Raw genomic sequence first — 55,467 nt, forward strand, 5'->3', positions numbered from 1 at the left:
GTGTTCCCGGGCCCGGCCATCCCGAGCGCCTCGTCCCGTTCGCCGCGCCGCCCGCGTCGGAACGGGCGATCTGGCGGCAGTTGGAAGAGGTGTGGGAGCGCGCGGAGCCGGAGCCGGGAGTCAAGACGCGGCAATCACGACGGCGGAGGCCACATCCGCGTCGTGGGTGAGCGACAGATGCCATGAGGTGACGCCGCGTTGGGCCGCTGCCGCGGCGACGGTGCCGCGTACGTGCAGCATGGGACGGCCCCCCGGCGCTGTCCGGACCTCGGTGTCGTGCCAGCGGAGCCCGCCGGGGGCGCCGAGCGCCTTGGCCACGGCTTCCTTGGCGGCGAATCGCGCCGCCAGAGAGGCCGTACCGCGCCGGGCGCCGGACGGAAGGGCCAGTTCCGCCCCGGTGAAGAGTCGGTCGGCGAGGCCGGGGTTGCGCTCCAGGGCCAGGGCGAACCGCCCGATCGCCGCCACATCGATCCCGACCCCGACGACCTGCGGAGGGAGGGGCGGGGTGACGAGCGGGGGCGGCAGGAGCCAGGTCAGCCACTGGCCGAGGCCCGTCAGGATGCCGCCGAGAAGACCCGGTGCGGTGGTGTCGTCGCTTCGCATGCGGTGAGGCTGGCACCACCGGCTCGACGCCTGCTCGAAGAGTCCGCGAGCGCGGCGAACCGGCGAACCCGGCCGGGCCGTCCCAGCCCTCCCCTCAGTCGCCCCCTCACCCTCCGCGCCGCTCCCCAGGACCCCCTGGCCCAGCGGGAGCACCAGGACCCCCGGGCCCACCCGCGCCACCGGGCCCACCGGCGCCACCGGGCCCGCCCGGACCGCCAGGCCCGCTGGGGCTGACCGGCCCGCCAGGCCCGCCCGGTCCGCCGGGGCCGCGCGCCTCCAGCCGTATGTCCTTCAGCATCAGCGCGAGCACCAAACCAACCACCAGCACGGGAACGGCGGAGAGGAAGACGGTGGACAGCGCTCCGCTGTAGACGTCGGCCACGGCCGCGGCGGTGGACGGGTCGAGGGAGTCCAGCTGACGCGGCTCGAGGGTGCCGCCCATGACCCGGTCCGCCACATCCGCCGGGAGCAGCCGTACGGCCTCGGTCGCCAGCCGCGCGTTCAGCAGCGACCCGAAGACCGTGGCGCCGAAGGCCACTCCGATGTTGCGGGCGAGGCCCACGGTGGACGTGCTGACCCCGATGTGCTCCCGGGGGGCCGTGCTCTGGGCGACGAGCGTGGTCACCTGCGACGAGAGCCCGACGCCGACACCCATCACGGCGAGCAGCGCGCTGACGGTCGCGGCTCCGGTGTCCGAGGAGGTCAGCGACATGAATCCGGCGGCCACGGCGGCGAGCCCCGTACTGGCCACCGGGAACCACTTGTAGCGCCCGGTCTTCGCGATCACCTGCCCGGCCACCACCGTCGCCACCGCCATGCCGATCATCGCGGGCAGGAACAGCAGGCCGGTACGGGTGGCGCTGACGCCTTCCACCGTCTGGAAGAGCAGCGGTACGAAGTTGACACAGCCGAAGAAGGCGAAGCTGACGGCGAACGCCACCACCACACAGATGGTGAACGTCCGGTCGGCGAACAGCCCGAGCGGGACGACGGGCTCATCCGCGCGCCGCTCCTGCCGCAGCCACCCCGCGCCCAGCAGCACCGCGCCCGCCCCCAGGGCGATGACCGCGGAGTGCCCCCACCCGTAACGGCCCGCCAGGTCCGTCACCAGGACCAGGCAGACGATGACCCCGGTGAGGAGCGCCGTTCCCAGGTAGTCGATACGGGGCCGGGCCGCGCCGCGGGCGGAGCCCGGCAGCAGGGCCCAGATGCCCGCCATGGCGAGGAGGCCGAGCGGCAGGTTGACGTAGAAGATCCAGCGCCAGCCGAGCTGATCGGTCAGGAAGCCGCCGGCCAGCGGCCCCGCCAGGTTGGCGATGACCATGACCCCGGCGAACCACCCCTGGTACTTGGCCCGTTGCCGGGGCGGCATCAGGTCGCCGAGCACCGAGAAGGCGCTCACCTGGAGCCCGCCGCCGCCGAGTCCCTGGAGCGCGCGGAACGCGATGAGCTGCCCCATCGAGCCGGCCGCGCCGCAGGCCGCGGACCCGGCGAGGAAGGTCACGACCGCGGTCAGGTAGACGGCCCGGCGGCCGAAGAGGTCGCCCAGTTTTCCGTAGACCGGCATGGCCACGCTGAACGTGAGCATGTACGCCGTGAACGTCCAGCTGTAGAGGTCGAGGGCGCCCAGGTCGGAGGTGAGGCTGGGGCCCGCGGTCGCGACGATCGACTGGTCGAGCATCGACATCGCGCTGGTGAGCAGCAGGGCGGCGAGGAGCAGGGGGAATCGGGGCGGGAGCGGGCGCGGGGGCGGGGGCGGTGCCGCGGTGGCCGGTCCTTGGGGACGGCCTGAGCCGGTTTCGGTCATCGGGTCCTCCTCGACGGGCCACACATAAAGACTTTTGGCAATTGTATGCCATACGCATATAGATGTCTTGTGTAGCCTGGCGCCAGAAGGTTGCTCCGCGACCGGGGGGTTTCCGCGACCGTGACCAGATCGCCGCCCCCGGTCGAGTACCGCTCAAGCAGAAGTCAAGTAATCGACCTCACGCTCACGAAGTGCATCAGGCCGTGTCAATGATGCAAACCAACGGGAGGGCCAGTGCTGCAGTTCGGGTTACTTGGAACCCTGCAAGTCGTGCATGACGGCGTGCATGTCACGCCATCCGCCCCGAAGGTCCGACAAGTTCTCGCCTTGCTGGCCCTGAGGGCCAACACCACAGTCCCGCTGCATCAACTGGTGGAGGAACTCTGGGAGGAGCGCCCGCCGTCCAGCGCGGCCACGACCCTTCAGACGTACATCTACCAGTTGCGCAAGCTGCCGGGCCTGTGCGATCCGCAGCTTCCCGGCCCTTCTGTGGGCACCCGGGCACTGCTCACCACCCCGGGCGGCTACCGGCTTTCGGTGCCCTCGGACTGCCTGGACGCCCAGGAGTTCGGCGAACTCGCCCTGCGCGGCAGACAGGCGATGGAGAAAGGCACTGTGGCGGAAGCCGCCGACCTGCTGCAGCGGGCCCTCACTGTCTGGCGAGGGCCCGCTCTCAGTGATCTGGCCCCCGGCCCGATCGTCGGCATCGACGCCCTGCGGCTCGAGGAACAGCGCTACGAGGTCCTGGAGGAGCGGATCAACGCCGACCTGCTCCTCGGCCGGCACCACCGTCTGATCAGCGAGTTGACGGCGCTGGCCGCCGACAATCCCACCCGAGAAGGGCTGCACGCCAAGCTCATGCTCTCGCTCTACCGGGCGGGCCGAAGACCGGAGGCGCTGGAGGTCTTTCAGCGCATCCGCCGGGTGCTCACCAGGGAGCTGGGCCTGGAGCCCTGCTCGGAACTCCAGCGGCTGCACCAGCAGGTGCTGGCCGGTGACCGCGGGCTCGACCTGCCCGGCGGCCAGGCGACCGTGCACGGCGCACCTGCGGGCGGACCGCCGGTGACGCTCCCCGCGGACGTCCCGCTGGTGGGCCGGGAGGCCGATCTGCTGCACGTCGGCAGAATGCTCTCGGAAGCCGCGGGTTCCGTGGGCTCCGCGTACGGGGGCACGGACGGTCCGCGGTGCGTGGCCGTGGCAGGCCCGCCCGGTGCGGGCACCACGGCCTTCACCGTGCACCTCGCCCACCGCCTCGGCGACGCCTTCCCCGACGGACGGCTGTATGTGTCCTTCGGGGACCCGGCGGACCCGGTGTGCGTCGAGGAGGTGCTCGCCTGCCTGCTCGAGGCGGTCGGCTACCGGCGCTCCGACCTTCCGCCGCACCGCGCCGACCGGGCCCGGATGTTCAGCGCATGGACCTCCGGCCGCCGGGTGCTGTTGGTCGTCGACGACGTGGCCTCCGCCGACCAGGTCACGGACCTGTTGCCGGCCGACGCGGGATCCGCCGTCCTGGCCTCCGGCTACCGGCGGCTGTACGGCAGCCAGTTCAAGGTTCGGGTGGATCTGCCACCGCTCGGCTCCGAGCGCTCGCTCGAACTGTTCCTGGGCGCCCTCGGCAGGGACCGTACGCTGGACGACGCCCAAGGTCTCCACATGATGCTCGACCTGTGTGGTGACCTGCCCGGCCCGATGCTCGAGGCCGTGGGCCTGCTGGCACTGCGGCCTCACTGGTCGATCCGGCAGCTCATCGACTGGCTGAGCCGGGACCGTCCCGCCGCCGTGGCCCATCAGCGGCCGCATCCGTTCCACCACGTGGTGCGGCGCTGCGGCAGGCTGGAGCCCCGGCTCCGGGACACGCTGGCCAAGCTGGCCTGGGAGGCCACCGGCACCCTGACGGTGGAGCAGGCGGCGGGGATCCTGGACCGGGACCCGGACGAGACCGAGGAACTCCTGGAGGAGCTCGTCGAGTTCTTCCTCCTCGGTGTCGACATGGCGAGCGATCCGGCGACGGCACGGTTCTTCCAGTACCGGCTGCCGCCCCTGGTGCGTACGGCGCTACGCGCGATGCCTGTACGAGCCGGGGTCTGACGGGTCTGGTGGCACGCGGTTGAAGGGGCCGCCCCGCGGGGCGGCCCCTTCAGCCGTTCTTCCGCCCTGTCCCCTGCGCTCACAGCTCCAGGCAATCCCCGAGCTCGAGGAGCCAGCTGTTGACCTGGAGCACCATCTCGATGTTCATCCGGTGCAGCCAGTCCTGAGCGGCGGCCTCCCCCTGCGGAGAGACGGCCCGGCGGGACACCTCAAGGTCCAGCAGCGGCAGGACCGGTGACGCCGGGTCTGCCAGAACCTCGGCGAACTCCTGGTGCAGGGCCTTGGTGTAGGTCGCGTCCTGGCTCACCGGGAAGGGCGCCTTGGGCCGCTCCAGGACCTTTTCCGGCAGCAGGTCCCCCGCGGCCGACCGCAGCAGGCTCTTCTCCCGGCCGTCGAAGGTCTTCATCTCCCACGGGATGTTGTACGCGTACTGGACGAGGCGGTGGTCGCAGAACGGGACCCGCACCTCGAGCCCCGAGATCATGCTGAGCCGGTCGTTGCGCTCCAGCAGCCGGGGCAGCCAGTGGGTCAGATGCAGATGGCAGATCTCCCGGGCGCGGCGCTCCTCTGCGTCCTCGCCGGGCAGCCGCGGGATCTCCGCCATCGCCTGCGCGTACCGCTCCGCGTAGTACGAGCCCATGTCCAGCCGGGACTTGAAGGCCGGGGAGAGCAGCCCCTGTCCCAGGCCCTCCCGGGTTCCCGGGTGCCACTGCTCGAAGGCGACCCACGGGAACTGCTCCTCGTAGGCCAGGTCCGGTATGTGCACCCAGCTGTAGCCGCCGAAGATCTCGTCGGCGCTCTCCCCCGTCAGCGCGACCTTGGAGTGCCGGTGCACGCCCGCGAAGGCCTGGTAGGTCGAGGTGTCCATGTCCCCGAAGGGGGCCGGGACGTCCTGGGCGCGCAGCACGGTGCGGCGCGCGACGGGGTCGATCAGGTCCGACGTGGTGAGCTCGATCTCCCGGTGGTCGGCGCCGATGTGCTCGGCGACGGCCCGTGCGTACGGGGAGTCGGGGGCGCTGCGCACCAGGTCGGGCTGGAAGTTGTCGCTGTAGCCGCTGTAGGTGACGGTGGTGGTGCGGACCCGGCCCGCGCCCTCACGGGCCAGGGCGCGCGCCGCGAGCGCGGCGACGGTGCTGGAGTCCAGGCCCCCGGAAAGCATCACGCTCAGCGGCACGTCGGAGACGAGCTCCCTGGCCACGCTGCTCTCCAGCAGCTCGCGCACGGTGCGGACAGTCTCGTCCAGACCATGCTCGTGCGGATGGGCCTCCAACTGCCAGTACCGGCGCAGCGATACGCCGCCCGGGCCATACACCAGTGTGTGCCCGGGCGGCAGATCGCGGAGGTCGCGGTAGACGGACTCACCGGGGGCGCGGGCCATCGAGAACAGCACCCGCATGCCGTCGAGGTCGACCACCGGCCGGACGGCGGGGCAAGCGAGGAGGGCCTTGGGCTCGGAGCCGAAGACGAGTCCTTCGCCGGTCTCCGCGTAGTAGAGCGGCTTGATCCCGAAGCGGTCGCGGGCCAGGAACAGCCTGCGGCGGCGCGGGTCCCAGATGGCGAAGGCGAACATGCCCTCCAGCCGCTCGACACAGCGCTCGCCCCACTCCAGATAGGCGTGGAGCACCACCTCGGTGTCGCTGCGGGTCCGGAAGCGGTGACCGCGGCCGGCCAACTCGGTGCGCAGCTCCCGGAAGTTGTAGATCTCCCCGGAGTAGGTGAGGGCCGCGGCCGGCTCATCGCCCGCCGGATCCCCGCCCGCCGCTGCCCCGCCCTCCCCGGCGACCATGGGCTGGCGGCCGCCGGCCAGGTCGATGACCGCCATCCGGGTGTGGACCAGCGTGGCGTGCCCGTCCGTCCACACGCCCTGGTCGTCCGGCCCCCGGCAGGCCATCGTGCGCGCCATGCTCTCGGCGAGTCCGGGTTCTCCCCCAGCTAACGCTGAGGGTGCCCCCACCCGGGCCTGACCGCCCTCGCGGACGGCCCAGCCTGCGATGCCGCACATACGGGATCTCCTTCCGTGGCCTGTCGGTGCCTGGAGATCCAAGATCTCCCGGCGCACTCGAAGGGGGTTGGAGTGGCGCTGGACCGGCGCCGTCCGCGGTCTCCCCCGCAGCCTTAAGAGCACGGGTGGGGGCACCCCAGCGTTAGCTGGGGGAGTGCCCCCATCGCCGGGCGTCAGCGGCGGTAGGCGGGTATGAGGATCGCGCCGACCGCCAGGTGCAGGCAGACCAGGGTGATCCGGCTCCCGGCCGTCAGGCCCGCGGAGAACAGGGGCGCGAACAGCGAGAGCACCAGCACTCCGGCCGCGGCAGCGGTCCACAGGGCGCGGGCGCGGCGGTTCAACCGCTCCAGGGCGGCCAGCAGGCCCCACGCCACGAGCGAGACGACCGCCACCGAGATGACCACGGCAGGCAGGGCGAGCTCGCTGGTGCTGGTGGAGCCGGGGCCGTCCGGGACTCTCAGATCGACGTCGAGCGCGGTGCTGGCGACGATCCAGATCAACGTGTCGGCCAGGACGGCTCCCAGGGCGGCGAGGGCACGGATGCGCACCGGGTTTCCGGTGCGGGCGGTGGAGGGGGTTGCGGGCATCTCGGTCTCCTTCGGACCACGGATACGCGGGTCCGGTCTTGGGTTCGATGCTGCTTCAGATACTGTGCGCAACGCATATTCATGACCTTCGCATATAATGGTCTCACACCCAGGAATGCCGAGTCCAGTCGTGTGCAAGTAACCTCGAAGCGTGAATGGTGCAGACACAATCGGGGCGAAAGCCCACAACAGGGCCCATGAAGGGGAGCACGGCGCCCCGGTCGACGAGACCGTGCTCACCGCCGTCGAGCTGGCGATGATCCGGATCCGCCGCCGGCAGGCCCGGCGCAGCCTTGCCCGGCCCGTGGTTCAGGGCATGGCGGAGCCGGTGGATCTCAACACGCTCACCGTCATCGACGCCGTCGACGAGGGCGCGAGCGAGGAAGGCCGGGACGTCACGGTGGGGTTCGTCGCCGACCGGCTCGCGATCGACCCCTCCCGGGCAAGCCGGATCGTCGCCGACGCCGTCAAGTCGGGCTTCGTACGCCGCGTCGCCTCGCAGGAGGACGGCAGACGCAGTTGCCTGGAGCTCACCCGGTCGGGCCGCGAGGCCGTGGCCGCCGCGCACCGGACCCGGCAGTCCTTCTACTCCGATGTGCTCGAGGGCTGGGACCCGGACGAGCAGCGGGAGTTCGCCCGGCTGCTCACCAAGTTCGTACGGTCCCTGGACGACACCACCCGCGGCTGACCGCCACCCACCCGCTCGGAGGACTCCACCGGCCTCCCGCCGCCGCACACCCGCCCCACCCCCGTCCACCGGCCTTCGAGTGACCTTCGAGCCCGCCCGGCGAGGCTGATCGCGCCAGAACCCCGCAACCGACGGCGCGTCAGAGCCCCGCTGCCGCGGGACCGCCCGCGCCTTGTCTTGAAGGAGGCGCGACGGTGAGTACGACAGACCAGACGGACCAACGGCCTGCCGCGAAGGCGAAGGCCGCGAAGGGCGGCCGCCCGCTCGCGGAGGCCGCCCGTCCGGCCGGGGAGGCCGCGGAGCCCGGGAAGGCCGGGGAGCCTGCGAACCCCGCGAACCCCACGAGTCCCGGGAACCCCGCGAAGGCCGCCCCTCCAGCAGACCCCCCGGCCCCGCCGCCCGCTCGACCGGCCGCCATCGCCTGGGCCTACGCGATGGTGATCGTGGCGACGCTCGCCGCCATCGCCAGCAACGTCTTCGAGATCGCCCACCAGGTCGAGACCGGCGTCGCGGGCGCCGCCACCACCGGCGATCTGGTCCTGACCATCGCGTTCTGCGCGCTCTTCGGCTTCTTCGCCGAGATGCTCAGGGCCGGCCGCCAGTGGGGCCGGGTGCTGCTCACCGTGTTCACCTCCCTGGGGCTGCTGTTCACCGGTCTCGGCCTCGCCGGTCTCGGCGGGCGGCCGCTGGTGGGGCCGCTGCAGGCGAGCCTCGCCGTGATCAGCTTCATGACCTCCGTCGTCGGCCTGGTCCTGCTCTTCGTCCCCTCCGTCAACCGCTGGATGGCGGCCGTGCGCCAGGGCAGCCGTACGATCCCGCAGCGGCTGCGCAAGGCCGTGCTCACGGCCCATGTGGCCATCTCGGTCGGCTGGCTGGGCCTGGTGACCGGGATGTTCGCGATGTCCGTGGCCGGAGCCACCACGCACAGCGCCGAGCAGCAGGCCGCGATGTACCGCACCATGTCCATGCTGGACGAGATCTTCCTCGGCATGACGAGCATGTTCGCGCTGATCACCGGCATCGTCGTCGGTGCGGGCACCAAGTGGGGCCTGCTGCAGCGCAGATGGGTGGCCGTCAAGTTCTTCACGACCATGGGCGTGATGCTGCTCGGCTTCTCGGTCATCCACCAGCTGATCCTCAAGGCCAACGAACTGGTCGACGCCGACGCCCCGGTGCGCGGCGGCGAACTGGACACCGTCGGCTGGTCCATGGCCGGGGCCGCCGCCCTGGCGCTGCTGTCCCTGGTCTTCATGACGGCCGTGTCCACGTACAAGCCCTGGGGTCCCACCCGCTGGGGACGCCGGGGTCCCCGGCGCTCCCCCGAAGCCACCCGAAACCGTGAGACGTCCGCCGTCCGGGCCCCGTCCCGTACGCCATGAAAGGACAACCATGACAGCGATCCGGGACACCGAAGTCCTGCGCCACAGCCGCCTGCTGGGGGTCGGCACCTACCGGCCGGAGCGGTCCGTGCCCAACGCCGAGATCGCGGAGCGGACCGGCCTCGACCCGGACTGGATCGAGCGCCGCTCGGGCATCCGCTCCCGCCGTTACGCCTCTCCCGCCGAGACCCTGCCGACGATGGCGACGTCGGCCGCCGAGAAGGCGCTCGCCTCCGCGGGCATCGGCGCCGACCAGCTCGGCACGGTCATCGTCGCCACCATCACCTCCATGGAGCAGATGCCCGCCGTCGCTGTCGAGGTCGCGCACCGGCTGGGCGCATCGCAGGCCGCCGCGTTCGACGTCTCGGCGGCCTGCGCGGGCTTCTGCCACGCCGTGGCGCTCGCGAGCGACCTCGTACGGATGGGCCGCTCCCACCACGTCCTGGTGATCGGCGCGGAGCGGATGACGGACATCCTCGACCACTCCGACCGCGATACCGCCTTCCTCTTCGCCGACGGGGCCGGCGCCGTGGTCGTAGGCCCCTCGCAGGAGCCCGGGATCGGCCCTGTGGTGTGGCGCGCGGACGGCTCGCGCAACGCGGCCCTGAAGATGACCTCGCCCTGGCACGACGGGACGGGCGAACGGCCGGAGGCACGGCCCGCCATCACCATGTCCGGCTGGAAGGTCTACCGCTGGGCGACCAGCGAACTCATCCCCGCCACCCGCCGGATGCTGGAGCTGGCCGGTGTCACCGTGGACCAGCTCGACGCCTTCATCCCGCACCAGGCCAACATGCTCATCACCGACTTCGTCGTCGATCAGCTCGGTCTGACGGAACGGACCGCGGTCGCCCGGGACATCGTCACGAGCGGCAACAGCTCGGCCGCCTCGATTCCGCTGGCCATGGAGGAGCTGCTGGCCGGGGGCCGGGCGCCCAGCGGCGGACTCGCCCTGCTGGTCGGTTTCGGCGCGGGGCTGGTCTACGCGGGCCAGGTGGTGCGGCTCCCCTGACCTCGGCCCCGTGAGGAGCGGGCGCCCGGCTGCCACAACGGCCGGGTGCCCGCTTCATTTCCTCGCTTTGTTTTCTCGCTTTGTTTTCTCGCTTTGTTTTCTCGCTTTGTTTCCTGCGCGCACACGTCTGTGCCGTGGGGAGCAGGTGCTCCCCACGGCACAGACGTGAGCTCCCCACGGCACAGACGTGTGCGCGTCCACGGCGCCGACGGGATCAGTACTCCGCCGTCACCTCCAACAGCGCGAAGGGGCTGGGGCGTTCGCGGTCCTGGAACTGCCTCAGCGGCGAGGTCGTCCCCCGGTGCGCGGAACCCGTCTCCCAGCCCCGGAAGGCCGCCAGGCTCTCCCACTCGCTCAGCACCGCGTAGGCGCCCGGCGCCGTGAGGTCGCGCAGCAGCTCGTTGCCCAGCAGGCCCGGCGTGCCCGCCAGGTCCTTGCTGATCCGGTGGTACGCCTCCTCCACCGCGGGCACATCCGCTTCCGCGGCCCGCAGATACAGCAGGACCCGCAGCCGGCCGGGAGCCGCGCTCATCACGCCACCTCCACCAGGTGCATCATCGCCAGCGAGCCGCCGGTCCGGTACGGGTGCAGCTTCTCCCGGTGCCGTACGTGCTCGGCGCTGCTCTCGAAGGCGAGGAAGGACTCCCGGTCCGTCCAGTCGCTGACCACGTAGTAGACGGACTCCTCTTTCGCGCTGCGCGCCAGCGTGTGACCCAGGTTCGCGGACTGCGCGGTGACCTCCTTGCTGCCCTCCGCCCAGACCTTCTCGAAGTCGGCCTCCAGGCCCGGCTTGACCTGGACGGTCAGCAGCACCCGGAAGGCTCCGGCCTGCCGGCCCGCCACCTCAGACACCCCCGTCGACGTGCAGCGTCTCGCCGTTGACGTACGTGGACAGCTCGCTCGCGAGGAACAGCACGGCCCCGGCGATCTCCTCAGGGCGCCCGAACCGGCCCAGCGCCATCATGCGCAGGTACCGCTCGTTGTACTGCGCGCGCTGCTCATCGGTCAGCTCGTCGGGCTCCGAGGTGTCGATGACGCCCGGCGCGACGACGTTGAACCGGATGCCCTTGCCCCCGAGTTCCTTGCACAAGGAGCGGGTGAGCCCGACGAGACCAGCCTTGGACGCGGTGTAGTGGCCGCGCAGCGGGATGCCGGCCATCGCCCCGCGCGAGCCGATGTTGATCACCGAGGAGCCCTCGCGCAGCAGCGGAAGCAGCTTGCTGATCACCATGAAGGGGCCGGTGAGGTTGGTGGTGACCACCCGCTCCCACTCCTCGAACGGCAGCTGCGCGAACGGGATCTGGCTGATCACGCCGGCGTTGTTGACCAGCACGTCCAGCGATTCGAACCGGCTCCGGCACTCCTGGAGCAGCAGCTCGACGCCCGCGGGCGTGCTCACGTCCGCCCGTACCAGCGCGTGTTCCCCGCCGATCTCCTTCAGCTCACGGGCCAGGCTCTCCACCGCCTCGCCCTCCTGCCGGTAGCAGGTCACCACCGTGGCGCCGGCCTTGGCCAGCGCCAGTACGACGGCCCGCCCGATGCCTCGGCTACCGCCCGTGACCAGGGCGTTCTTGCCCACCAGTTGAAGTTCCATGCTTCCTCCGTGATCTCGCGTCGCGTCGATGGTCGAAATGTCGCCGACCGGGCCGAACCGGCCGCCGGACCGTTTCGCCGGACCGTTCCGCCGGATCGGTCCTTCAGATCGGTCCGTTCACCGGCCGTCCGGGGCGGGGCGGCATTCCAGGACCGCCCAGCGCCCGGGGACCGGCTCGTTCACCAGCTCGAAGCCCGCGGCCGCCAGCAGCGCCCGCCACTGGTCCTCGCCGCGCTCGCGTCCGCCGAAGCGGATCAGCATGTCCAGGTCGAGCAGCTTGCCCCGGTCCCACTGGTTGGCGGGGCCCACCAGGAACTCGCAGATCAGCAGCCGTCCTTCGGGGTTGTCCGCGAGCGCCTCGCGGACCCGCCCGAGGATCGCGACCGCGCGCTCGTCGTCCCAGTCGTGCAGCACGGCCTTGAGCACGTACGCGTCCCGGCCCGGCGGCAGCTCCTGGAAGAAGTCGCCGGGGACCACCTCGGCGCGGTCCGCGACCCCGGCCTCCTCGAGCAGCTTGTGCGCCTCCTCGACCACCGACGGTCGGTCGACGAGCGTGCCGCGCACGTCCGGGTGGTGCCTGAGCACCTCGGAGAGGAAGTAGCCGTGCCCGCCGCCGACGTCGGCGATCCGCGCGAAGCGGCCGAAGTCGAAGCCGTCGATGAGCATCCGGGCCGTGGCGTGGCTCATGCCCGTCATCGCCCGGTCGAACAGGGCGCCTGCCTGCGGGTTCTGCTCCAGGTGCTCGAAGAAGCCGTGGCCGTAGGCGTCCTCGAAGGCGGGCTGCCCGGTGCGTACGGTGTGCATCAGCCGGCCGTAGGAGCGCCAGAGCATCTCGTCGCCGTTGTAGAGCACCATGTCCCGCTGACTGCCCGGGACTCCGGAGCGCAGCGCCTCGCTCAGGTCCGTGAGCGCGTACCTGCCGTCGGGCTGCTCCTCGAACACCCCGAAGGCGGCGGCCACCCGCAGGACGCGCCCCAGCGAGTCCGCGTGCGTATGGGTGCGCTCGGCCAGTTCGGGCACCGGGAGCGGGCCGTCGGCCAGCTCGTCGGCGATGCCCAGTTCAGCGACCACGTGCAGCACCCGGGATATCCGTTTGCCGTCCGTCAGCAGCAGAAGCCGTACGTGGGCCGGCAGCGCGGCGGTCATCGCCGGGCCGACCACACCGGTCATCGTGTCCACACGTTCTCCTAGGCCGAGGGGTGGGTGATGGGCTGTCAGATCAGTACGGCGGCGGCGCCGACGTTGGCCAGCAGCGCCGCGACGGCCAGCCCGCCGCGCACGCGGTTCCAGCGGATCCAGCGCTCGCGGGGGTCGAGCCGGTCGAAGTCCGCGGGCAGGCGCTGCGGATCGAGCGTCGCCAGCCACCGGTTGATCGGCACGTTCTTGGTGAGCGAGACCGTCATCGCGGATGCCAGCAGCAGGGCGGCCAGGGCCGTGAGCAGCCGTACGGCGGCGTCCTCTGCGGCGACGACCAGGGCCGCGTCGCTCAGCAGGCAGCTGAGCAACGAGATCGGCATGAACGGGTCGAAGCGGGTGACCAGGCCCTTGTGCACCGGGACGTACATCCCGGTGGGCAGCGTTGTGAACAGCGGGGCGGCGAGCACGGAGATGGCGAGACCGCCGGCCGCCAGACCGCCGGCGAGCAGTGCCACGGGCATCAGTACCTGGACCAGCTGAACCACGAGTCACCCTCCCGACCTGGCCGCCGCCCGATTCGGCGGACCGCTGCCACGAGGGTCGGAGCCGCTGGTCGAAGCGGACTCGAAGACGGCTCGATGATCAACAGGGCGATCAACAGGCGATCCGCAGGCGATCAAGCGGGGGCCATCACCCGGTGGCTCGCCGTCGAGCGCCGCTCCACAGCGAGTCGAGCAGGTGGCGGCACGGTGGCGGATACACCCACCATCGACCGGGAGTCGTGATGCTTGAGGAAGTGCTGAGCGGGGTCGTGCTGATCGGGACGGGGACCGTCACCGGCATCTTCGTCGCGGTGGCGGTCAGCGTGGCTCCCGCCATGTCGGCCATGGGCCGGGCCGAGTACCTGCGAGCCCATGCCCTTCTGGGCAAGGGCTACCACCCGTTGATGCCGATCCTGGTCAACGTCGTGACGCTCAGCGGGTTCGCGCTCGGCTTTCTCGCCGAGGCGCCGGGCCAGGCCCTGTTCCCGGTGGCGTCGGTACTGCTCATCGGGGTGCAGGCGGTCTCGCACCTCGGCAACGTCCCGATCAACCGCTCGCTGAGCGGTCTCGCCGCGGACGGCCCCTGGCAGGATCCGCGGCCGCTGTGGCGCGCCTGGCACCGGCTGCGTACGGCCCTCGCCGCGCTCGCCCTGGCCGCCGTCACCGTCGCGGTGCTCGCCGCCCGCTGAAGCACCGCCGAAGCACCGCTGAAGCACCGCGAAGCACCGCCGAAGCACCGCTGAAGCCCCCGCCGAAGCCCCGCCAAGAGGAGGAACCGCCATGCCACTGGACGCCATCACCTACCGCGTCCGTCCCGGCCACGAGGAAGAGCTCACCGAGGTCTTCTCACCGCACAACTTCACCCGGGTCGACTCGCCGGTCATCAAGGACACGTCGGGCGAGACCGTCGGGATGCTGCTGGGCACCGGGTTGTTCGTCCAGGGGGGCACCCTGGTCCGGGTGATCCACCACGACGGCGCGGGCGCCGCGCAGATCGCCCGGCACATGTCCGTACAGAAGGGGGTGCACGAAGCAGAGCGCGCGATCCTGCCGTACCTCACCGAGTCGCGCGACACCGAGACCCCCGAGGGCTTCCGGGAGCACTTCCACCGCAGCCTGATGACGGTGCTCGAGCAGCACAGCCCGGACGAGCGGCCCGCGGCCGGCACCGTCGCCCTGCGCTATCCGCTGCGCAGAGGCGCGGGGGCGGAGCTGGCCGCGGCCCGCGCCACGGCGAACCGGCAGGCGTCCCTGCGGCTGTCCGAGGGCCACCCGACGATCGTCCGTACGGCGCTCTTCCTGCACGAGGACACCCTGGTCCGGGTCGTCCAGTACGACGGCCATCCGTACGACGTGGTCGGCTATCTGTCGGACCGCTGCTTCGGCGAGGACGCGGAAGCGTGGCTCCAGCCCTATCTGGAGGGGACGGAGCTGCCCGGCCACCCGGACGCGTATCTGGCCGTCGTCCACCAGCAGGCCATGCTGTCGATCGCGCACATGTCCGTCCTGGGCGTCGACTGACGGCTCTTCCGCACGCTGCACTCGACGAAACCGCCGCCGGGCCGGAGAGGCGCGGCGGCGGTTTCCCGGTGTCTCACCCGGTCGTCACACCTCGGGATGGTCGAACCACTCGCCCAGCTTGGTGCCCATCAGCGGGCTGCCGCGCAGCTTCAGCTTCCCGGTCAGGAACGCCTTGGCCCCGGGCAGCTTGCCGACGCCCATCGCCAGCATGTCGGGGAGCTTGATCCCGATGGTGATGTCGGGGCTCTCGTGCTGCCCCTTGTCGGTGCGGCAGGTGCCGCCCTCGACGTGTACGTAGTGGAGCTTCTGGCCGTCGGCGGACGCGATGTCGAACTGGAAGACGCCCTTCTGCCCCTTCGCCTTCTCGGGGTTGAACTCCGACACCAGCAGGTCGAAGATCAGGCTCAGGGCGCCGTCCACCCCGCCGTCCCGCCGCGCCACCACGGCCTCGAGCTCCTTGGACGGAGTCTCCTCGACCAGCTCGATCAGCTCGGTCACCTGTTCCTGCTGCACGCTCATCCGTATCTCCCGGATTCCTAGGCTTCGGCCGTGGCGGCCGGTGACAGTTCATGGAGCGGTTCGAGGAGCTGCATCTCCCCGCCCGCGCGGATCTTCCAGAGCCGCTGGAGGTACGCCTGCTGCTCCGCGCTCTGCTCGAAGGCCCGGAAGGACGGCTCGTCCGTCCAGTCCGTCAGCACGGTGTAGCTGCCGGTCTCGCCGGCCAGCCGCAGCAGCTGCTGCCCGTGGTTGTCGGGGAAGCGGCGGACGGTCTCGGCGTGGGCGCGCCACAGCTCCTCGAACTCCGTCTCGTGCCCCTCGGCGATACGGATCCGCAGCAGGACCCGCAGCCCGGGGGTCACCGGTTCACCGCCGCCTGCTCAGCGGCGGCCTTCTCGACAAGGCCCTTGATCCGGGCCATCTCCCGGCGGGTGTTGGTGTTCAGCCGCTCGGTCATCTCCTTGTCGCCGAACGGCAGGCCCGACTTGACCGTGAACTCCTGCCGCCAGCGCATCTCCACGCCGCCGTCGGTCTCGGTATAGGTCCAGTGGAGGTCCATGTACTCGAAGGGGCCGGTCTCGATCCGCCGCGCCCGTACGGTCCGGGTGGCCGGGTCGGGCGTGCGCTCGGAGACCCAGCTCCAGACGGCGCCGTTCTCGTCGGGGTGCAGGGTGAGCCGGAACCGCACCGTCGTGCCCTCGCGGCCGAGGATCTCCGCCTTGGCGTACTCGGAGAACAGCTCGGGCCAGGTCTCGACGTCGTTGGTCATGTCCCACACCAGCTCCATGGGAGCGGCGATGACGATCGCGTTGTCGGTGGCGGCCATGTCAGACCGCTGCCAGGCTGCTGTTCACGTAGTCGATCACGGCTTGCGGGGAGTCCATCTCCTCGATGGCCTCGTCCGGGATCTGCAGGTCGTACTCGCGCTGGATCTGGCTGGCGATCTCCAGCACCGCGAGCGAGTCGTAGCCGATCTCGGTGAACGAGGTGGCGAGGTCGGACTCGGTGAGCTCCCTGCCGTCGAGCTCGCCGGTGCACCGGCTCATGATCGCCTTGAGGTCGTCGAAGCTGATGCTGCTCATCTGTTCCTCCTGGATACCTGGATAAGGGTGCTGGCTGGGGGTGCCGGCCGTACGGCGGTCGTGGCGGTCATGGCGGTCACGCGGCGCGCAGGACCACGGCGGCGTTGAAGCCGCCGTAGCCGCGCGCGAGGACCAGCGCGGTCCGCAAGGACGCCTCGCGCGGCCGGTCCGTGATCAAGTCGAGGCGGTACGAGGGGTCGGGGCGGGCGTTGACCGAGGGCGGGATCACCTGGTCGCGGAGCGCGAGCACCGCGGCGGCCACATCCAGCGGCGCGCCACCCGCGTAGAGCCGGCCCGTCATGGTCTTGGGCACGGATACCGGGACGGCTCCGGGGCCGAAGACCGCGTTGATGGCTTCGGCCTCCTGGCGGTCCAGCTCCGGTACGCCGTGGCCGTCAGCGAAGACCACGTCGATCTCCGCAGGCGCCACTTCGGCGTCGGCGAGGGCGAGTTCGGCCGCCCGCCTGAGCCCGGGCGGGCGGCCGGATCCCGGGCGCGGGTCGAAGGTCGCCGCGTAGCCCGCGAGTTCGGCGTAGACCCGCCCGGCGCCCCGGGCCCGCGCGTCGTCGCGGCTCTCCACGACGAGGATCGCGCCGCCCTCCCCGGGCACGTAGCCGCTCGCCTCGGGGTCGAAGGGCACGTACGCGCGGTCGGGTCTGAGCTCCTCGCTGAGCCGGCCGTTGGAGAGCTGGCAGACCAGCCCGTACGGGGACAGGGAGGCGTCCGTGCCGCCGGACACAACCAGCCGGGTGCCCTTGGCGAGGACCCGTCTGGCCTGCGCCAGGACGTCCAGGCCGCCCGCCTGCTCGGAGCAGAGCACCCCGCAGGGGCCGCGCATGCCGTGCCGGATGGACAGCTGTCCCGTGGTCGCCGCGTAGAACCAGGCGATGGACATGTACGCGCCCACGGCCTGCGGGCCCTCGGTGTAGAGCTTCTGCAGCTCCCGCTGGCCGAACTCGACACCGCCCGAGGAGTTGGCGGTGATGACCGCCATCTCGAGGTCGGTCATCGAGTCCGGGTCCACCTCGGCGTCGGCGAGCGCCTCGTTCGTGGCGCCGAACGCGTACTGCGTCATCGCGTCGGTCTCGCTGACGAGCCGCTGGGGCGCGTGGTCGGCCGGGTCGAAGCCGGTGGCCTCGCCCGCGACCTGCACCGGGTAGCGGCCGGGGTCGAACCGGCTGATCCGGCCCAGGCCCGACGTGCCGTCCAGGGTCGCCTGCCACCACGCCTCGCGGTCCAGCCCGTTGGGCGCGACCACGCCCACGCCGGTGATGACGGGTGCGCTCACGCCGCGCTCACCTCGATTCTCTTCGGCGAGGTGAGCACCACGGCGCTCTGGAAGCCGCCGAAGCCGCTGCCCACGCTGAGCACGACGTCCAGATCGGCCTCGCGCGCCGTGCCCGGCACGTAGTCGAGGTCGCACTCGGGGTCGCGCTCCTCGTAGTTGGCGGTGGGCGGGACCGTGCCGCGGTCCATGGCCAGCGCGCTCGCCGCGATCTCGATCGAGCCGATCGAGCCGAGCGAGTGCCCGACCATCGACTTGATGGAGCTCACCGGGATGCGGTACGCGTGCTCGCCGAGGCTCCGCTTGTACGCGGCCGTCTCGTGCCGGTCGTTCTGCTTGGTGCCGGAGCCGTGGGCGTTGGCGTAGTCGATCTCGTCCGGGTTGATCCGGGCCTCATCGAGCGCCGCCGTGATGGCCTCTCCCATCTCCCGCCCGTCCGGCCGCAGCCCCGTCATGTGGTAGCCGTTGGCGCGGGCCGAGTAGCCCGCCACCTCGCAGTAGATCCGCGCGCCGCGGCGGCGGGCGTGCTCCAGGTCCTCGATCACGAAGACCGCGGAACCCTCCCCGAGCACCAGGCCGTTGCGCCGCCGGTCGAACGGGCGGCAGGCGTGCTCCGGATCGTCGTTGCTGGTGGAGGAGGCCCGCAGGGTGTCGAAGCAGGAGACGGTGATCGGATAGATCGGCGCGTCCGTGGCTCCGGCCACCATCACCTCGGCCGAGCCCTCGCGGATCAGGTCGACCGCGTACCCGACGGCGTCGATGCCCGCGCAGCAGCCGGAGCTGACGACGGTCGCCGGGCCCTCGGCGGCGACAGCCCACGCCACCTCGGTCGCCAGCGAACTGGACATCACGTGCGCGTACAGGTGCGGCACCATGTAGCCCTGATCGACCAGCCACTGGCGGCCGTTGTCGCTGACGGTGCGGTACTCCTGCTCCATGGAGATGGCGTTGCCGACGCCGTTGCCGACGCTCACGCCGATCCGGTGCGGGTCCTCCGCGTCGAGGTCGAGCCCGCTGTCGGCCACTGCCTCGCGGGCCGCGACCAGCGCGAACTGGCCGGCCCGGTCGGTGCGCCGGATCTCCTGGTACGAGAGACCGGCCTGCTCGGGGTCGAAGTCGCACTCCGCGCCGATGCGGCTGCGGAACGGCGCCGGGTCGAAGAGCGTGATCCGCCGGGTCGCCGTACGGCCCTTGACGATCATCTCCCAGAACGCCTCGCGGCCGGGCTGGCCCGGGGCGACGACCCCGATGCCGGTGATCACCGCGCGTGCGCTCATCGCACGTCACCCACTTCGGGCAGGGTGCCCTCGCCGGGCAGCGGTTCGCAGTCGACATGGCCGAGGTCCGGGCGCGGGGCGAGCGGGCTGAGGAAGAAGGCGACGAAGGCCTGCTCGCTGCCCGGGTTCTCGATGCGGTGCCGGACGCCGATCGGCACCATGAAGGACTCGCCCGGCTCCAGCACCACCTCCCTGCCCTCGATCCGCAGCAGGATCCGGCCGCGGATGGCGTGGAAGAACTCCTCGGAGTACGGGTGGTAGTGCTCGGAGACGAACTCTCCGGGCTCGAGCGTGCCGACGCCCATGAATCCCGAGGTCGCTCCGCAGGTCTTGGGGCTGAGCAGGACACGCAGATCGCCGCCGCGCTTGCGGTTGGGCGGCACGTCGGCTATGGCGACCTTGGTCAGGTCGGAGGTCTGCATAGGGTGCTCCACAGGTGGGGACGGAAAAGCCGGGGACGGGGTGCGGCGGTACGTACGGCGGTGCTGGAGTGCGTACGGCGGGGCGGCGATGCATACGGCAGTGCGTGACAGCGGTGCGCGGTGTGACCGCGCACCGGGCGCTGCGGTGTCAGGGCGTCCAGCTGTAGAAGGGCTCGGCCATGGAGTCCTTGGGCTCCTGCCACGACGGGTCGTACGGCGTCATGTACTGCTGGAGCCGGGTGTTGATGTCCATGTAGAGCGGGTGGCTGCGAGCCTTGTAGAGGCTGCCGTTGATGGGCTCGTCCGCCTCGACCAGGTGGAAGTAGAGGCCGTGGAAGCGGAACAGCGTGCGCCGCTGGACGCCGATCATGTGCGGCAGATCGGTCGCGTCGGACTCGGCGAAGAGCGCGGCCACCTTGTCCGCGTCGTCGTGGTCCATCTTCGCGACAATGAGGGTGCGGTGCGCCATGGGGACTCCTTCACGGTATTGCCCGGAGCGGTCGGGCAGTTCGGGCAGCCGTCGGGCCCCTGAGCGGTGGGACCGTCCGTGCCCGGAGCGATCGGGCAGCTGTCCGAAATCGATGCTCGCCCTGGGGGCTTGAGACCGTGTCCAGGGCAACTCGACGTCAGATTTGAGGCGTTCTGTGGCGAAGTAATAGCGAGGTTGATCCGGCTGCGGCGGCGAATCCCGCCAGGTACGTCCAGAGCGGCAGGACGCCCACGAGGTGCGACAGCTGGCCGCCGAGGCCCGCGCCCAGGGCGGCCCCGAGGTAGAAGAGGCCCATCATCCGGGAGCCGTGGCCCTCGGGCGTCGACTCCGCGGTGGTGCTCAGGCCCACCGGGCCGAAGACCAGCTCGCCGCACGTCATGCACAGGAAGGCGGCCAGCAGCCAGGCGGCGGACACCAGCGTGGCCCCGTCGCCTCTCCCGCCTTCCGCGAGCCAGGCCCCGACCGCCAGTACGGCGAACCCGGCGCCCGCGCACAGCAGCCCCGCGGAGAACTTCCGCCCGACACCCGCCCTGGCGCCGATCCGCAGCCACAGCCAGGCGAACAGCGGCGCCAGCAGCAGCAGAAAGAGGGGGTGAGCGGACTGGAACCAGCTGGCCGGGACGGTGAAGCCCGCGATCTCCCGGTCCGTGTGCTCCCGCGCGAAGAGGCTGAAGACCGAGCCCAGTTGGCCGTACATCGCCCAGAACAGCACCGACGGGATGAAAATCCGCCGGTAGCCGCGGATCCGCGCCCGCTCGGCCTCGTCCAGCTCGGCACTGCGCAGCAGGCGCCGGAAGTACCAGACGGGCGCGGCCAGCGAGGCAAGCCCGCACAGCGCCAGTACGGGCCGCAGCGGCAGCCCGCCCGCGGCCGCGACACCGCCGCCCAGCAGCACCGCACCCGCAAGGCCCGCCCATGCTCGGCGGACGAGCCGGCGCAGCGCGGCGGGCGGCAGCGGGCGGCTGGGTCCGGTCACGGCGCCGCGCAGCGACGAGGCCCCGTGCAGGTACTGCAGGACGCCGAAGGCCATGCCGACCGCGGCTGCGCCGAACCCCAGGTGCCAGTTGACGCGCTCGCCGAGCGCGCCGGTGACGAGCGGGCCGATCAGCGCGCTCACCTGGATGCTCATGTAGAAGAGGGAGAAGGCCGCCTGGCGCTGTGAGCTGCTCGCCCCCGGGTTCATCTGGTCGAACATCACGGGGAGGTTGGGCTTGAGCAGCCCGGTGCCGCAGGCCACCAGGACCAGGCCCAGGTAGAAGGTGCCGTGCGCGGGCACGGCCATGCAGGCGTGGCCGGCCGCGATGACGAGGGCGCCGCTGAGCATCGCCCGGTGCGTGCCCAGCACCCTGTCCCCCAGCCAGCCGCCGGGCATGGCGGCCAGGAACGACGCGGAGACGTAGAGCCCGAAGAGGGCGCCCGCGGTGCCGTCGGACAGCCCGAGACCGCCTTCGGCCGCCGGCGCCGTCGCGTAGAGGAAGAGCAGCGCCTGCATGCCGTAGAAGCTGAAGCGCTCCCACATGTCGGTCATGAACAGCGTGCTGAACCAGCGCTCGCGGAACATCGCCCGGACCGGGCGGCCGGGGCCCTCCGGCGCGGTGGCCGGTCCGGTGGCGGGGGCCGCTGTGCTGCCGGAGGTCGTGCCGGCGGAGGTCATGCCGGCCTCCTCACAGCGATATCCCGCCGTCGATCTGCACCACTTGGCCGGTGATGTAGTCGGCGGCGTCGGACAGCAGGAAGGCGACCAGTTCCGCGACGGATTCGGCGCTGCCGAAGCGGCCCATGGCGACCTTCCCGAGGGCGGCTTCCCGGGCCTTGGCCGGCATGCCGTCGAGCATGTCGGTCTCGATGAACCCCGGGGCCACGGCGTTCACCCGCACCCCGTAAGGGGCGACCTCCTTGGCCAACGCGCGCGTGAGGCCGTTCAACCCCCCTTTGGCGGCGGCGTAGTTGCTCTGCCCGGCGTTGCCGTACACCCCGATGACCGACGAGACGTTCACCATCGCGCCCGACCGGCGGGTGATCAGACCGCGCAGCACCGTACGGCAGACGTTGAAGGTGCCGTCCAGGCTGGTGCCGACCACGGCCTGCCAGTCCTTGGCGGCCATCAGCGCCATCGGGCGGTCCCGCAGCACCCCGGCCGAGTTGACCACCGCGTACGGCGGGCCGAGCTTCTCCTCCGCCTCGCCGACGAACCTCTTCACGGCCTCGGCGTCGGTGACGTCGCAGGTCGCATGGTGGGCCGTGGCACCGGCCTCGGCCACCAGGCGGGCGGTCTCCAGGGCCGCCTCGTCCGCCGACCGCGAGCAGAAGCCGATGTCGTAGCCCGCTCGCGCCAGCCGGACCGCGACCGCGCGGCCGATGCCCCGCGACCCGCCGGTCACCAGCGCGCAGCGCCGTTCTTCTTCTCGCATCTCGTGTCCCTCCCATGTAGCGGCTAAGCGGTCCTGGGGAGGTAGGCGTGACGTCCCGCGTCGTCTGGTGCAGGGGGCACTCCCCCAGCTACCGCTGGGGATACCCCCACCCAGCGGTAGCTGGGGGAGCATCGCAAAGCGGAGGATCGTCCTCTGGGGTTCCCCATGCCGAAGGCCAGGGGAGGGCCTACTCGGACGACTCCGACAACGCAGCGAGGTGCCGCCCGCCGACGGAGTCGGCTGATGTCACTGCGGCGACGTGGGGCGTTGCGCCTACCTCCTCAGGACCGCTTAGGGCCGCGGCACGGCTGCCGTGGCCGTGCGCGAGCATCGTCCAGCGGCCTCGAGGCAGGCTCGAAGGGCCCGCGCCACGCTGTCGGCCATGGTGGAGAACCTCTTCGAACAGAACATCCTGTGGGCCGTACTGGCGGCGCTCTTCTGGGGATTCGCCGCACGCGGGGCCCGGCGGCTGGCCACCCGGCCCACGGGGGCGTCGATCCGGCGCAGAGCCCGGCTCGGCCTGATCCTGCTCTGCACCGCCCTGCTGGTGCTCGCCGTACGGGCCGCGCTGGCCGTCGCGCTCGCGGCGGAGGCGGGGTGGCTCGCAGGCGCCGACTACGTGCTGTTCGGGGCAGTGCCCGCGGCGGCCGCCGGAGCGGCGGCCGCCGGGCTGGCCGTGCCGGCGTACTCGCGCCTGGCCCGGCGCGGTGTGCTGGTGGCGGGCGCGGGCGCGGCGGCCGTGCGCGCCCGCGTCGGCGCTGCCGCGCCGGCCGGGGGCAGCGCGCAGCCGGAGCCGTCGGCGCCTCCTGCGCCGTCCGAGCCGGACAGGCCGTCCGCGGCGGCCGGGCCGTCCGAGATTCCCGGGCCCATCGGGGGGCCCACGGCGCCGCACGACGTCACCCTGCCGCTCCTGCGCCGCGCCGCGGCCGACCCGCGGCTGGTCGTTCCGGTCCAGGCCGGCTGTGCCGCGGCTCTCGCGGGCGCCGCCCTCACCCTCCACCCGCCCGCACCCCCGTTCACCGGCGTGCTCGTCCTCGAACTGGCCCTGCTGGGCGTGGTCTCGGGCGCACTGCTCCTGCTCCAGCAGCGGCGCAGGGCCGCGATGGAGGCTCCGGACTGGCGCCCGCCGTCCCGCTCGAAGCGCGTGCTGCGTGCGACGGCTGTGGTGACCACCCTCACCGTCCTGACCGTCGGCGGGTGCTCGCTCGCGGCGGAACAGAGCCGGTTGCCGGGCCGGATGGGGGAGTCCCACCACCAGCACTCGTACGACACCGGCGGCGGCCCGGCGGCCGGCGGGGCTCCCGTACGGGATCTCACCGCTCTCACCGGAGAGCGCAAGGGCAAGCCCGACCGGCGCTTCACGCTCACCGCGACGGAGCGCACGATGCGGCTGGCATCCGGGGAGAAGGTGGCCGCCCTCGCCTTCAACGCGCAGCTCCCCGGACCTGAGCTGCGCGTGCGCCGCGGGGAACTGGTCGAGGTGGTCCTGGTCAACCGGAATGTCGAGGGCGGGGTGACCCTGCACTGGCACGGCGTGGACGTCCCGAACGCCGAGGACGGCGTGGCCGGGGTCACGCAGGACGCGGTACGGCCGGGCGGACGGCACGTGTACCGCTTCCGGCCGGACCGCGCCGGAACCTTCTGGTACCACTCGCACCAGCAGTCCAGCAGCACCGTGGCGCGCGGGCTGTTCGGCACGCTCATCGTGGAGGAGCCCGCGGCCGGAACGTCCGGCGTGGACCGGACCGTCGTCGCGCACGCGTGGAGCATCGGCGGCGCCAAGCCGGCCGCGGGCGGGCCGCCTCGCGGCGGCGGAGGAGGCGGAGGACAGGGCGGAGGCGGTGGCCACGGCGGAGGCGGAGGCGCCCTCAGCGGCCGCAATGGACTCGGCGGTCAGCTCCGTACCGCGTTCGGCGACGACACCCGGCTGCGCCGCGAGAAGGTGGCCGCCGGCACCCCGGTGCGGCTGCGCCTGGTCAACGCCGACAACTGCCCCCGTACCTACTCGCTCGCCGGAACCCCCTTCAAGGTCGCCGCGATCGACGGCAACGAGGTATCAGGCCCGACGGAACTGCGGGACAACCGGCTGCGGATCGCGGGCGGCGGCCGGTACGACGTCACCTTCCGGCAGCCCGCCGGGCCCGTGCAGCTGATCGTGGTCGGCGACGCCAACGCCTCCGGCGGCGGCCAGGGACTCGAAGGGTGCGGCGAGGACGGCGCGTACGGAGAGAACACCACCGGCACCGCGTCCCTGCTGCTGGACCCCACCGGCAGAGCCGACCCCCCGGCGGCCGTCACCGGCCCGATCTTCAACCCCTTGCACTACGGCAAGCGCGCAAGCTCCCCCTTGGGCCCCGCCCCCCGCTTCGACCGCGACTTCCATCTCGTACTCGGCAACAGCTTCGGGTTCTTCGACGGCAGGCCCATGGCGCTGTGGACCATCAACAACGCCGTCTATCCCGACATCCCGGCCCTGCTGGTACGCGAGGGGGACCTGGTGCGCACCACCTTCGTCAACCGCAGTCTCGACGACCACCCGATGCACCTGCACGGCCACCGCATGCTCGTCCTCTCCAGGAACGGCGAGCGGGCGACGGGCGGCCCGTGGTGGACGGACACCCTGAACGTGGAGCCGGGCGAGCGGTACGAGGTCGTCTTCCGCGCCGACAACCCCGGCCTGTGGATGGACCACTGCCACAATCTCGACCACGCGCGCGACGGAATGGTGCTGCACCTGGCCTACGACGGGGTATCGAGCCCCTACGAAGCCGGAAGGTCCACCGGCAATCTGCCCGAGTGACCTTCCGGGCCTGCCGTGAAGGGCCCTTCCGCGAGCAGCCGTTCGCGTGCCTCGCGTACGCTCCGCCGGTCCGCCTCGGGCCCCATGGCCCGGGGCGGCAGCGTGGACACCACCGCGCTGCGGCCCGTACGCACGGCCTCGTGCCCCCGGGCCAGCACCGCCAGGCTCTGCGAAGGACCCGCCTCGACCAGCAGCCGGTCGCCGTCGCGCAGCACCCGGTCCAGCGTCGGCCAGAACAGCACCGGAGCGGTCGGCTGCACCGCCCAGAACGCCGGGCCGGCCGCCTCCTCCTCGGAGAGCAGCCGCGTGGTGTAGGCGGAGTAGAGCGGGATACGCGGCCGGGCCGGCCGCAGTCCGGTGATGAGCGCCTCGGTCCGCGGCACGAGCGGTGCCAGCGCGGGGCTGTGGTACGGGGTGCGGGAAGCGAGCCTGCGGCAGGTCCTGCCGTCCTCCACCAGCCTCCGCTCGGCCACGCCCAGCGCCGCTTCGGGACCCGAAAGCACCGTGTGGCGCGGTGCGTTCACCGCGCCCACCACCACGCCGTCGCCCAGGTACGCGGAGAGCTCGTCCGGCGCGGCCGCCACCGCGAGCATCCCGCCTGCCGGGGTCGACTCCTGCATCAGGACCCGCTCCCACAGCAGCCGGACCGCGTCCCCGAGACCGAAGACCCCGGCGAGCACGGCCGCGGCGAACTCGCCCATGCTGTGCCCGAGATACGCGGCGGGGCGCACACCCCAGCTCTCGACCAGGCGCCCCATCGCGTAGTCCACGGCGAACAGCAGGGGCGCGGAACGGACATCGGCGTCCATCGGCTCGGCGGGCACCTGCGCCAGCCAGTCGGCCCGTACGGCCTCGCCCTCGGGGCCGAGGCAGCGCAGGACGGAGTCGACGGCGTCGGTGAAGACCGGCTCGTGCCCGTAGAGTCCGGCCGCCATCTGCACATGCTGCGCTCCCGTCCCGGGGAACATCAGGACGACGGAGCGGCGGTGAAGGTGTGTCATACGGCGTGTCATACCGCGAGGCTGGACGCCACAGGTCGAGCCGTACTCCACCCGGATGTCCAGGAGCCGTCGAGCCCCTCTTGAGCCGCCTCACGCACGCTGTCCCGCATGAGCGTTGCCGAGGAAACGCCCCTGAGGCCCCTGACGTCCCCGACCTCCCCGACGCCCCCCACGGCCCCCACGGCCCCCACGCCCCCGAGCGCGGCGGCTCCCGCGGACGGCCACCTGCGCGACCGCGCCGCCGAACTGGCCGAGCTGCACGAGAACGTGCGGCGCGGGCCGAGCGAGCGGGCGACCGAAGCGCAGCACGCCAAGGGGAAGCTGACCGCCCGCGAGCGGATCGCGCTCCTCTTCGACGAGGGCACCTTCACCGAGGTCGAGGAGCTGCGCAGGCACCGGGCCACCGGCTTCGGCCTGGAGGACCGGCGCCCGCACACCGACGGCGTCGTCACGGGCTGGGGGCAGGTGCACGGCCGTACGGTCTTCGCCTACGCCCACGACTTCCGCATCTTCGGCGGAGCGCTCGGCGAGGCCCACGCCGAGAAGATCCACAAGCTGATGGACCTCGCGGAGGCGGCGGGCGCCCCGATCGTCGGCCTGTGCGACGGCGCCGGCGCCCGGATCCAGGAGGGCGTCACCGCGCTCGCCGGATACGGCGGCATCTTCACCCGGAACGTCCGCAACTCCGGTGTCATCCCGCAGATCAGCGTGATCCTCGGGCCGTGCGCCGGCGGCGCCGCCTACTCCCCCGCGCTGACCGACTTCGTGTTCATGGTGCGGGGCACGGCGCAGATGTTCATCACCGGGCCCGACGTGGTCCAGGCGGTGACCGGCGAGGTCATCACGCACGACGCGCTGGGCGGCGCCGACGCCCACGCATCGGTCTCGGGCGTGGCGCACTTCGCCTACGACGACGAGGAGTCGTGCCTGGAGGACGTACGCCATCTGCTGTCCCTGCTGCCGTCCAACAACCGCGAACTGCCCCCGGCCGAGCCCACGACCGACGCCGCGAGCCGCCGCACCGACTCCCTGCTGGACCTGGTCCCGGCCGACCCCAGCCGCTCGTACGACATGCGGGCGGTGGTCGCGGAGATCGTCGACGACGGCGACTTCTTCGAGATCCAGGAGTCCTGGGCCACCAACATCATCTGCGCCCTGGCCCGCCTCGACGGGCAGACGGTCGGCATCGTGGCCAACCAGCCCGCGTCCTTCGCCGGGGTGCTGGACATCCACGCCTCGGAGAAGGCCGCCCGCTTCGTCCAGACCTGCGACTCCTTCAACCTTCCGATGGTCACCCTGGTCGACGTCCCCGGCTTCCTGCCCGGCGTCGACCAGGAGCACGGCGGCATCATCCGGCACGGCGCCAAACTGCTCTACGCCTACTGCAACGCCACCGTGCCGCGCGTCCAGCTGATCCTGCGCAAGGCCTACGGCGGCGCGTACATCGTGATGGACTCCCGCTCCATCGGCACGGACATCTCGCTGGCCTGGCCCGGCAACGAGATCGCGGTGATGGGCGCGGAGGGCGCGGCGAACGTCGTCTTCCGCCGCGAGATCGCGGCGGCCGCCGACCCGGAGGCGGCCCGCGCCCGCCTGGTCAAGGAGTACCGCTCCGAGCTGATGCACCCGTACTACGCGGCTGAGCGCGGCCTCGTCGACAGCGTGATCGACCCGGCCGAGACCCGCAGCCGCCTCATCGGCGCCCTGGCGATGCTCCGCGCCAAACACGCCCCGCTGCCCAGCCGCAAGCACGGGAACCAGCCCCAATGAGCGGCCCGTTCGACGCGGTCCGCATCGTCCGCGGCAAGCCGCTGCCGGAGGAACTGGCAGCCGTGGTCGCGATCCTGGGCGCGCTGGCCGCCGCGGGGGGTGACGCGGTGACGGCGGCACCACCCCCGGCGGCCCCGTGGACCCGCCCGACGGGATGCCTCCCGTCCCAGGCCTGGTCCACCCGACGCCCTCCGGCCTGGCGTACGGCGTAGGGCGGGGTTGCGGGGCTGCTGCTGGTGGACGCGCTGTGCGCCACGTGGGGGCGCACCAGGACCGGCGACCGGCAAGTCGGTCGTCGCGGGTATTGCACAGCACCTCGGCTGATCGGCAGGAGGGGGACAACCGGGAGCGGAGTACGCCCCCTCCGCAACCGCATCAGCGCAACCGCATCAGCCGGACCGGCAGGTCACTTTCATCTGCCCCGCGGCGTGATGGGCGTACGTGGGCCCGTCCTCGTCCCAGTCCTGGCCGCGGTCCAGCAGCTTCACGACGATGCGGCCGCCCTCGACGCGGAAAGTGCCCGCGTCGACCAGCTCTCCCCGGTGCGCGATCTGGTCGATACGGAAGGGGGTCACGTCGGCGTACCGGCCGTCGAGGTCGGTGAGCACCATGTAGGTCGTCGGGTTGCCGGCCACGGAATGGTCGTCGCCGCGGGGAATGTACACGCCGACGTCGCACCGGTCCGAGTCCTCGCCGACCGACCACCACCACTCGGCCCCGTTGCCCCGGTCTCGGTCCCGGTCCCCCGACATGGGGACACCGGAGAAGGAGCCGTCGCACGAGCTTCCCTCGTAACCCCCGGGGCTGACGGTGAACCAGCCTTCGATGCCGTTGTGCCAGACGCCGTGCTCCTCGTAGCCGCCGCCCTCGGGCGAGGCGCAGCCGTGCCCGGCCCAGGCGGAGTACGTGATGGGGCCCGGCCGTGGGGCCGGCTCTTCCCGCGTGGGCTTGGGGCTGGGCTTGGGCGTCGGCGGCGGGGTGCGGGTGGGCTTGGGCTTGGGTGACTTCGAGGAGCGGCTGGGGCTCGGCTCGGGTTCGGCCACTTCACCTGTCGGCAGGATCAGGCTGGGTTTGGGCGCCTCCAGCTCCGTCTCCGGCCCCGCCTGCTCCGTCCGCGAGGCCGAATCCGCCGATGGGGCCGGGGACTCCGTCAGGAGCACTACGCCGGCCAGCGTGCTCAGCGCCAGGAGAGCGAGAGCGCCCACTGCGACGGCCACCTTGCGCGGGCCCGAGAGCGTGGTCCAGCGGCCGTAGAGCGTGTCACGGGTGATCCAGGGATCCGACGGATCCGAGACGAGGAAACGGCACGCGCAGGGCCGCTCCGACAACGGCCTGTCTTGACCGCCGCACCGCTCACACGCCATCTGCCGGTTCCCTTGGTATGTACTTTTCAGCCATCTGTGATCTAGGGGGAGGACCACTATGCACGAGCGCGGTTGTCCCAGGTAAGGGTCAATCCCAGGTTTCCCGCCGGTAGCCCGATCCCGCTTGTCCCAGGCGCCGTTGACGACTCTTTTCAGCCTTCGCCGACGCCCATCGCACGGCCCGCCACCCCAAGGCCCGTGGACCCGTGGTGCCGTCCAGAAGGGTGTGCCCTCCTCGCCACGAGGACTGCCCCGACACGCGCCGTCATCCGCCGCCTTCAACGACCCACAGGGCATCCACAGCTGCCACCCAGGGCGCTCTCATACTCGAACCATAGGTTCCGCGACATGGCTAAAGACGAACAGCACCCACGCCCCGCGACGGACGAGAGCTTCAACCATTCCCACGCCAAGCCGGTGCCCAGTCGGCGAAAAGTCCTGACCGTACTGGGCGGAGTCGGGCTCGGAGCGGCCGGAATCGCAGCCTACGCCGCCAATGCCTCGGCCGGACCGGCCGACTCCGCCGCGGACGTGCCCGCCACCGACTCCACCGCCGGCGGGGCGGCCGGTGCCACAGCCTCGCAGTGTGTCCTCACCGCTGAGCAGATGACGGGCCCCTACTACTTGGAGGACGAGAAGGTCCGCCGCGACATCAGGGAGAACCGTCCCGGTGTCCCGCTCGCCCTGACCTTCCAGGTGGTGGACACGAAAACCTGCAAGCCCCTGCGCAATGCGGCGGTGGACATCTGGCACTGTGACGCCGGTGGCGTCTACGGCGGCTACACGGCCATCTCCCCGGACGAGCCCTACGACCCCAGCAAGGCCGACGAGAATGGGCACGTCCCCAACACCGACAACACGACATTTCTGCGCGGAATCCAACTCACCGACGCACACGGCAAAGCGACCTTTGAGACGATCTTCCCCGGCTGGTACTACGGACGCACGACCCACATTCACCTCAAGGTGCATTACGGCGGTGAGGTCGGAGGCGGGACGTACGAGGACGGACACGTCGCCCACACCGGTCAGGTCTTCTTCGCCGACGAGGTGGCCGACGCCATCGCCAAGCTCGATCCGTATGCGCAGCACACCGGAACCGAGCGGGTCAAACTGACCGATGACCGCACCGGTCAGTCTGCGGGCCCGGCCTCGGTGGTCGCGCTCAAGCAGGTCAGGCCGGGCAGTTACAGCAAGGGGCTGACCGGTTCGATCGTGGTGGGCGTCGACCCGGACGCGACACCGCCGGAGGCCGGCGGTCGCCCTCCGAGCACCTCTCCCTGATGCCTCTCCCGTCAGGAGGGAAGAGGCGGCTGGATACACGGAGTTGATCGAGCCCAGTTGACCTGCGATGACAACGCGGCAGCAACTGTCCACCGATGGTGCCGAGTTCCCGCGCTCACCTTCGCCTGGATCGTCCCCTGGGGGCGGTCCAGGCGCATGGGCATGCGAGGGCTCCTGCTCCGAATGGCCCGCTCCCGATGCGGGAGGGTCCTTTCCTGGCTGTGGTCACAACCCGCGTTGACGCGTTTCGGTGCTTCCCCCCTCGAAGGCAACCCAGTGCGGTACTGTGAACACTCTCGGTCACTTGGGGGTTACTCCACTGCCGTAACTGCGGCTTCGGAGTCCTACTTTGATCCAACGCGGCATCAGGAGGGACATGCCCGTCACCGATCCCACCGTTGACGACCTCTTGGTCTTCCACTTCGAGTGCCTGCAAGGCATGTACTTCTCCGACTACCAGCAGGTCGAGGGTGGGTCTCTGCTCTTCAGCGATGCCATCGAGGACCCTTACTACAATTTCTTTGCCCCTGGATCGCCGTTAGCCGAGGTCGCCGTGCCCGCCTCAGTCGAGGAGGAATTCGCCCGGCGTGGGCGTCAACCGGCCGTGTACCTCACTCCACAGGCGACAGGTGCACACGGCCCGTCCGTTGCCGACACCGACGTGTGGGCCACGGACGCCTGGCTGGTCGGCGATGCCCAGTCGCTGGCCTCCCCCGACGACGGAGGCCGGAATCTGCGCGTCTTCACCGTGGGACCTGCCGAACGTGACACCTATGTCGCTGTTTTCACCGAGGCGTACTCCGGAGGCGACCCGGACGACCCCTACGGCCAACTCGACGCCGCCTACTCCGAGAGTCTGCGGGCCTCCTTCGAAGCCGATGTGCCCGGGTACCGCAAGCACTACGTCATGGCGACTTCCGGCGAGAAACCGGTCGGGGTGGCTGCGATGTTCACAGCCGGTTCCCTGGCCGGCGTCTACGGCGTCGGCACCATCCCGACGCACCGCCGGGCGGGGGTCGGCGCGGCGATGATGGCGTACCTGGCACGGATCGCCGCTGAGGACGGCGCGGCCCAGATCATGCTGCAGACCGAGGCCGGATCAGCCGTCCAGCGCTGGTACGAGGGTCTCGGTTACCGGCACGTCTTCGATGCCTCGTACGTGCCCCTCACCAGAGCGCCGAGTGCATGACCGGCCCCATAGGCGGCCCGTGGGCAGCGGGTCCTGGAGCAGACGACTCGGGAGCAGACGCTCCCTCAGCTGAATCGGTGGGCCCGTTACGCCACCTCCGCGGGCTCAACATCGTCGATGTCGTCCAAGGGGAGACCAGGAAGGCGTCAGTGACGGTCTCCTCCGGTCGGATCGCCGCGCTGGATGAACCGCCCCCGGAGAACGCGGAGATACTCGACCTGGACGGGTGCTGGGCAACCCCATCCTTCGTGGACATGCACGCGCACGTCACCTTCGAGCCTCGCATCCACGACGGGGCGATCACGTTCGCCTTCGACGAGCCCGCGGAGCTCGGCGCACTGCGGGCGGTGCAGAACCTCACGGAAGCGCTGCGCAACGGCATCTGCCTGGTCAGGGACGCCGGTGGCCGCCAGTCCCACCTCGCGGCGGCGAAGCGCTACCTCGGCACAGGGCACTTGCTCCTCCCCGATCTCGTCACCAGCGGCGAACCGCTGTGCCGCCCGGACGGCCACGGCTCGGTGTTCGGGCAGCACCTGTCTCCGTCCAGGGGGATCGGGCAGCTCGTCGAGGAGCACGCCGCGTCCGGCCACGAGTGGCTGAAGATCATGAACGGCCCCGAGCTGTGGCACGAACCGGAGCTGGCGGAGATCGTCTCGTCGGCACACCATGCCGGGCTGCTCACGGCTGTGCACGCCTTCACACCTGAGGGAATCCGGGCGGCGGTCCGAGCGGGCGCCACCACCGTGGAGCACGGCATGGTGGCCGACCCCGAGCTCATCGCGGAGGCCAAGGAGCGGTCGACAGCCTTCGTGCCGACCGCATACTGCTCGTGGATCTCGTTGCGCCCCCGCTTCACCCGAACCCAGCCAACATCCGAGGTGGCCATCCTCGACTACTGGTACAGGTATCTGGACGAGTGTCGTCCGCCCCACCTCGCCGACGGACTGCCCGTGCTTCCCGGCACCGACGCCGGATGCGCACCCTGCACTTTCGACGACTACGTGGATGAGCTGATCCGGTTCGAGCGCTGGGGGACGGACCCCTTAGAGGTACTGCGGAACGCAACCATACGTGCGGCACAACGGCTGGGCAGAGCAGAGCTGTTCGGTTCGATCGACGTCGGCAAGTGGGCAAACCTCATCGTCACGGAACGTGACCCGACTGCGGGCACCACCGCCCTGCGGCATCCGGCACTGGTCCTCTACAAGGGGAGCGGTGTCGTCAACACTTTGGGGGAGAGATGGCCCTGACCGCTCCGCTCAATGTGCACTGGGAGCTCACCAACCTGTGCAACCTGAAATGCGTGCACTGCTACCAGCAGGACGACGGCCCACGCATGGGCCTGCCCTCGGCAGACGTGCTGAGCCTCATCGCCCGCCGGATCGTGGAGGCGGGAGTATTCGAGGTCACCCTCACCGGCGGTGAGGTGCTGCTCGTACCCCAGTTGCGCAGCCTCGTCGCCTTCTTCAACGCCAACGGCCTGCGCCCGCATATCACCTCGAACGGCATGCTGGTGGACGACAGCACCGCCGCATGGCTCGCCGCCGCAGACGTCACCTTCCAGGTCAGCCTGGATGCCGCGGACCCCGACCGCCACAACGCCGTCCGCCGCTCCCCGCATGCGTACGCGAAAGCCCTCGCCGGGGTTTCCCGGCTCGTCGAGCGCGGTGTGGAAGTCTCCTTCGCCTACACCGCCATGCCGGACAACCTGGAGGAGATCGAAGGCGTGGCCGCTCTCGCGGCGGAGCGGGGTGTGCGCCGCGTGTGCGTCGGCGAGGTGCTGCCGGAGTTCGGCAGTGCGGCCGACCGGAGACGACTGGAACTGGCCGCCGAGCCGTTCGGGCACTTCGTAGCCGGATTGCAGGCACTGCGCGACCGATACCGCGGTCGGGTCGATATCGCCGCGGCGCTGCTCTCCGGGCACCTCCACGACCCGCAACTGCGCGCCTCCCCCTGCACGGCTCTCGACCGGGACCTGGCGATCCTGCACGACGGCTGGGCCTACCCGTGCCCGTTCGTCAGGGACCGCCGACAGCGACTGGGCCATGTGCGGCAGCAGGGCATCCGCGAAATCTGGTCCAGCCCCGCGGCCCGGCGCTTCCGCGCTGAGAAGCAGACGCGGGCGTCGAAGCACTGCGTGGAACCGAGCAATCGGTCGGAACCCGTCCTCGTACAGCTCGGTCCGGCTCCCGTCGCCCCAGTTCCCGTCCACAAGGAGGAACAGTGACCACATCCGTCGAGCTTCCCGGCTTCGCCTCCCGTCAGGAGGGCGACGGCTTCGTTCTCCACGTACACGGCACCAGCAGGTACCTGTACGCCAACGCGAGCGCACACGAAGCCCTGAGCGCCCTTCGTTCGGGCAGCCCCGCCCACGAGGTGGCCTCGGCTGTGGCCACCCGGTACCCGTCGGCGGCCGACCGGGCCGACAGGTTGCTTGCAGAGCTGGTCGAGGTGGTGGCCGGGCAGCGAGAGCGGGCCGGCGCAGCCGACGGCGCGGTCCCCCGCATCTGTCCCCTCACGGATCTGATCGGCGACAGCGCCGACCGGTGCGAGACCTTCGGCATGCCCCTGTAACGCCTCTCCGATTCAAGGGTGGTGGTCCCGATACCTGCGATCAGCAACACGCTCATCTATGTCGAGAAACAGCTCATCCTGCCCATCGGGGTCAAGCTTGTCGGCTCTTCCCTGGCCGCCCGCAACAGTGAGCAGGTCAGCGGGGGCTTCAGCTGGTTCCTGGCCGCCAAGCTCGGGTACGCGGCCGAGTCAGGGGCCGACATGTACCTGGCGGACCTCTTCCCCGAAGACATCTTCTCGTTCGCCTATGCCGAGATCAACGACCGGAATCTAGGGGTCCGCGACTTTGCGGAGGCCGTGGGAAGCCGCCGCATAACGCCTCCCGATGTCGTGACCATCGACGGGACGCTCCGCTTTCCCGACATCACCCCGCAGGTGTACGACCCGTTCCGGCCGCCCGTCATCAACATCCCCAACCAGTACAGCGTGTACGGCTACCAGTGCTTCACGGGTGTGCTCGAGAACGGCGGGTTCGAGATCCCCGTCTACTTCCTGGTGGAGTCGGCCGAGCTGGTGTTCTACGCGCACAACAAACCAGTTGAAGTCGTCGGGGTCGTGAAGTGGTCACCCAGTTACGAGGTCGCGGGGCACGCGCTCAACGGGATCGTGCTCGCCGCGGCGCTCCTGCTCCGCCGGTGAGGAAGAGGCCGTGATCCAACGCCGTCCACAGCCACCCGCCCTCGGGCTGGTGGACGTCATCTACGTCACGCCGTGGGTGATCGGCGCGTTGGTGCTGCACGACGTGGCGAACACCCTGACGCTGGCCTTCATCCCCCTGTTCGTCGCGAGCTGGTGGCAGGACTGGCAGTCCGCACGGGCCGCCACCTCGTACTTCTCCGGCGAACTCGTGGGATTCGACGCCCTGACCGCCGGGAACTACATCGCCCTGGCCGACGGATGGAGCCGACCGGTGCCGGACGGGGCGTGGCTCAGCACTCCTACACTGATCAGCTGGACGGGCGTGTTCGCCATTTACATCAGCTGGAACCTGGCAGTGATCAGAAAGGCCGACCCGCCGACCCGGCGGGCCTTCCTGCGGTTCACCATCGCCGAACTGCCCCTGCTGGCCATCGGCTGCACCCTGGTCGCCCTGCAGCTCGGTTTCGACGACGAGCCGGGCTGGGTGCACCCCGCGGGCGTGGGAACACTTGCTCTCGCACATGCCGCGCTCCTGGTCTTCTGGCGGCTGATGTCCCAGAAAGAGCAGTAGTGGACACCCCTCTGGTCTCGGCCGACTCCCACATCGTGGAACCACCGGCCCTCTTCCGGGACCGCCTCGACCGTCGTTGGCAGGAGCACGCACCCCGCCTCGTACCGGATCGCGACGGCGGCGAGCGCTATGTGTTTCCCGGCTCCACGCGGTCCGTCGGTCTGGGGCTCGCGGCCTCGGCCGGAGCGCCGGGAGACGACCTGATGGAGACGGGCACCCGATTCGCCGACATCCGGCCAGGCGCATGGCAGCCGGGTCCGCGTCTCGCCGACCAGGACGCGGACGGCGTCGCCGCCGAAGTGCTCTATCCCACCGTCGGGTTGTTTCTCCTCCGCCACCTCAACCGGGAGTTCTCAGCCGCGTGCATGGCCGCGTACAACGGCTGGCTGGCGGACTTCTGCGCCGCGGCCCCGGACCGGCTGATCGGCTGTGGCGCCTCCGCCGTCACCGCCCCCGAGGAAGCAGCCCGAGACCTCCGCCGCATCCGCGACTCGGGCCTGAAGGGCGCCGTCGTGCCTCTGGAGCCGTCCGCCGGGGGCTACGCCGACGAAGAGTTCGATGTCCTGTGGGAGACGGCCGCCGAACTGGAGATGCCGATCACCTTCCACGCCCTGCCCCCGGTACGGCAGGCGCCCGCCGCAGGCCCAGGGGCCGCGGCGATCCTCCCCCTCTGGGACGCGCAGGAACTGCTCACCGGACTCGTCCTCGGCGGCGTCCTTCAGCGCCGCCCCGAGCTGCGTCTGGTGTTCGCCGAGTTCGATGCCGGCTGGGTGCCCCACTTCCTGCAGCGCCTGGACCACTACTTCCACCGGCATTACAGGTGGCTGAAGCTCGATGGCCGGATCGACCGTCCACCGTCGGAGTACATCGCGCGTTCGGTTCACTTCACGTTCCAGGACGACCCCGTGGCCCTCCGGCTCACCGGCCCGGCCTGCTCAAACCTCATGTGGGCGAGCGACTTTCCGCACGCGGAGTCGACCTGGCCGACGTCCAGGTCGGTCGCCTCGGCCTGCGACGGCCTCATCCCCGCCCAGTTGCACAGGGACGTCTTCGGAGACCGAGCGCGGGCCCTGTACGGCATTCCCTGACGATGCGGGGCGCACGCTCCCAACCAGCCTCTCAAAAGCGCGAGTTCAACGATGGACGAGGGCGAAGAGGGAGGGAAAAATGAAAGGATGACGGCGGCTGGCGGACGAGGTCCAGGACAGCCGGGACACAACGAACGGACCGCAGAAACCGGAGAAGATGCCACCCACCGCCTCCTCTCAGCCGCCCCTGCTCCGCGATGTCATCGACATCAAGCCGTCCATCTCCACCTCCGACTTCGTTCTGAAGCTCGCGGAGGCGGTGACCGAGGAGGGCAGCGCCAAGGCCCTCGGGGACTATGTGGTCACCGAGCGCCTGCTGGAGAACTTCGACGAGGCCCTCGGACTGATCAAGGCGGCGTTGGACGGGCACGTCCAAGGCGGCGTATCTGCACGGTTCGTTCGGTTCCGGTAAGTCGCACTTCATGGCGGTGCTGCACGCCCTGCTACGGGGCGACCGGGCGGCCCGCTCCCTGGCCGAGTTCGACCCGGTGCTGGGCAGGCACGAATGGCTCTCGGCCGGGCGGAACTTCCTGCTGGTGCCGTACCACATGCTGGGTGCCAAGTCGCTGGAGCAGCGTGTGCTGGGCGGGTACGTGGCGCACGTCAGCGCCCTCCATCCGGATGCGCTGACCCCGCAGGTCTACCGGACGAACACCCTGTTCGCGGACATCCGGCGGTTACGGGACCGGATCGGCGACGAGGCGTCCATCGCGGGGCTGGACCGCCCGGATCCGGGAGCGCAGGACGCGCAGCACCATGACGATGGCGATGACGAGTGGGGCGATCCCTTCGCCTGGAACACCGAGCTCCTCGACCGGGCGATGGAGGCGGAGCAGTACGACGGCGGCGAGTACCGCGAGGACGGGAGCCCGGAGCCCCTCCGGGCTCGACCTGGTCGACCCCACCACCTCGACCGAGCTGCGGGCCAAGCTCGTCCACGACGCGATGAGCTGGTTCCCCGGCTTCGCCAAGAACGCCGCGGAGGACGAGTACGGGTTCATATCCCTGGACGCCGGGCTCGCGGTCATCGCCGCGCACGCCAAGTCGCTGGGCTACGACGGGCTGATCCTCTTCATGGACGAGCTGATCCTCTGGCTCGCCAACCGCATCCACGACCAGAAGTTCGTCTCCCGCGAGGCCGACAAGATCACGAACTTCGTGGAGGGCTCGGACTCCCGCCGGGCCGTGCCCATCGTGTCGTTCATCGCCCGCCAGCGCGACCTGCGCAAGCTGGTCGGCGAGGAGCTGTCCGGAGCGGCCGAGACCGCGATCCAGGACAGCCTCAACCTCGCTTCCGGCCGCTTCGACAAGATCACGCTGGAGGACCGCAACCTCCCGCAGATCGCCCACGCGCGCCTGCTCCAGCCCAAGGACGACGAGGCGAAGTCCAAGCTGGACGCGGCGTTCGCGAAGGCCAAGCGGTCCGGCGGGCCGGCCGTCTGGGACGTACTGAGGACGTCGAGCGCTACCTGCACCGGCCCGGCAGCATCGACAGCCCGCAGCTGAGCGAGCGCTGCCACGGCTTCGTCGGCGACAACCGGCTGATCTGCACCCTCCTCCTCTCCGCCCTGGCTCCCAGTGTCCCGGCTCTGCGCGATCTGACGATCCGGCGGCTGGCTGCGCTCAACCACGGTTCGGTCGTCTCCCCCATCCCGGGAGCCGAGGTGGGGGCGATCAAGTCGAAGGTCGCCGAGTGGGCGTCCCGCTTCCCGGAGATCAAGGAGATGGGCACCCAGGTCAACCCGGGCGTCCGCCTGGAGCTGGCCGGCGTGGATGTGGACTCGGTCATCGCCAACGCCAATGTGAACGACAACCCGGGCAACCAGCGTGCACTGCTCAAGCGGCTGCTCGCCGAGGAGATCGGCTTCACGGCCCACGACGGGAGGATGGGAGCCGATGAGCTGACGCTGGTGTGGCGTGGCTCCAACGGGGTGCTTGAGATCGTGGTCGGCAAGATCACCGACTCGGACGACCTGGCGGACCACGAATTCTCACCCACCGACGCGTCACTGTGGCGGCTGGTGGTCAGCCTTCCTTACCACGAGGGCGAGTTCGGGCCGGTCGAGGACGCCAACCGGATGCGGTCGCTACGCAATCTGCCGGGGGAACGTCCGCGTACGGCCGCCTGGATACCGGCGCATCTGTCGGCAGCCCGGTTCCAGGACTTCCGGCGGCTGGTCACCATCGACTATGCCCTCGCCGACGCCCGGCGCTTCGACACCCAGTACGCCTCCCATCTCAACGCCGACAACCGGGCCCGCGCCAGGACACTGCTGGAGGGCCAGCGCACCTCGCTGACCAGGATGGTGAAGCGTGCGCTCAAGCAGGCGTACGGGCTGGCGGAGAAGAAGCCCACCGATGTGGAGCCGGGCCACGCCGACCACTTCGAACCGCTGCCGGACGTACCCGTCTGAAGCCCTCGGTCGGGCAGTCGCTGCGGGACGCGGCCCGGCACATCGCGGGCAAGCTGCTCGCCCACCAGTTCCCCGCGCACCCCGACCTGGATCCGGACCGGACCGGCGTCGCCGTGCGCCCGGCCGATGTGCGGACCGTCTTCGCCCGCGTACGGGCCGCCACCGAAGCCACCGACCGGCGGGTGGAGGCGCCGTCCAAGGAGCGGGAGGCGATGCGGAACATCGCCGCGCCGCTCGGTCTGGGCACGCAGAAGGAGGCGTACTTCGAGCTGGCCACCCGCTGGCGCGACCACTTCCTGCGGCAGGCCAGCACAGAGGGAGTCACCGGCGACCGGGTGTGGGTGCGCACAGGCGCGGTGCTCGACCCGGCGCCCGAACTCGCCCAGATCAAGGCCGGGGACGCTCTGCGTGCCCAGCCGCTGCCCGAGGAGTCGGTGTGGGCCCAGGCCCGGCACCGGTACGAGGAGATCTTCGGCGAGAAGGCTCCGGCGCTGCGGCGCGGCCGGATCGTCAGCCAGTTCGCCCGGCGGATCCTGAGCCAGGCGCGCGCGTACCAGCCGCACGCTGCCGATCTGGTACGGGAGTTGGAGAAGCACGTGGAGCTGCTCGGCCTGCACGAGACCGACGACGACGGGCGGCTTGCCCTGGCGCGGCGGTCGTTGGGGCTGCTGGACGCGCTGCTTGCTACCGACCCGGGCGCGGCGGGCGGTGGCGGGGCCGCCAAGCGGACGGTTGCGGCACTGGCGGACTTCGACCTGGGTGGAGTCCCGGCCGACCGGTACGGGGTGTCGGTCAAGCAGGCGCAGCAGGTCGCCGCCGCGCTGGCGGGCGCGGCGTGGGACATGCTGCGGCTCGCTGCGGGATACGGGCCGGAGGGCGAGGCGGTGCTGGACGCACTGCGCGGTGCGGCCCGCTCCGACCAGCGCACCGCGAGCCTCCCGGACGCGTTGCGGGAGGCCCGGCGGGGCATTGTGGCTGTGATGGAACGCAGCCGGGCCACCTCGACACCGGTGACGCAGCCCACCCCGCCCCCCGGCCGCTCCCGAGAGGTTCCGTCCCCGCGCGATCCCGGATCCGTGGACCTGACGACGGAGTCGAGCCACCCGCCCGTGCCGGAGGCGCACACCAAGCCGGCCGGCAGCCGCCCCGCGCGCCGGTCCGGTGGTGGACGCACGAGGTGTCCCGCGCGGTCGCCGAACTCCGCGCCGAGCTGGCCGAGCTGGCGGCTCGTGAGCCCGGCACCGTCGAGATCAGCTGGCGTGTGGTGGAGGACTGACGACCGATGAGCACGACGACCGGCACCAGCGCGGTGCGGTTGAACACCGCCACCGTGACCCAGTACCTGGCCTCGCAGTCGGGGCTGGCATCCGGCAAGCGCAAGGCCGTCCTGCTGCGCGCCGCCCCCGTCTGGGACGGGCCGCCCGAGCTGGTCTGGGGCGAGCGGCACGCGCGGGTGGCCACGGCTGTGTCGCCCCTGGGCGCGTACGAGCTGGTGCTGAACCATCTCGCGCCGGGGGCAGGCGGCCCCGAAGTGCTGGTGGTCCTGACCGACCGGGAGGAGTCCGAACTCGGCGCCGATCTGCTGCCCCGGGTGCACAAGCAGCGTGTCAACGCCGTGGACACCTGGGACGTGGTACGCGCGGCGTTCGGCGCGCAACGCACCGACGAGCGGCTGTTCGCGGAGAACTGGGCGGCCGAGGCGCTGCTGGACGCCACGCCACCGGGCGGCTGGCCCCAGCTGGCGGGGGGCCCGCTGCCACGCCCTGGCCTTGCTCGCGCTGCGGCGGCTCGGGGCGGGACCCTACGACCCCGACCGGGCGGACCAGCCCCCGGGCGGCGTCGTGGGCGGCGTCGAGCTGGATGTGAATACGCTGCTGCGCTGGTCGCTCTCCCCCGGCGGGCCCGACCGGTTCCTGGCCATGCGCGCTCCGGAGCGGGCCGGGCTGACCCGGTTCCTCGACGAGGAGGACCAAGCGGGGCTCGCCGGACGGGCACTGCTGGCCCTGGTCTTGGCCGAACACGGGTCGGACGCGGTGGCGTTCGGGCTGGTTGCGCGGCCCTGTGGGTGCATGCGGACGGCTCACCCGACCCCGAGAACTATCGGGCGCGCGGACGTGCCGAGCGCTGGTTCGGCGAGGAGCCGCCCGCGAACGGCGAGGCGCTGGACGTGCTGGTCCAGGCCCTCGGGCGGGCGAGCGAGGAGTTCGTCGCCGCGCTCCTGGCGGCCCGGCATTCGGGTTCCGGCGAGAATGCGGCCCTGGCCGAGCGGCTGTTCGCCACCGTGCTGGATCGTGCCGCGTCGCTGACCCGGCAATTCGGTGCCGAAAGGGCGGCCGCCACCAGTCCGGTGCTCAGGGCCGGGCTCGAGGCCGCGTTCGCGACAGCCGGGCGGGCGCTGGCCGACGGGGACGCCGCGCGGGCAGCCGGGGCCGTACGGGAACTGGAACGGCACCGGCTGGCGACCGGCCAGGACGAGAGCGTCCGTATCGAACGGGCGAGAATGGCCCAGCGCCTCACCCAGTGGCTGGCAACCGAGCCCGGCCCCGCATCGGAGTCGGTCGGCGGAGCTGTCGACCGGCATCTGACGGAAACCGGCTGGGTCGACCTGGCCATGGAGCACGTCGCGGCAGGCGGTGACCGGAGCCCGAACTGGCAGCCGCCTACGACCGGTTGTGCACGGCGGTCCGCGCGCGGCGGCGGGAGGTCGACCGGTACTTCGCACGCACGCTGGCGACCCGGCCCCCGTCGGACACCGGCGCCGGGACGATGCTGACCGTCGAATCGTTCCTGGCCCGGGTGGTCGGGCCCGTCGTCAAGGCAGGCGACCACCGGGTCCTGCTCATCGTTCTGGACGGGATGAGCGCGGCGGTCGCCGCCAAGCTGGGTGAGGAACTGCGCCGGGACTGGGCCGAGTACGACCCGCTGCCCGGTGCGAAGGACACCCCGCGCCGACGGGGCATGGCGGCTGCACTGCCCACCGTCACTGCCGTATGCCGCCCCTCGCTCTTCGCCGGGAAGCTGATGACCGGCTCTCAGTGGGACGAGCAGTCGCTCTTCGGCAGGCATTCCTTCTGGACCCTGCTTCAGGCCGCAGCACTGCTCCGGCTGTGGGGGCGCGGCTGGGTGGAGGCGGTGATCGCCCCGCCCGAGCCCCGGCACCTGGTCGCCCAGCAGCTTCTCGGCCTGGCCCTTCAACAGCACAAGCTGGGTGACCGGTTGTGGCACGGCGAGTGGAACGGGCTCGCCCCCTTCGACCGCTCGGCGGAGCCGATTCTGCGGCATCTGGTCGGTGAGGGCTTTCTGAACAACGACGGCGGGCTGCTGTTCATCGGCCCGGAAGCCGAGAAGCGGTTCGGGCACCGGCACTTCATCGAGCTGACCGCATCCTTCACGGTGCCGCCGCAGTTCACCGTCCTGTCCGGGCGCACCGAGATCGGGCGAATCGATCCATCGGTGCTCACCGAGGAGCGGCCCGGGCCTCGGCGCCTGCTGCTGGGTGGGCGCAGCTGGCAGGTGACGTTCATCGACTGGGCCCGCAAGCGCGCGTTCGTCGAACCGGTAGAAGGCGGAGGCATCGCCAAGTGGGCCGGCGGCGGCATCGCCGGGCTGTCGTACGAGTTGACGCGGGCCATGCGTGAGGTGTTGCTCGGCGCTGACCCACCGGTGTCACTCACCCGGCGCGCGGAGGCATGCCTTCTCGAATGGCGGGAGAAGGCGGCACCGGACATCGTGCACCCGGCGGGATCGCTGCTGGTCCGGGTGGGAGACGAAGTGCGTTGGTGGACCTGGGCCGGCTACCGCGCGAACGCGACACTGGCGGCGACACTGGCGGCAATCGCCGATCCCGTGCAGCGGCCCACCGACTGCTGGGTGCGGCTGCGCGAGGACCTGACGCCCGAGATGTGGCGCGCGGCCCGCGCCGACGCCGGTGAGTCGCTGGTCCTGCCAGACGTCGACCGACGCGCGGTGCGAGGTCTGAAGTTCTCCGTCGCGCTCCGGAACGGCTCGCGGTGGCCACGGTCGCAACCCGGCTCGCGGACTTCACCGGCGCATCCGCCGCCCTGGCCGAACCCGTGCGACTCCACATCAGGCGGCGTTGACCGACGGGCGGCGGAATCAGGCGCCGTACTTGGCTGGTCCCGAGGCCTGGGCGGTGTCCACATCCCGCGCACACACCCTGGTAGATGAGGTGCCACCGCGGTAGACGGTGACGACTGCTGCGAGGCCAACGGCCAGGCCGAGAGCGGTCTGAGCACCGAACGGTTCACCGAACATGAGGGCTCCCCAGAGTGCCGTGACTGGGGCCATGAGGAACATGAGCGTGTTGACCTTGGTGACTCCTGAGCGCCTCAGGATGAGCCAGTACAGCCCGTACCCGCCGAAGGTGGACAGGGCTACGAGCCAGGTTATTGCAGCCCAGAACGAGAGCTCAGCGGGCGGCTTCGCGGCTCCGGCGCTCACGGCGAGTGCGGTGAAGATGGCGGCACTGACGGCGCAGTGGACGGTCATCGACACCGCGGGGGCAACCTGCGTGCGGGAGCGGCCTTCGAGGATCGTGGCCGCTACCAGCGAAAGCATGCCGAGGAACGGTATGAGATAGGCCCACCAGACCACGCCGGTGCCGGCCACGGCATCGGCCATGGTGACGATGGCGACTCCGCCGACCCCCAGGCACAGGCCGAGCCACTGTTTACGCGAGACGTACTGACGCAACAGCGGTCCGGCAAGTGCTCCGGCGACGAGGGGCTGGACGCCGTCGATCAGGGCTGTGGTGCCGCTGGAGACCCCTAGTTGGATCGCGTAGTAGACGGTGAGCAGATAGCCGCTGTGCGACAACGCACCGATCATGGCCTGCCGGGCCACGTCCCGCACCGCGAGGCCCCGCCACGACGCCCTGGTGCCGACGGCGGCAATGACGATCAGGATGGCGGCCAGCGGCAGAAACCGCCACATCAGGATCGTGACCGCGGACGCACTGCCCGCACCGAGCTTGGCCCCGATGAACCCGGAACTCCAGCAGAGCACGAAGGCGACAGAGAGCAGGGAGTTCACGTCGCACACCCTTCCACTAAACAGATCGGTATACCCATCGGGATGCACTATACAGATCGGTATACTGATGAGATATGGACACCACGGAGAAACTGCGACGGAGCACGATGACGCCTGCCGCACTACGGGTCCTGGAGGCCGCTGCGAGGCTGTTCTACGAGCGCGGCATCCATGCCGTCGGGGTGGACCTCATCGCCGCCGAGGCCGGGGTGACGAAGAAGACCCTCTACGACCGGTTCGGCTCCAAGGAGCAGCTCGTCGTGGAGTACCTCGCGGATCGCGATGAACGCTGGCGGGCCTTCCTCGCCCAGTGCCTCGACGCCGCTCAGCCGACGCCGACGGCGCAGGTCCTTGCCGTCTTCGACGCTTCCCGTGAGTGGGCGGCGCAGAACAGTTCCAAGGGGTGCAGCATGGTCAACGCCCACGCCGAGATCAGCGATCCGTCCCACCCGGCGTACGCGATCATCACCCGGCAAAAAGAGTGGACGCTCGCTCTGTTCAACGACCTCGTCGCCGGCATCGCCCCGGACAGGGCCGACCAACTGGGCCGGACGCTCATGCTGCTTCACGAAGGAGCGCTCGTCGCTCACGGCCTGAGCATCTTCCCGGACCCCATCAGCCAGGCCCGCGAACAGGCGCAAGACCTCCTTGCCGCCGCCGGGGACGCCGCAGCGAAGCGGTGAGGCGATAACGAAGGATCGCTTCCGAGAGCGGGCGTTGACGGATAGGACCACGGGGCCTGGAGGACGTCGTCAAGCTGACGGCATACCTGACAGACCTGGCGGATCGCGCCGCGTGGACGCCACACCGATCCCGGTCCTGGCCCGCTCGGCCAGCGAGCGCAGCCAGACCGCCTCGGTGGAGATCACGGCGGGCCGGCACTACAGCGCGGGTTCGGACGAAGGGCCTGGCCGGACAGCGGCGATCACGCGCGATGGCTCCACAGCACCTCGCTGTCTTCGACGTCGCCGAGGGGATCAGTGCCGCCCCGTAGGACACGCACCCTTCGGCAGAGTACGAGGCCGGTGCCCGTCTCGGTCCGCAGGGCGAGGGCGATGTGGCGCGGCCCGGTACCCGACTGAGCCAGCGCCTCCAGTGCGGCACGCTCCCCCTCGGTGCCGAGACGCACCTGAGGCGCGACGTACCGGGTACCGAGCTGGACAGCGGCGACCCCCTCGAAGTGCAGGTCGATGCAGCGGGACTCATCGGCGTCGGGGGTGGCGCGGAGCAGCAGCTGTGAGTGGCCCACTCCGTAACGCCACATGCGGAAGGTGCGGGGCGACTGGAAGAGGACCTCGACGTCGGCATCGTCAGGCGAAGGGGTTTGCAACTGTTTGACCTCCTCGGTACCAAGTGATCCGATCCCAAGCGTGCGTCGCCTCGCGGGCTTGGTAGAGCTCCCAGTTCGTCAGCCCCTCGAAGCCGCTGGGGTCGACGCTCTGCCCTGCCCGCGCCGAGGCCACGGGATCGTCGATACCGTCGAGATTGAAGTGGATCCGCGCGTTCGACTCGGTTCCAAGATAGCCCTGAAGCTGCCGGTGCCATGATCCACTGCCAGGCCACTCGTGGTAGGTGAGCGCGCCGCGTTCCATGGCGAACTCGTCGAGCGCCATCGGATTCCCGTCCGCCTCCTGCAGTCCCAGAGCGATGTCCGTGCCGCAGTCGCCTTCGAGGCCGAGGGGGTCGGCCCAGGTGTGCGGGTTGTGGACATAGGCGCGATGGTTCGGTGCGGGGGTCAGCCCGAGGGGGTCAGGGCTGACGTAATGCCCAGTGTCGGGGTCGTAGTGGCGGTACCGGTTGTAGTGGAGACCGGTCTCCGGGTCATAGTACTGACCGGGAAAGCGCAGGGGGGTGTACGTGGTCGCGTCGGAGTTCCATGCCGTGCCGCCCCACAGGCTGGACCGGGAGCGCCACGCCAGGGCGCCGTCCTCGCCCACCAACTCGACCGGTGTGCCCACGAGATCGGTGACGACGGCGAAGAAGCGACTGTCGATCTCTTCCTGAGTCAGCGTGTCGACCCGGCGCTCGGTCTGGGCGATCGGGTGCAGCCCTCGGTGGTCCCAGGTGAGAGTGATGGGAGACGGCAGTTCCGTTGCCGCCGTGGTCTGTTCGACAAGGAGGTCGCCGTCCCACGCGAAGTGGGTCTCCTCGACCAGGGTGGCGTGATCCGCGCCGAGCCGCTGCTTCGCGGTGCGCCGGCCGAACGGGTCGTAGCGGTAGCGCCATACCGTGCCGTCTGGCGTCGTGACCTGCGTGAGCCGGTCCTCCGCATCCCATTCGTACCGCCAGATGTCAGGCTTCCGCGACAGCCGCACCCTGCGCTTGAGGACGATGCGGCCGGCAGCGTCGTACTCGTAGTGCACCCGACCCGCCCGTACGAGGCTCGCTCCGGCGTAAGCGCGATCTCCTTGCGCGTCGGCTCCGGGATTCCGCTCGGGCCATGCGGCGTGGGTCTGATTGCCCGCCGCATCGTAGGCGTAGCCCTCGGTCCAGCCGTGTGCCCGAACGGCGGTGACACGGCCCACCGCGTCCACGTCGAAGTGCCGAGGGCCGTTGATCCTGTCCTCGACGCCAGTGAGATAGCCGTCGGAGCGGTAGCTGTAGGCCCGCTCCTGAATGAGGGAGCCGCCGCCCCCCATGAGGGACTGTTCGACCAGACACCCCGACTCATCCCACGACTGGGCGAGGGAGAGTGCTCCGTCGTCGAGGACCCGGAGCGTCTCCCGGCCGTTCGCGTCGTGGGTGAAGTCGAACGTACGGCCCGCGGTGGTCATGGACGTACGGCGCCCGGCGGGATCGTAGGCATAGCCGGTCTCGGCCCCGACAGGGGTGATGCGCTGAAGACGCCGCCCGAGGGCGTCGTAGGTGAACGACATCACCCGTGACCCCACGGTCTCCGTGAGCGTCCTGCCCATGGCGTCCCGCGTGAACGCGACCGTCTCCTCTGGGCCCGCAGCCCTGAGGAGTCGTCCCACCGCGTCATGCTCGAAGACGGTGCGCCGGCCGTCGGCGTCCTTCGCGGTGATGTGCCCCAGCGCATCGTGCTCGTACGCGACGCGCTGCCCCAGCCCGTTGACCCTTGCCACGAGGCGACCCGCCGCGTCGTGTTCGTACGTCATACGGCGGCCGTCGAAGTCGGACTCGGCCACCAGCCGACCGGCCGCGTCGTATTCGTAGGTCCATGCGAGACCCTGCGCGCCGATCACCTTGGTGAGCCGCAGCGCCGCGTCGTGCTCGAATTCCTGGCGTGCGCCGTCCGGGCCCGTCTGGGAGGTGAGCAGGTCGAAGTGCGTGTACTCGTAATGGGTCTGCTGCCCCGCGGGGTTGGTGTGGAGGAGGCAGTTCCCCTCGTCGTCGTACGTCCAGGTCTCCTCGGCCCCCGACGGTTCGACTCTGCGGAGCGGTTTGCCCTCCACCGTCCACCACATCCGGGTGGTGGCGCCCTCGGCGTCGGTGAGGCTGATCAGCCGTCCGAAGGCGTCGCGCCGGGAGGTCACTCGGCTGCCGAGAGGGTCACGCACCTCAAGGGGAAGCCCGGCCGCGTCACAGAGGAACTCGGTGGCGTTGCCCTGCGGGTCCGTGATCGCCGTCAGGCGCCCGCCATCGTCGTACGAGAAGGCCGTCGTCACGTCCGACGGATCCGTCACATGTGTCCGGTTTCCGTGTGCGTCGAACCGCTGGCGGATCTCGGAACCGTCCGCGAGCCGCAGCAGGGTGAGCTGGCCGAGTGCGTTGTACTCCGCTTCGACCGTACGGCCGTCCGCCCGGGTGATGCGGATGGGCCGGCCCGACTCGTCGTTGCGGAGCGTGGTCGTATGACCAAGGGGGTCCGTCTGGCCGACGAGGTGGTGGTTCTCGTCATATGCGTACCTGGTGGTGTTTCCCAACGGATCGATCTCTGCCACGACTTGGAAGGCGCCGTCCACCACATGGCGGGTGGAGTGGCCGTCCGCGGTGGTCACGGTGGTGACGCGCATGTCGGGGTATTCCGCGAGCGCACCGTCGTAGTCGATCGTCAGCTGGAAATGGCCGCCGGCGCCGCCTTCCGCGATGCAGCGGTCCAGATCGTCGTACGCGTAGTCGTAGCGGCTGTCGTTACGGTCGACCCAAGCGGCCACGCGCGCGTGACCGTCATACTCGAAACGCAGTGGACGGCCCGACGAGTTGTGGACCTCGGTGAGATGGCCGTCCTCGTAGCCGTACCGCCGGATGACCAGGTCCGAGCCGTCCTCGGCCGCGTGTGCCAGAGCGAGCGCGGTGATCCGACCGTCTTCGGCGGTCAGTTTCAGCTCGTAGCCGGAGGAGTGCTTGATCGCTACAGGGGTGCCGTACTCGTCGTACTCGAACTCGATCGAGTGGCCGTTGCGGTCGTGGATTCGGGATATGACCGCCGTCCCGTCGACCGGCCTTAAGAATCGGCGGACCAGTCCGGTGAGGGGATTGACGACCTCGTAGCCACCGTCGTCAAGGCGGCGCAACGGCCAGCGTGCCCCGGCTTCCGGGACGACGGGCGCACCGGTCCCGACGGGATGGGGATACGAGAGAAGCTGACCGTCCTCCGCGACGAGGATGACGCCCTGGCCGTCGATCTCGAGATGCTGGTCCACGGTGGACGACCACGAAGGGCCGAACCACCAGCCCGCCCGGTACCCGGACTCGAATCGGCGTCCGAAGCCGAGAGGCAGGAGTCCTGGCAGCGTGATGTCCGTCTGAGGCAGAAACATCCTGCCTGTAGCCAGGTCCACCGGATCGGTGCCGCCCTTGCGGACCTTGCTCTTGAGGCGCCCGAAGGCGTCCTTGCCGCCGGCCACGGCATTGTCCAGCATGCCGCGTGCGCTCTTGCCCAGGCCGCGCACCGCCAGGCCCATGCCCTTCAGGCCGCCCTTGAGGCCCTTCATCGCCGCCATGCCGCCCTTGAGCCCCTTGGCCAGGCCGCCGAGGGTGGTCAGGCCCTTCATGCCGGGTATGCAGTCCAGGGCTGCGAAGGCGACGTCCCAGAGGCCAGCTTGGCCGTTAGCGTATTTGTGGAGGGTGTCGGCGAGGACGACGAGGGCGGCGATCAGGACGATCGCGCCGAGGATCGGCCCGCCGATGATCATGGCGATGATGCCGACGATCGCGACGACGACCTTGCAGATCGCGACGATGGTGTCCCAGTTGTCGGAGACCCAGTCGATGGCCTCTTCCCACCAACTGCGGTTCTGGATACCGGCGTCGGAGGCCTCTTCCAGCTTCTTCTTCGCCTTCGTCGCCGCATCCTCGCGCAGCTTCTTGGCATCCGCGGCCATCTTCTTGGCCGCGTCCAGGGCCGACTGCGCGCTGTCCACGGCCGTCTGCGCGGACTGCTGGGTGTCCTTGGCGTGCGTGGCGTTGCGGGTGGCCGCCCGGACCTCCTTCTCATCCGGCGGCGGGACGTCCTTCTTCTTGCCCGAGTCCTCGTACTCCTTGGCCTTCTTATTCGCCCGGTCCACCCAGTCGTTCGCCGACTCCAGGCGGGTGTTGGCGGTCGAGAGGTCGCGCCGGGCCTCCCGGCCCTTCTCCAGCGCGCGCCGGGAGTCGTCCTGCGCCTTCTCCAGCTCCGGCCAGTACGCCGCCAGGGCGTCCCCGGCCACGTCGTAGGACTTCTTGAGCTTCCGCAGATTCTTCGGAACGTCCTCGAACTCGGACGTGAAGGCGTCCGCGGACTTGCCCGCCCACCTCAGCAGCGCGTCATCCTCGGCCATGCCCTTGATCTGCCGCAGCGCATCCCCGACATCGTCGGCGAAGTCGTGCAACCGCCGCGCCAGTCCCTTGACCCGCTCCGGATCCCCCGGAACGGGATCCGACTCCAAGTCAAGGACATGCCAATCCGTCGGCCGATTCCCCACCCCGAGCAACCCCCGTTACCTCAAAGGCCAGACACTGCGCACGCAACGCTCGCGGGTACGAATCTATCCGCCGCGTAGCGCGAGGGGGAAGGCAGACCTCAACCAGCCTGGCCAAAGGCCAGTTCCTTGCGTCATGGGCCGCCGCGGTTTCCGGACTTAGCGCGTTCGGCAAGAAGTCGCGTACGGCGCAGGAACGCCAGGACGGCCCACTCCTTCCCTCATGCGTGCGCCAACTCCTGTACCGCGGGGTTCGTCACCACCCCTCACGGTGATGCGCCTGGGTCGCCGCCGGACACCGCCCCGAGACGGACGTCCGCGAGCACGTGTCCGTCCCCCGGTTGTGCAGGGAGCGTGCGATCGGTGTCGACCGGCCACTGCCCGGCACAGGATTTGGGCCGACTCCAACCGGAGCGGGCAACAGTCCATCAGTACTGCGCAGTGAGCTGCAGCTCCCAACCCTCCTCCAACATCCGGGCAACGGCACTGACCCTCACCAGCGCCTCGTCCGCCATATCGTCGTCGAAGGTCCATGCGCACGGTTCGTCGTGCTCGACACGATCTTCGTCGATGAGACGGTGCGCGAACGAGTTGCGCCGGTCCTTCAGCCATGCAACGTGCACGAAGAGCTCCGTCGCGTTGATCGCTGTTGGCCACCGCGTCGCCAGCTCGTTGGCCTTCCGCGAAGGCCGGCCCTGCGGAGGCGATCGTCTGTGGGCCGATCCAGCATCTGGTTCATCAGCGACTCGAGGGCGGCGAAACCGCCGTCTTCTGTCACGGTGCAGGCACACGTGATGCCCCGCATGCTGCAGGAGCTGCCCTGGCAGAGCCCGTCCTGGGCCCTGGCCTACCAGACGCTGCGCTCCCACATCGAAGGAGGCAATGGCCGCCTCAAGTCCGTCGACGCCGCCCTGACGCCCGAGAGAAGCGCCAGCCCCGTGGTCGCATCGCCCAGACCCTCCTGGCAGCGATCACGGTGATGGTCGAGAACATCATCGAACTCGAACGCTTTCGCAAGGCGAGCAAGGAGAGCGCCCGCACAGCCATCGACCTGCAGCCCGGCGAGACCCTCACGCCCCACCCGACGATCCCGAGGGCTACCGCGCCCGCCGGATCGGCCATAAGCCGCAGCCCGTGACCGGCCCTCAGGACCACAGCTGAAGATCGACAAGCTATGAGACCGCAGGCATCCGCCCCCGCGCCTGCGGTCCCGCGGGGCATGCGCGCATCTCCACCGCCGATCCCGGCCCACTGCCGCACGGGCGGCGTCCCAGCGGGCCGTTGGACTGACTTGCGTACTAACCAGGCCTGAAACGCCGAGATCCCGACCCGACGGCGACCGTCGGATCGGGATCTCGTGAACAGTTAGCGGGCGAACCCGCGAACGGCCCCTGCGGTGGACCTGAGGGGATTTGAACCCCTGACCCCCTCGATGCGAACGAGGTGCGCTACCGGACTGCGCTACAGGCCCTTGCAACGGGTGAAACCTTAGCACTCCGGCCGGAGTGCTTGGAAATCCGTTCCCCGGGGGGCGGGCCGGTGACCTGCCCCGGCGCCGCCCCCCTTTACCGCTCCCGTCACTCGTTGGCCGCGCGCGGCCGGTCCTGCTCTGCGTACTGGTCGAAGAGTGGGGTGCGGCCGCGCTCACGGGCACGGCGGCCCGGGGGGCGCCGGACCGCGGGGCCCAGGTCGGCCGGGGGCGCCGCCTCAGCAGCCGGCTGAGCGCTCGCGTTCGGATCGGCGGTGCTGGAGCGGGCCGAGCTCCAGGCGTCCGGTGCGTCGAGGTCCAGGCTGCCCGTGGCCCGCGGGGCGACGGGCGCGGTGACGTACGTGGGCAGGGGCACCGGCACCGGGTCCCAGCTGTCCCCCTCGGCCGCGCCGCGCCGCCGCTGCTGGTCCACCCACTCCGCGTGGTCGGTCTGCTCGACCAGCGCGCGCCTCCCCGCGGCGTGCGGGGAGGCGGGGCCTGGGCCGTCGGCGGCCGTGCCGTCGGAGCCGGGCGCCGCGGGGTCGCCGTCCGCGGCGGCGTCCCCCGCACCCTCCTGGGGGCGGGCGGACGGCCGCGGGCGGCGCTCGCGCAGCCGCTGAGCAGCGGCCTCCGCGCGGCGCTGGTCCATGGTGAAGGCGAAGCGGCGGCGCTCCTGGCGGCGCAGATGCGCGATGTACGTGCTGAGCAGGACGGCGGGAACGGCCGGAGCCCACAGGAAGGCGAGGCCGCCGACCGCGGCGACGACCGAGCCGAGGGTGAAGGCGAGGAACAGCACCATGGTGGTGCGCCGACGGCGGGCGAAGGCCTTGGAGCGCCGGGCGCGCTGGGCCGCGGACGGGGCGGGTCGCTGTGCCGGCCGGGGCGCCGCGCGCTCCGTGCGCCCCTGCGGTGCCTCATCGCGCCGATCGCGCCGCTGCGATGCCTCGTCGACCTCCGCGGAACGGCGCTGCGCGCCGGGTCCGGACGCGGAGACGGCGAAAGCCCGGACGTCGACCGAGTCGGTCTCGGCATCCGGGTCCGCGGCACTCCGCTCGGGTTCCCCTTCGTCGGAGTTGCGCTTCTCCAGGTCCTTGGCGTAACGGCGTTCCATTCCCGCCCGTCCGGCCAGCAGCCGGATGGCGGTGCTGAAGCGTTCCGTCGGACGGGCTTCATTGAGCTCGTCCTGCCTACGGAGCCACATCGGCACCAAGTAGGCGGCCCAGGCCCCGACGATGACTGCGTAGATGAGGCCACTGCTGCTCACGCCTCACACGGTAGAGGGGTTCGCGGGAGGCCATCCGCCAATTGGCGCGGTGTGTCGCACGATCTGGCTGATATCTCGAACCTTTTTTGTGATTGTTGAGATCAGCATCCTGCGAATCTGATCGCACCTGCCCCAATTTCGAACATGTATTTCATTTATGGGCTGTGTGGGGCCTCACCCTGTGCCAGCGCGAGACCAGGCCCTCGGGGACTTCCTCCGCCGTCAGCGCGTAGACGAGGTGGTCACGCCAGTCCCCGTCGATATGGAGGTAGCGCGGCCGCAGCCCTTCCTCCCGGAATCCGAGTTTTTCCACGACTCGGCGGCTCGGTCCGTTCTCCGGCCGGATGCACACTTCGATGCGGTGCAGCCCGACCGTACGGAAGCAATGGTCGACCGCGAGTGCGACGGCCGTCGGCATAACTCCGCGGCCCGCCACCGCCTCGTCGACCCAGTAACCGATGTGGCCCGAGCACATCGAGCCCCAGGTGATCCCGGCGACCGTCAGCTGCCCGACCAGCTGTCCCCGGTATTCGATGACGAACGGCAGCATCCGGCCCGCGTGCGCCTCGGCGCGCAGGTGGCGCACCATCTGCCGGTACGAGGGGCGGTGGGCGACGGGGCTGCCGGGGGCGGGCGGCGGGATGGTCGCCTCCCAGGGCCGCAGCCAGTCGCGGTTGCGCCGGTTGACCTCGCGCCAGGTGCGCTGGTCGCGCAGCTTTATGGGACGGAGGGCGACATCGCCGTCCGCCAGAACCACGGGCCAGGGGACGTTCAGCTTCAGCTCCCCGCGGGTCTGGGGTGGTCGCCGCCGCGGATCTGGTCGACGGCGTGGACGAGCAGGCGCTCCAGGACGGCCAGGCCGTCCCGGACGCCACCGGTGGAACCCGGGAGGTTGATGATCAGGGTAGTCCCGGCGACGCCTGCGAGCCCGCGGGAGAGCGCGGCGGTGGGCACCTTGGCCAGGCCGGCGGCGCGGATCGCCTCGGGGATGCCGGGGATCTCGTAGTCGAGCACCCGGCGGACCATCTCGGGGGTGCGGTCGGTGGGCGAGATGCCGGTGCCTCCGGTGGTGAGCACGACGTCGTACGAGGCGGCGACGGCCTCGCGCAGCACGGCCTCGACGGGCTCGCCGTCCGGGACGACGCGCGGCCCGTCGACCTCGAAGCCCATGGCGGTCAGGCCCTCGACGAGGAGGGGGCCGCCCTTGTCGGCGTAGACGCCGGCTGCGGCCCGGTTGGAGACGGTGACGGCGAGGGCGCGGTAGCGGCTCATGCCTGGCCCTGCTCTTCGGAACCGCCCGCCCCTGCTCCAGGCTCCTCGGAACCGCCCGGCTCTGCTCCGGACCCTTCGGAGCCGCCCTGCTCCCCTCGGGAAGACCGCTGCCAACTGCCGGACTTCCCCCCGGTCTTCTCCTCGACCCGGACATCCGTGATGACCGCGGACTTGTCCACGGCCTTCACCATGTCGATCACGGTGAGGGCGGCGACGGTGACCGCGGTGAGGGCCTCCATCTCCACGCCCGTCCGGTCCGTGGTCTTCACGGTGGCCGTGATCTCGACCGCGTCATCGGCCACCGCGAGGTCCACCTTCACGCCGGAGACGGCGAGCGGGTGGCACAGCGGGATCAGGTCCGGTGTCCGCTTGGCTCCCATGATCCCGGCGATACGGGCGGTGGCGAGGGCGTCGCCTTTGGGCACGCCCTCCCCGCGCAGCAGCTCCACGACGCGGGGCGAGACCAGCACACGGCCGGAGGCCCGGGCGGTGCGCGCGGTGACGTCCTTCCCGGAGACGTCGACCATACGGGCCGCGCCCGCGTCGTCGAGGTGCGTGAGGTGCTGCTTGCCGCTGCTCATCGTTCTCCTGGTCCGGTCCCTGTGGGCAGACACCGTACCGGCAGCGGCCGCCGATCAGTCGAGGAGGACCACGGCGACCTCGGCGCCCGGCTCCACGGACGTGGTCTCCTCGTCCACGATGATCAGTGCGTTGGCATGGGCGAGGGCTTTCACCAGGTGGGAGCCCGCGCCGCCGACGGGAGTGACCACCCCGTCCGCGTACCGCCCCCGCAGGAACTGGCGCTTCCCCTTCGGGGAGGACCGGATCCCCTGGGGGCACACCGCCCGGACCGTCTCGCGCTCGACCGGATCGAGCCCCATGAGGCTGCGGATCGCGGGTCGTACGAAGAGCTCGAAGGAGACGTAGGAGCTGACGGGGTTGCCGGGCAGGGCCAGCAGCGGGGTGCGGTCGCGGCCGATGCGGCCGAAGCCCTGGGGCTTGCCGGGCTGCATGGCGAGCTTGCGGAACTCGACCCGGCCGCCCGCGCCCGCGGCCGGGGAGCCGTCTTCCCCGGCCACCTCGAACTGGGAGAGCGCCTCCTTGACCACGTCGTACGCCCCGACGCTGACGCCGCCGCTGGTGACGATGATGTCGGCGCGGATCAGCTGGTCCTCGATGGTGGAGCGGAGGGTGGCGGCGTCGTCGGCGACGGCTCCGACGCGGTAGGCGATGGCCCCGGCGTCGCGGGCGGCGGCGGTGAGCGCGAAGCTGTTGGAGTCGTAGATCCGGCCGGTGGTCAACACCTCGCCCGGCTGGGCGAGTTCGCTGCCGGTCGACACGACCACGACCCGCGGCCGCGGCCGGACCCTGACCGAGCCCCGGCCGATGGCGGCGAGCAGGCCGATCTGCGAGGGTCCGAGGACCGTA

The 55,467-nt window shown here is 70.8% G+C and carries 57 protein-coding genes, 1 tRNA gene and 2 pseudogenes (2 of these 60 running past the window's edge); 27 read left to right on the forward strand and 33 right to left on the reverse strand.

Translation table 11 applies throughout. The features are described from left to right. A protein-coding gene (locus ACTWQC_RS04180) for a DUF6059 family protein (protein WP_443314206.1) crosses the window boundary here: on the forward strand, positions 1–170 show its 3' portion. 139 nt of this gene lie to the left of the window's left edge; only the last 170 of its 309 coding nucleotides appear in the window; its start codon lies off the left edge, out of view; the stop codon is at positions 168–170. Here the strand turns inward: ACTWQC_RS04180 and ACTWQC_RS04185 are convergent. Together ACTWQC_RS04185 and ACTWQC_RS04190 are read right to left on the reverse strand one after the other, a co-directional pair. After that, complete coding sequence (locus ACTWQC_RS04185) at positions 121–525, reverse strand: holo-ACP synthase (protein ID WP_443314207.1); 405 nt, start codon at positions 523–525, stop codon at positions 121–123. The two genes, ACTWQC_RS04180 and ACTWQC_RS04185, sit on opposite strands and share 50 nt — an antisense overlap. Positions 526–709: 184 nt before the next feature. Next, positions 710–2,410 (reverse strand): MDR family MFS transporter, encoded by a 1,701-nt coding sequence (locus tag ACTWQC_RS04190; protein ID WP_443314128.1) that lies wholly within the window; start codon positions 2,408–2,410, stop codon positions 710–712. Between the two features lie 270 nt (positions 2,411–2,680). Between ACTWQC_RS04190 and ACTWQC_RS04195 the strand changes: the two genes are divergently transcribed. Continuing rightward, entirely contained in the window at positions 2,681–4,498 is a 1,818-nt protein-coding gene (locus ACTWQC_RS04195) for an AfsR/SARP family transcriptional regulator (protein ID WP_443314129.1), read from the forward strand. Between the two features lie 79 nt (positions 4,499–4,577). Here ACTWQC_RS04195 and asnB read toward each other — a convergent pair whose 3' ends face one another. Together asnB and ACTWQC_RS04205 are read right to left on the reverse strand one after the other, a co-directional pair. Beyond that, positions 4,578–6,500, reverse strand: a complete 1,923-nt coding sequence (gene asnB / locus ACTWQC_RS04200; protein ID WP_443314130.1) for an asparagine synthase (glutamine-hydrolyzing) — start codon at positions 6,498–6,500, stop codon at positions 4,578–4,580. A 173-nt stretch (positions 6,501–6,673) separates the two neighbouring features. Further along, entirely contained in the window at positions 6,674–7,087 is a 414-nt protein-coding gene (locus tag ACTWQC_RS04205) for a DUF6069 family protein (RefSeq protein WP_443314131.1), read from the reverse strand. Positions 7,088–7,238: 151 nt separating this feature from the next. Between ACTWQC_RS04205 and ACTWQC_RS04210 the strand changes: the two genes are divergently transcribed. The 3 genes from ACTWQC_RS04210 to ACTWQC_RS04220 all read left to right on the forward strand — a co-directional run bounded on the left by ACTWQC_RS04210 (position 7,239) and on the right by ACTWQC_RS04220 (position 10,166). Further along, a complete protein-coding gene (locus ACTWQC_RS04210; protein WP_443314132.1) occupies positions 7,239–7,775 on the forward strand; it encodes a MarR family winged helix-turn-helix transcriptional regulator in 537 nt (178 codons plus the stop codon). Positions 7,776–7,969: 194 nt separating this feature from the next. Further along, the gene (locus tag ACTWQC_RS04215) at positions 7,970–9,154 is read left to right on the forward strand and encodes a hypothetical protein (RefSeq protein WP_443314133.1); all 1,185 of its coding nucleotides are present in this window, start codon (positions 7,970–7,972) and stop codon (positions 9,152–9,154) included. A 10-nt stretch (positions 9,155–9,164) separates the two neighbouring features. Next, a complete protein-coding gene (locus ACTWQC_RS04220; RefSeq protein WP_443314134.1) occupies positions 9,165–10,166 on the forward strand; it encodes a beta-ketoacyl-ACP synthase III in 1,002 nt (333 codons plus the stop codon). Between the two features lie 214 nt (positions 10,167–10,380). Here ACTWQC_RS04220 and ACTWQC_RS04225 read toward each other — a convergent pair whose 3' ends face one another. The 5 genes from ACTWQC_RS04225 to ACTWQC_RS04245 form a co-directional block, all read right to left on the reverse strand. After that, a complete protein-coding gene (locus ACTWQC_RS04225; protein WP_443314135.1) occupies positions 10,381–10,698 on the reverse strand; it encodes an antibiotic biosynthesis monooxygenase family protein in 318 nt (105 codons plus the stop codon). Beyond that, complete coding sequence (locus ACTWQC_RS04230; protein ID WP_443314136.1) at positions 10,698–11,009, reverse strand: antibiotic biosynthesis monooxygenase family protein; 312 nt, start codon at positions 11,007–11,009, stop codon at positions 10,698–10,700. Before ACTWQC_RS04230 ends, ACTWQC_RS04225 begins: the two co-directional genes overlap by 1 nt. 1 nt (position 11,010) lies before the next feature. Further along, the gene (locus ACTWQC_RS04235; RefSeq protein ID WP_443314137.1) at positions 11,011–11,760 is read right to left on the reverse strand and encodes an SDR family NAD(P)-dependent oxidoreductase; all 750 of its coding nucleotides are present in this window, start codon (positions 11,758–11,760) and stop codon (positions 11,011–11,013) included. 117 nt (positions 11,761–11,877) lie between these two features. After that, positions 11,878–12,930: a methyltransferase gene (locus ACTWQC_RS04240; protein WP_443314208.1), complete on the reverse strand. Its 1,053-nt coding sequence runs from the start codon at positions 12,928–12,930 to the stop codon at positions 11,878–11,880. Positions 12,931–12,974: 44 nt separating this feature from the next. Then, positions 12,975–13,442 carry an anthrone oxygenase family protein gene (locus ACTWQC_RS04245; protein WP_443314138.1) on the reverse strand — a complete coding sequence of 156 codons (468 nt, stop codon included), beginning with the start codon at positions 13,440–13,442 and terminating at the stop codon, positions 12,975–12,977. Between the two features lie 239 nt (positions 13,443–13,681). Between ACTWQC_RS04245 and ACTWQC_RS04250 the strand changes: the two genes are divergently transcribed. Then, complete coding sequence (locus tag ACTWQC_RS04250) at positions 13,682–14,128, forward strand: anthrone oxygenase family protein (protein ID WP_443314139.1); 447 nt, start codon at positions 13,682–13,684, stop codon at positions 14,126–14,128. Between the two features lie 91 nt (positions 14,129–14,219). After that, on the forward strand, positions 14,220–14,960 hold the full coding sequence (locus ACTWQC_RS04255; RefSeq protein WP_443314140.1) for a SchA/CurD-like domain-containing protein: 741 nt from the start codon (positions 14,220–14,222) through the stop codon (positions 14,958–14,960). Between the two features lie 84 nt (positions 14,961–15,044). On the opposite strand, the gene ACTWQC_RS04260 is transcribed toward ACTWQC_RS04255, so the two are convergent. The 10 genes from ACTWQC_RS04260 to fabG all read right to left on the reverse strand — a co-directional run bounded on the left by ACTWQC_RS04260 (position 15,045) and on the right by fabG (position 22,425). Then, on the reverse strand, positions 15,045–15,479 hold the full coding sequence (locus ACTWQC_RS04260) for an SCP2 sterol-binding domain-containing protein (RefSeq protein ID WP_443314141.1): 435 nt from the start codon (positions 15,477–15,479) through the stop codon (positions 15,045–15,047). A gap of 17 nt (positions 15,480–15,496) precedes the next feature. Then, a complete protein-coding gene (locus ACTWQC_RS04265; RefSeq protein WP_443314142.1) occupies positions 15,497–15,820 on the reverse strand; it encodes an antibiotic biosynthesis monooxygenase family protein in 324 nt (107 codons plus the stop codon). Continuing rightward, on the reverse strand, positions 15,817–16,284 hold the full coding sequence (locus tag ACTWQC_RS04270) for an SRPBCC family protein (protein ID WP_443314143.1): 468 nt from the start codon (positions 16,282–16,284) through the stop codon (positions 15,817–15,819). The genes ACTWQC_RS04265 and ACTWQC_RS04270 overlap by 4 nt, the downstream gene beginning before the upstream one ends. A 1-nt stretch (position 16,285) precedes the next feature. Continuing rightward, positions 16,286–16,540: an acyl carrier protein gene (locus ACTWQC_RS04275; protein WP_443314144.1), complete on the reverse strand. Its 255-nt coding sequence runs from the start codon at positions 16,538–16,540 to the stop codon at positions 16,286–16,288. 76 nt (positions 16,541–16,616) lie between these two features. Further along, positions 16,617–17,828: a ketosynthase chain-length factor gene (locus ACTWQC_RS04280; RefSeq protein ID WP_443314145.1), complete on the reverse strand. Its 1,212-nt coding sequence runs from the start codon at positions 17,826–17,828 to the stop codon at positions 16,617–16,619. Next, entirely contained in the window at positions 17,825–19,102 is a 1,278-nt protein-coding gene (locus tag ACTWQC_RS04285) for a beta-ketoacyl-[acyl-carrier-protein] synthase family protein (protein WP_443314146.1), read from the reverse strand. Before ACTWQC_RS04285 ends, ACTWQC_RS04280 begins: the two co-directional genes overlap by 4 nt. Beyond that, positions 19,099–19,524: a cupin domain-containing protein gene (locus ACTWQC_RS04290; protein ID WP_443314147.1), complete on the reverse strand. Its 426-nt coding sequence runs from the start codon at positions 19,522–19,524 to the stop codon at positions 19,099–19,101. The genes ACTWQC_RS04285 and ACTWQC_RS04290 overlap by 4 nt, the downstream gene beginning before the upstream one ends. 148 nt (positions 19,525–19,672) lie before the next feature. Further along, positions 19,673–19,993 carry a TcmI family type II polyketide cyclase gene (locus ACTWQC_RS04295; protein ID WP_443314148.1) on the reverse strand — a complete coding sequence of 107 codons (321 nt, stop codon included), beginning with the start codon at positions 19,991–19,993 and terminating at the stop codon, positions 19,673–19,675. Between the two features lie 157 nt (positions 19,994–20,150). Then, positions 20,151–21,668, reverse strand: a complete 1,518-nt coding sequence (locus ACTWQC_RS04300) for a peptide MFS transporter (protein ID WP_443314149.1) — start codon at positions 21,666–21,668, stop codon at positions 20,151–20,153. 10 nt (positions 21,669–21,678) lie between these two features. Next, positions 21,679–22,425, reverse strand: a complete 747-nt coding sequence (gene fabG / locus ACTWQC_RS04305) for a 3-oxoacyl-ACP reductase FabG (RefSeq protein ID WP_443314150.1) — start codon at positions 22,423–22,425, stop codon at positions 21,679–21,681. A gap of 382 nt (positions 22,426–22,807) precedes the next feature. Between fabG and ACTWQC_RS04310 the strand changes: the two genes are divergently transcribed. After that, a complete protein-coding gene (locus tag ACTWQC_RS04310) occupies positions 22,808–25,225 on the forward strand; it encodes a multicopper oxidase family protein (RefSeq protein WP_443314151.1) in 2,418 nt (805 codons plus the stop codon). Here the strand turns inward: ACTWQC_RS04310 and ACTWQC_RS04315 are convergent. Continuing rightward, positions 25,186–26,226, reverse strand: a complete 1,041-nt coding sequence (locus ACTWQC_RS04315; RefSeq protein ID WP_443314152.1) for an acyltransferase domain-containing protein — start codon at positions 26,224–26,226, stop codon at positions 25,186–25,188. The genes ACTWQC_RS04310 and ACTWQC_RS04315 overlap by 40 nt on opposite strands. A 108-nt stretch (positions 26,227–26,334) precedes the next feature. On the opposite strand from ACTWQC_RS04315, the gene ACTWQC_RS04320 reads away from it, so the two are divergent. Both ACTWQC_RS04320 and ACTWQC_RS04325 read left to right on the forward strand, forming a co-directional pair. Continuing rightward, entirely contained in the window at positions 26,335–27,996 is a 1,662-nt protein-coding gene (locus ACTWQC_RS04320) for an acyl-CoA carboxylase subunit beta (protein WP_443314153.1), read from the forward strand. Then, on the forward strand, positions 27,993–28,208 hold the full coding sequence (locus ACTWQC_RS04325; protein ID WP_443314154.1) for an acyl-CoA carboxylase epsilon subunit: 216 nt from the start codon (positions 27,993–27,995) through the stop codon (positions 28,206–28,208). The genes ACTWQC_RS04320 and ACTWQC_RS04325 overlap by 4 nt, the downstream gene beginning before the upstream one ends. Before the next feature lie 177 nt (positions 28,209–28,385). On the opposite strand, the gene ACTWQC_RS04330 is transcribed toward ACTWQC_RS04325, so the two are convergent. Continuing rightward, positions 28,386–29,324, reverse strand: coding sequence for a hypothetical protein (locus ACTWQC_RS04330; RefSeq protein WP_443314155.1), 939 nt, complete (start codon positions 29,322–29,324; stop codon positions 28,386–28,388). Between the two features lie 384 nt (positions 29,325–29,708). Between ACTWQC_RS04330 and ACTWQC_RS04335 the strand changes: the two genes are divergently transcribed. From ACTWQC_RS04335 to ACTWQC_RS04375, 9 genes are all read left to right on the forward strand, one after another. Next, positions 29,709–30,644 (forward strand): intradiol ring-cleavage dioxygenase, encoded by a 936-nt coding sequence (locus ACTWQC_RS04335; RefSeq protein ID WP_443314156.1) that lies wholly within the window; start codon positions 29,709–29,711, stop codon positions 30,642–30,644. 376 nt (positions 30,645–31,020) lie between these two features. Beyond that, a complete protein-coding gene (locus ACTWQC_RS04340) occupies positions 31,021–31,833 on the forward strand; it encodes a GNAT family N-acetyltransferase (RefSeq protein ID WP_443314157.1) in 813 nt (270 codons plus the stop codon). Positions 31,834–31,910: 77 nt separating this feature from the next. After that, positions 31,911–33,083 (forward strand): amidohydrolase family protein, encoded by a 1,173-nt coding sequence (locus ACTWQC_RS04345; RefSeq protein ID WP_443314158.1) that lies wholly within the window; start codon positions 31,911–31,913, stop codon positions 33,081–33,083. Then, a complete protein-coding gene (locus ACTWQC_RS04350) occupies positions 33,074–34,060 on the forward strand; it encodes a radical SAM protein (RefSeq protein WP_443314159.1) in 987 nt (328 codons plus the stop codon). The genes ACTWQC_RS04345 and ACTWQC_RS04350 overlap by 10 nt, the downstream gene beginning before the upstream one ends. Further along, positions 34,057–34,407, forward strand: coding sequence for a hypothetical protein (locus ACTWQC_RS04355; RefSeq protein WP_443314160.1), 351 nt, complete (start codon positions 34,057–34,059; stop codon positions 34,405–34,407). Before ACTWQC_RS04350 ends, ACTWQC_RS04355 begins: the two co-directional genes overlap by 4 nt. Before the next feature lie 18 nt (positions 34,408–34,425). Next, positions 34,426–35,046 carry a hypothetical protein gene (locus tag ACTWQC_RS04360; protein WP_443314161.1) on the forward strand — a complete coding sequence of 207 codons (621 nt, stop codon included), beginning with the start codon at positions 34,426–34,428 and terminating at the stop codon, positions 35,044–35,046. Between the two features lie 10 nt (positions 35,047–35,056). Continuing rightward, positions 35,057–35,617: a hypothetical protein gene (locus ACTWQC_RS04365; protein ID WP_443314162.1), complete on the forward strand. Its 561-nt coding sequence runs from the start codon at positions 35,057–35,059 to the stop codon at positions 35,615–35,617. Then, the gene (locus tag ACTWQC_RS04370; protein ID WP_443314163.1) at positions 35,617–36,705 is read left to right on the forward strand and encodes an amidohydrolase family protein; all 1,089 of its coding nucleotides are present in this window, start codon (positions 35,617–35,619) and stop codon (positions 36,703–36,705) included. The genes ACTWQC_RS04365 and ACTWQC_RS04370 overlap by 1 nt, the downstream gene beginning before the upstream one ends. Before the next feature lie 157 nt (positions 36,706–36,862). After that, a complete protein-coding gene (locus tag ACTWQC_RS04375; RefSeq protein WP_443314164.1) occupies positions 36,863–37,117 on the forward strand; it encodes a hypothetical protein in 255 nt (84 codons plus the stop codon). 31 nt (positions 37,118–37,148) lie between these two features. Here the strand turns inward: ACTWQC_RS04375 and ACTWQC_RS04380 are convergent, their stop codons facing one another. Beyond that, entirely contained in the window at positions 37,149–37,307 is a 159-nt protein-coding gene (locus tag ACTWQC_RS04380; protein WP_443314165.1) for a hypothetical protein, read from the reverse strand. Between the two features lie 75 nt (positions 37,308–37,382). Then, complete coding sequence (locus ACTWQC_RS04385; protein ID WP_443314166.1) at positions 37,383–37,634, reverse strand: hypothetical protein; 252 nt, start codon at positions 37,632–37,634, stop codon at positions 37,383–37,385. Positions 37,635–37,650: 16 nt separating this feature from the next. On the opposite strand from ACTWQC_RS04385, the gene ACTWQC_RS04390 reads away from it, so the two are divergent. The 5 genes and pseudogenes from ACTWQC_RS04390 to ACTWQC_RS04410 all read left to right on the forward strand — a co-directional run. Continuing rightward, entirely contained in the window at positions 37,651–38,211 is a 561-nt protein-coding gene (locus tag ACTWQC_RS04390) for a hypothetical protein (RefSeq protein WP_443314167.1), read from the forward strand. A 158-nt stretch (positions 38,212–38,369) separates the two neighbouring features. Further along, the gene (locus ACTWQC_RS04395; protein ID WP_443314168.1) at positions 38,370–39,119 is read left to right on the forward strand and encodes a hypothetical protein; all 750 of its coding nucleotides are present in this window, start codon (positions 38,370–38,372) and stop codon (positions 39,117–39,119) included. A 113-nt stretch (positions 39,120–39,232) separates the two neighbouring features. Then, positions 39,233–40,405 (forward strand): hypothetical protein, encoded by a 1,173-nt coding sequence (locus ACTWQC_RS04400; RefSeq protein WP_443314169.1) that lies wholly within the window; start codon positions 39,233–39,235, stop codon positions 40,403–40,405. Continuing rightward, positions 40,402–41,892, forward strand: coding sequence for a hypothetical protein (locus ACTWQC_RS04405; RefSeq protein ID WP_443314170.1), 1,491 nt, complete (start codon positions 40,402–40,404; stop codon positions 41,890–41,892). Before ACTWQC_RS04400 ends, ACTWQC_RS04405 begins: the two co-directional genes overlap by 4 nt. A gap of 302 nt (positions 41,893–42,194) precedes the next feature. Beyond that, a pseudogene (locus tag ACTWQC_RS04410) lies at positions 42,195–43,219 on the forward strand (DEAD/DEAH box helicase); the annotation flags it as partial. A gap of 16 nt (positions 43,220–43,235) precedes the next feature. On the opposite strand, the gene ACTWQC_RS04415 reads toward ACTWQC_RS04410, so the two are convergent. After that, positions 43,236–44,171 (reverse strand): DMT family transporter, encoded by a 936-nt coding sequence (locus ACTWQC_RS04415; RefSeq protein ID WP_443314171.1) that lies wholly within the window; start codon positions 44,169–44,171, stop codon positions 43,236–43,238. A 74-nt stretch (positions 44,172–44,245) separates the two neighbouring features. Between ACTWQC_RS04415 and ACTWQC_RS04420 the strand changes: the two genes are divergently transcribed. Beyond that, the gene (locus tag ACTWQC_RS04420) at positions 44,246–44,854 is read left to right on the forward strand and encodes a TetR/AcrR family transcriptional regulator (RefSeq protein WP_443314172.1); all 609 of its coding nucleotides are present in this window, start codon (positions 44,246–44,248) and stop codon (positions 44,852–44,854) included. A 242-nt stretch (positions 44,855–45,096) separates the two neighbouring features. Here the strand turns inward: ACTWQC_RS04420 and ACTWQC_RS04425 are convergent, their stop codons facing one another. The 3 genes from ACTWQC_RS04425 to ACTWQC_RS04435 form a co-directional block, all read right to left on the reverse strand. Beyond that, positions 45,097–45,501 carry a hypothetical protein gene (locus tag ACTWQC_RS04425; RefSeq protein WP_443314173.1) on the reverse strand — a complete coding sequence of 135 codons (405 nt, stop codon included), beginning with the start codon at positions 45,499–45,501 and terminating at the stop codon, positions 45,097–45,099. Further along, positions 45,482–50,038: an RHS repeat-associated core domain-containing protein gene (locus ACTWQC_RS04430; protein WP_443314174.1), complete on the reverse strand. Its 4,557-nt coding sequence runs from the start codon at positions 50,036–50,038 to the stop codon at positions 45,482–45,484. The genes ACTWQC_RS04425 and ACTWQC_RS04430 overlap by 20 nt, the downstream gene beginning before the upstream one ends. Positions 50,039–50,463: 425 nt before the next feature. Beyond that, positions 50,464–50,658, reverse strand: coding sequence for a hypothetical protein (locus ACTWQC_RS04435; RefSeq protein ID WP_443314175.1), 195 nt, complete (start codon positions 50,656–50,658; stop codon positions 50,464–50,466). 171 nt (positions 50,659–50,829) lie between these two features. Between ACTWQC_RS04435 and ACTWQC_RS04440 the strand changes: the two genes are divergently transcribed. Together ACTWQC_RS04440 and ACTWQC_RS04445 are read left to right on the forward strand one after the other, a co-directional pair. Continuing rightward, positions 50,830–51,015: a hypothetical protein gene (locus ACTWQC_RS04440; RefSeq protein ID WP_443314176.1), complete on the forward strand. Its 186-nt coding sequence runs from the start codon at positions 50,830–50,832 to the stop codon at positions 51,013–51,015. After that, positions 51,015–51,173, forward strand: coding sequence for a hypothetical protein (locus ACTWQC_RS04445; RefSeq protein WP_443314177.1), 159 nt, complete (start codon positions 51,015–51,017; stop codon positions 51,171–51,173). Before ACTWQC_RS04440 ends, ACTWQC_RS04445 begins: the two co-directional genes overlap by 1 nt. A 259-nt stretch (positions 51,174–51,432) precedes the next feature. On the opposite strand, the gene ACTWQC_RS04450 is transcribed toward ACTWQC_RS04445, so the two are convergent. The 6 genes and pseudogenes from ACTWQC_RS04450 to glp form a co-directional block, all read right to left on the reverse strand. Beyond that, positions 51,433–51,506: transfer RNA gene (locus ACTWQC_RS04450), tRNA-Ala, on the reverse strand. A 106-nt stretch (positions 51,507–51,612) separates the two neighbouring features. Then, the gene (gene sepX, locus ACTWQC_RS04455; protein ID WP_443314178.1) at positions 51,613–52,767 is read right to left on the reverse strand and encodes a divisome protein SepX/GlpR; all 1,155 of its coding nucleotides are present in this window, start codon (positions 52,765–52,767) and stop codon (positions 51,613–51,615) included. A gap of 151 nt (positions 52,768–52,918) precedes the next feature. Beyond that, on the reverse strand, positions 52,919–53,542 hold the full coding sequence (locus ACTWQC_RS04460; RefSeq protein ID WP_443314209.1) for a GNAT family N-acetyltransferase: 624 nt from the start codon (positions 53,540–53,542) through the stop codon (positions 52,919–52,921). 2 nt (positions 53,543–53,544) lie between these two features. Next, positions 53,545–54,039, reverse strand: a complete 495-nt coding sequence (locus tag ACTWQC_RS04465; protein WP_443314179.1) for a MogA/MoaB family molybdenum cofactor biosynthesis protein — start codon at positions 54,037–54,039, stop codon at positions 53,545–53,547. Positions 54,040–54,140: 101 nt separating this feature from the next. Further along, a pseudogene (moaC, locus tag ACTWQC_RS04470) lies at positions 54,141–54,620 on the reverse strand (cyclic pyranopterin monophosphate synthase MoaC); the annotation flags it as partial. A gap of 54 nt (positions 54,621–54,674) precedes the next feature. Next, positions 54,675–55,467, reverse strand: the 3' portion of a protein-coding gene (gene glp / locus ACTWQC_RS04475) for a molybdotransferase-like divisome protein Glp (RefSeq protein WP_443314210.1). Its footprint extends 575 nt past the window's final position; only the last 793 of its 1,368 coding nucleotides appear in the window; its start codon lies off the right edge, out of view — the gene reads right to left on this strand; its stop codon occupies positions 54,675–54,677.

The organism is Streptomyces sp. 8N616, from assembly GCF_052246385.1.
Taxonomy (GTDB): domain Bacteria; phylum Actinomycetota; class Actinomycetes; order Streptomycetales; family Streptomycetaceae; genus Streptomyces.

Bases quoted from the DNA above. Each gene is read 5' to 3' on its own strand.
- ACTWQC_RS04260 (WP_443314141.1), bottom strand. From the start codon at position 15,479: ATGAGCGTGCAGCAGGAACAGGTGACCGAGCTGATCGAGCTGGTCGAG.
- ACTWQC_RS04270 (WP_443314143.1), bottom strand. From the start codon at position 16,284: ATGGCCGCCACCGACAACGCGATCGTCATCGCCGCTCCCATGGAGCTG.
- asnB (WP_443314130.1), bottom strand. From the start codon at position 6,500: ATGTGCGGCATCGCAGGCTGGGCCGTCCGCGAGGGCGGTCAGGCCCGG.
- ACTWQC_RS04225 (WP_443314135.1), bottom strand. From the start codon at position 10,698: ATGAGCGCGGCTCCCGGCCGGCTGCGGGTCCTGCTGTATCTGCGGGCC.
- ACTWQC_RS04220 (WP_443314134.1), top strand. From the start codon at position 9,165: ATGACAGCGATCCGGGACACCGAAGTCCTGCGCCACAGCCGCCTGCTG.
- ACTWQC_RS04340 (WP_443314157.1), top strand. From the start codon at position 31,021: ATGCCCGTCACCGATCCCACCGTTGACGACCTCTTGGTCTTCCACTTC.
- ACTWQC_RS04290 (WP_443314147.1), bottom strand. From the start codon at position 19,524: ATGCAGACCTCCGACCTGACCAAGGTCGCCATAGCCGACGTGCCGCCC.
- ACTWQC_RS04320 (WP_443314153.1), top strand. From the start codon at position 26,335: ATGAGCGTTGCCGAGGAAACGCCCCTGAGGCCCCTGACGTCCCCGACC.
- ACTWQC_RS04300 (WP_443314149.1), bottom strand. From the start codon at position 21,668: ATGACCTCCGCCGGCACGACCTCCGGCAGCACAGCGGCCCCCGCCACC.
- ACTWQC_RS04315 (WP_443314152.1), bottom strand. From the start codon at position 26,226: ATGACACACCTTCACCGCCGCTCCGTCGTCCTGATGTTCCCCGGGACG.
- ACTWQC_RS04405 (WP_443314170.1), top strand. From the start codon at position 40,402: ATGAGCACGACGACCGGCACCAGCGCGGTGCGGTTGAACACCGCCACC.
- ACTWQC_RS04250 (WP_443314139.1), top strand. From the start codon at position 13,682: ATGCTTGAGGAAGTGCTGAGCGGGGTCGTGCTGATCGGGACGGGGACC.
- ACTWQC_RS04375 (WP_443314164.1), top strand. From the start codon at position 36,863: ATGCCACCCACCGCCTCCTCTCAGCCGCCCCTGCTCCGCGATGTCATC.
- ACTWQC_RS04325 (WP_443314154.1), top strand. From the start codon at position 27,993: ATGAGCGGCCCGTTCGACGCGGTCCGCATCGTCCGCGGCAAGCCGCTG.
- ACTWQC_RS04285 (WP_443314146.1), bottom strand. From the start codon at position 19,102: ATGAGCGCACGCGCGGTGATCACCGGCATCGGGGTCGTCGCCCCGGGC.
- ACTWQC_RS04390 (WP_443314167.1), top strand. From the start codon at position 37,651: ATGAGCTGGTTCCCCGGCTTCGCCAAGAACGCCGCGGAGGACGAGTAC.
- ACTWQC_RS04235 (WP_443314137.1), bottom strand. From the start codon at position 11,760: ATGGAACTTCAACTGGTGGGCAAGAACGCCCTGGTCACGGGCGGTAGC.
- ACTWQC_RS04240 (WP_443314208.1), bottom strand. From the start codon at position 12,930: ATGACCGGTGTGGTCGGCCCGGCGATGACCGCCGCGCTGCCGGCCCAC.
- ACTWQC_RS04335 (WP_443314156.1), top strand. From the start codon at position 29,709: ATGGCTAAAGACGAACAGCACCCACGCCCCGCGACGGACGAGAGCTTC.
- ACTWQC_RS04205 (WP_443314131.1), bottom strand. From the start codon at position 7,087: ATGCCCGCAACCCCCTCCACCGCCCGCACCGGAAACCCGGTGCGCATC.
- ACTWQC_RS04445 (WP_443314177.1), top strand. From the start codon at position 51,015: ATGGTCGAGAACATCATCGAACTCGAACGCTTTCGCAAGGCGAGCAAG.
- ACTWQC_RS04310 (WP_443314151.1), top strand. From the start codon at position 22,808: ATGGTGGAGAACCTCTTCGAACAGAACATCCTGTGGGCCGTACTGGCG.
- ACTWQC_RS04275 (WP_443314144.1), bottom strand. From the start codon at position 16,540: ATGAGCAGCATCAGCTTCGACGACCTCAAGGCGATCATGAGCCGGTGC.
- ACTWQC_RS04190 (WP_443314128.1), bottom strand. From the start codon at position 2,410: ATGACCGAAACCGGCTCAGGCCGTCCCCAAGGACCGGCCACCGCGGCA.
- ACTWQC_RS04465 (WP_443314179.1), bottom strand. From the start codon at position 54,039: ATGAGCCGCTACCGCGCCCTCGCCGTCACCGTCTCCAACCGGGCCGCA.
- ACTWQC_RS04350 (WP_443314159.1), top strand. From the start codon at position 33,074: ATGGCCCTGACCGCTCCGCTCAATGTGCACTGGGAGCTCACCAACCTG.
- ACTWQC_RS04255 (WP_443314140.1), top strand. From the start codon at position 14,220: ATGCCACTGGACGCCATCACCTACCGCGTCCGTCCCGGCCACGAGGAA.
- ACTWQC_RS04295 (WP_443314148.1), bottom strand. From the start codon at position 19,993: ATGGCGCACCGCACCCTCATTGTCGCGAAGATGGACCACGACGACGCG.
- ACTWQC_RS04420 (WP_443314172.1), top strand. From the start codon at position 44,246: ATGGACACCACGGAGAAACTGCGACGGAGCACGATGACGCCTGCCGCA.
- fabG (WP_443314150.1), bottom strand. From the start codon at position 22,425: ATGCGAGAAGAAGAACGGCGCTGCGCGCTGGTGACCGGCGGGTCGCGG.
- ACTWQC_RS04440 (WP_443314176.1), top strand. From the start codon at position 50,830: ATGCCCCGCATGCTGCAGGAGCTGCCCTGGCAGAGCCCGTCCTGGGCC.